Below are 57,671 nucleotides of genomic sequence, written 5' to 3' on the forward strand. Positions count from 1 at the left end.
GGGCCGAGGACAACGTTTTGACCAATGTTGCATTTTTTTCCGATGGAGGTTCCGGAAAGAACATGGCTGAAATGCCAAATCTTTGTGCCTTCACCGATGCTGGTACCTTCATCGACGTAAGAAGACTCATGTACAAAGTAGTTTTGTTCGAGGTCACTCATATTGCACCTAGTATTCGAGGGGCAGCGAAACGGTACGGCCGTCTCTGGCAGAAAGGTACGCTGCAATAAGTACTTCAAGAGACTTCAGGCCTTCCCTGCCGTCTGTTTCCGGTTCAGCATCGCCACGGAAAACATCAACTACATTTTTGTAGTATAGAGGATGTCCGAAACCATACACAGAGGTGGTTTCGTAACTCGCTGACTGCACATTGTCGTCGTAGGGCTGCTTGTCAGCAAAATCCCAAGTGAGTATCTCATTGGCAGCAACCCCGCCTACACGCACGGTGCCCTTCTCGCCGATAATGGTAATGGATCCTTCATAGTTTTTGGGGTACGTACACATGGTGACCGCCATCGAGCCCAGTGCACCGTTCCGCCAGCGTACGTTCATGACACCGGTATCTTCCACTTCTATATTGCGGTTGGTGGAGGTCATAGCTTGGATATCTGCTACGGGACCGATCAGCCATTCAATCAGGTCTACGTAATGGCTCGCCTGGTTCATAAAAGCCCCGCCGTCCAGTTCCCATGTCCCACGCCACTTCGCTTGGTCATAGTAGGCTTGAGGACGAGTCCAGAAAACGTTCAGGTGTACCATGTGCAGCCGTCCGAAACGGTTTTCATCCATAGCGCGTTTTAATAACTGCAGCGTTGCGTTCCTTCGGTTCTGTTTTACCACGAAGAGGCGAACCCGAGCTTCGTCGCAAGCTTTGACCATGCGTACTCCATCTGCCCAGCGGGTTGCCATAGGCTTTTCCGTAATAACACTAATCCCTGCGCTGGCAGCTTCCACGGCTTGCTGGGGGTGCAGCCCGCTAGGGGTACACAGAGCCACAACGTCAGGCTTCAGCTTCGTCAAAAGGTCAGTATAGGAACGATAGCATGGAACATTATAAGTCTTCTCGACTTGTTCAGCTGCGTCTTTGGAAATATCGCAAGCTCCAATGAGTTCCAGATCGTCAGGAAACTTGCGGATGGATTCAAAATGATTTTTGGAAATGCGTCCGCAGCCGATGACCGCAACTTTTATTTTACGATTCTTGATAATTGGTAACATGTTCATTCCTTCAATTTTGCTAATCCGCAGAATGGCGTAAATTACAAGTGTGCAGAGCTTAAATCTCTATAGAGGTCAACGTGTCCGCAATGAACGCAACGCTATCCTCTGAAAGATAGGGATGGAAGGGCACGCTGAATATTTCTTCCGATAACCTTGAAGCAACAGGGAAATCGTCGGGGTGATAGTTGTAAGACTTATAGGCGGTAAGGAATGGGAGCGGAGTCGGGTAGTATATAGCAGTAGGAATACCGCGCTCCTTTAAGGCTTCCAAAACAGACTCTCTGTTGCTAGATAGTAAGGAGTATTGCGCCCAAGCACTTTTTCGGCCAATGGGGACACTCGGAAGAGTCAGATTTGAACAGGCAGCCAGGCGTGATTGATAAAGATCAGCAACCTGCTGCCGTCTTTCAAGTTCATCCTCAAAGACTTCAAGCTTCGCCAGCAAAATAGCCGCTTGAATAGTATCTAAGCGCCCATTCATGCCAATACGGATGTTGTCATACTTGTGCGCTCCTTTGCCGTGAACACGCAAAGACTTCATGACCTCCGCCAGTTCAGGGTCTTCTGTGAATACGGCTCCGCCGTCTCCGTAGCAGCCAAGAGGTTTGGCTGGGAAGAAGCTGGTAGCGGCAGCATCACACCCCATGGCGCACGCCCTGCGTCCATCCCATTCACATCCAAAAGATTGGGCAGCGTCCTGCAGGACATACAATCCTGCACTTTTTGCAACGGGGATAATCTTTTCATAATGGGCTGCTATGCCGAACAAATCTACGGGGATGACCGCTCGAGGCACAAGGCGATGGCTGGTGGATAACTGAGGCAATGGGTGCAATGAGGCGTTTCCCGTCTCAACGGCTGCTATTGCATCTTGTAGCTTGTCGGGATCCATGCAGAAGGTCACGGGATCGACATCCACAAATATTGGCGTAGCGCCAAGCAGGGATACAACCTCTGCAGTAGCAAAGAAGGTAAAGTTGGGTACAAATACTGCGTCACCGGGGCCGATTCCCCATGCCATGAGTGGAAGCAGAAGCGCGTCCGTTCCAGAAGCACAGCTGAGGGCATGGGAAGCTCCGCAAAAAGAGGCCAATTCCTTCTCCAGTTGGTTTACTTCAGGCCCCATTATATATTTACCATGCTTAAGCACGGCATCAATTCGGTTACGAACTTCTTGTTCGATGCGTTCAAATTGAGCATTTAAATCAACAAATTGCATAATGATTCCCTTGAAGAGACAGGTTGTTCAACCAGAAAAGCAGCTGCACAGGAAAGCGTAAAAGGGATACCGCCAATCATCCAAATAAACAAGCTTGACGGGCAACGTTGAGGCACAGTAGGCTTCAGCGCTATCATTAATATCAGTAAGCCTGTCTTGCGGGGTGTCCCCTCGCCGCTCGCCATCAGGATAAGGGCTTGGAGTCTCTTTTAGGTCGAATTGCCTGTCTTGTGGTCGTGAGTTTGAGCAATAGATAATTGGGCATCAAGCGGAGTCTGATCACTTCCTCTATGAAAACTCTGTCTGCTTTTGATGACAGGCTCTGGCTTTGCTCCCGTGAGGTCTATTTGGGCTCGCCGTTACCGACCTGTGTTGGGGCGAAAGGTTTGTTGGTGGCCTGAGTGTGCATCTGTGAAAAAACAGCTTGAAAATATTGAGATGGCTTTGAACTGAAAAGGGCAAGGCATGTCAATCTTTTTGGTGTCCCTGCTCAGTATATAAGCGTTCTGCCTTTCGCGGAAAAGCATGGATTGAAAGTGCTTGAGGGATAATCCTCAGAGCGTTGAAGGCGAGGGTAGATGCATACACGCTGGGCCATCCTGCTTCTGCTGCAAGCCTTTTGACGGTTATGGCGATGGTGGCGTTGTACATATGTGAAGCTGGGGAGTTTGCCCCCCCCTCCTTGATTTGAACGAGACAGAGGTCTGTTTTGGAATTAATGGATGGAAGCATTGCAGGATGCTTTTTTGTTGCCTAACTTATCCATTTTATTTTCATTTTAGTTTGAGATCGTGTTGCTAGAGGCGTGTAGCTACTATTGGAAAATTAGCTCGTATGCATCATAAAAACGTAATTTATTAAGAAGAGTGCTGTTATGATTCGTTTTGGAATAATTGGAGCAGGTAGAGTTGTTTCGCCAAGGTACGTTGATGTCTTTACACAGGAGCTTAAAGACACTTCTGTTGTTGCGGTGTGCGATTTGGTAAGAGAAAAGGCTGTGGATGTTTCGGCCAGGTTGGGAGCTGAGGTCGCTGTAGATAAAGAAGCGCTTTTGAAGCGCAGTGATATTGATGCAGTTATTATTGCCAGCGAGTCCGGCAAGCATTTTGAGCATGCCAAGCAGGCTTTGTTGGCGGGCAAGCATGTTGTTGTAGAAAAGCCGCCGTGCATGTTGCCAGCACAACTCGATGAGCTTGTTGCTTTAGCGCGTACGCAACAGCGTATGTTTGCACCCATTTTCCAGAACAGGTACAACCCCGCTATGCGTGCCGTTAAGCAGGCTGCGCAAGCCGGTCGTTTTGGAAAGATCGTACTTGCCACTTTCAGGCTGCGGTGGTGCCGTTACCAAGACTACTACGAGGATGGTTGGCATGGTACTTGGGCTATGGACGGCGGCGTGATTAACCAGCAGGCGATTCACCATGTGGATGCTCTCCAGTGGGTTTGCGGGCCAGTCAGCGAAGTGACGGCTTTTAAGGCCAACGCGTTGAACAAGCTTGAAGCTGAGGATACCATGATTGCGAGTCTTCGGTTTGCCAATGGTGCGCTTGGTTCCATGGAAGCCACAACCGCTGCGCGGCCTAAAGATTTTGAAGCATCTCTTTCAATTGTTGGTGAAAAGGGACTCGTGGTGATCGGGGGCATCGCCCTGAACAAGATTGAAACATGGGACTTTATTGAGCGTCTTCCTGAGGATGACACAATTTCTCTGACCCATTCCCAAGAAGTTCCTACCGGCTATGGGCTGTCTCACGGGCCATTGTTGCAAGATATAGTAAGCAGATTGAACGATGGTTCACTTGAGCCGCCTATCACTCCAGAAAGCTGCCGCCCGACTATTGAGCTTGTTCATGCGGTGTACCGCAGCATTGAAGACAGAATGCCTGTGCAGCTTAAAGATTCCCCGCTTTCTGTGCGGCTTGGAAGAGGCTAGTTGTCATGACCTCTCCTTTGGATTGTATTTCTAACGTTGTAGACACTACGCGCGTTCAGTTTTACGCAGCTATTTTAGGTGCAAATCCTTCACAAGGGGCCCGTTCTCCCAAGCTTTGGAATGCAGCTTTTGCCAAGCTCGGTATCTCTGGGGAAATGGTGCCAATGGATGTAGCACCTGAGAAGCTAGGGGCGCTGGTGGATGCGTTGCGTGAGGATGCTCGGTTTATCGGCGGAGCAGTTGCAATGCCGTATAAGACCGCCATTATCCCGTATCTCGACAGAGTTGATAAACAAGCGCAAGCTATCGGTGCTATAAATTGTATCTATAGGTCGGCGGAAGGCCTTGTGGGATGTAATACCGATGGAGCTGGCGCCTTGTGGAGCTTGGAACAATCCGTTGGAAGTATAAAAGGTAAAAGCGTGTTGGCTATTGGCTGCGGCGGTGCCGGAGTTGCTGTCGCAACGCATATAGCTTATGCGTTGGGTGCTAGCGGAACGTTATTGCTTGCCAACCGTGATCCACAAAAGGCAGCCTATCTACAGAAAAAGTTGGAAGGTGTATGTGCGGTGCGAGTTGTTCCCACGCCGCCTTCTGAGGCTGATTTGAAAGATGCCCAGATTGTTGTTAATTGCACGAGCTTGGGTTTTGGCCCTATCCTCGAGGCTGATGGCCGTGCTCAAAGTCAGCGTTTTTATACCCCACTGGCATTAGCAGATATCAACCCTTCCGTGCCTGCCGGGCCCAATGCTGAAGCTCGTTATTGTGCGGCCGCCAGTGCGGAGATAGGGGCGAATATGGCTGCATCCTTGCGGCTCCTTTCGGTGGCCTGTCCCGAAGTTGTTATGGATATTGTGTACCAACCCCAGATAACCGCGTTGTTGGCGCTGGCTTCAATGTTCGGAGCTAAAACCGTGAATGGCTTGGGAATGAATTTAGAGCAAGCTGTTATTGCCTTTGATAAGGCAACTGCGGGAGTTGGGCTGCGTTCAAGTGACGTTAATGTTGTTCGTCAGGCTATGCAGGAACTTTAAAGATAGTAAGGATAGAATTATGAAGGATATTACCAAAAACGATATTCTTAACAATATTCCGCTTGTTTGCCGCCCCGATGTTCCCAGAGAAGTAAAGGCCGGGAACGTGAAGATCGGTGGGGAAGGGCTTGTTATTATGGCAGGCCCATGCACCGTTGAAGGGCGTGAGCAAATTCATGAGATTGCACACGCTGTAAAAGAATCCGGCGCTAATATGCTTAGAGGCGGCGTGTTTAAGCCCCTTACATTTCCCTACGGTGATCCTCTTGCCCAGCCGGATGCTGATTTGGGGCTTCCTGCTGTTGACAGAACCATAGTTCTTTCCCCTGAAGAGGCGTGGGTTGCTGCTGAGCGTCGGTATGGCTTTCTTCGCGATGCAGGCGATAAGTATGGTCTTGCTGTTGTTTCCGAAATTTTGCGTGCTGATCATGTGAAAAAAATGGAACCCTACGTAGACATGTTCCAGGTGGGGTATCGCCATATGTTTAATATGGATTTGATTCTTGCGCTGTGCGAAACGGAGAAACCCGTATTGTTGAAGCGTCACTATGGCGAGAGTCTGCGTTCCTTGTTGGGTGTTTGTGAGCATTTTGAAGTGCGCGGAAAAAGAAATTTTGCGGTATGTGAGCGCGGCGTAAGCGTTCCTCACACTCATAATGTTGATTCCCGAGCAGTGTTGGATATTCAGGCCATTCCTGCAATGCGAGAATATGCGCCCACTGTTCCGGTTATTATTGATCCTAGCCACGCGACATTTAAGCGTTCCTATGTTGCTGCCATGTCTCGCGCTGCTATTGCCGCTGGTGGAGATGGCCTTCTGATCGAGGTGCATGCCGATCCTGAAAATGCATGGGTGGACCCGCTTCAGGCGCTTGGGTTTGCCGCATTTGGCGAGCTTATGGGCGAAATGCGTGCTATTGGTAAGGTGCTTGGCAGGACTTTGTAGCTTTGGGGTAAGCGTGGAATAATAATGACGTATGATGGTGTGGAGATGCCTATACGTTTTACAGAGTATCCATGGCTATCTGAAGACACTGGCTTTATTTATCGTGTTTGTAAGTTTAGAGAAGCAACCTTGATGCTTCCGTTCTTTAAAAAAGCCAAAAGGCTGCAAGTGGACTATGGAGGTCAAGCTTTGCTGTCGTCGGTGGGGAATGTATGATGCGTAAAGTTCTGGCAGTAATCCCAGCTCGAGGGGGTTCAAAAGGAATTCCTCGAAAGAACATTATTGATATTGATGGGAAGCCTCTTGTGGCCTATAGCATAGAGGCCGCATTAAATGCAAAGAACATTGATAAGGTAATAGTTTCGACAGACGATGAAGAAATTGCGGCAATTGCGAAAAGCTATGGAGCAGAAGTTCCCTTTTTGCGCCCGCCGGAACTCTCTGGAGACAACATTACTTTGGCGTACGTTGTGCTGCATGCGCTGCAATGGTATGACGAACGTGGCGAGGTGTTTGATGCAGTAATGTCTTTGCAGCCGACTGCACCGCTTATTTCATCCCAAACACTTACCGATGTTGTAAGTCTTTTTCACGCTAAAAATGCGAAAGCTGTTACAACAGTCTGCAAAGCTCCAACGCATCCTTATTTGGCAAAACGGCTATTAGAAGATCAAGAAATAGAAGCATTTGTTGCGCCTCCGCCCGGAGCAGTCTTATTTCCCCGCCAGAAAAGAGAGCCAGCTTACGTAATCAACGGAGCAGTTTATCTTCGCGATAGAGAGCTGTTGGAAAATCTTGAAGCCAATAGCTATAATTTAGGTTCCAAACCGTATGCTGTCGTCATGAGCAGTGAAGAGTCTGTTGATGTGAATGAACCGTTTGACCTGAATATTGCAGCCTTTTTTCTTCAAAAACGACGTTCCGGAGATGCAGGTGAATCCTAAGCGCTCATTTAGCGTAGCACTTGGCAAAGATGTGCAAATTCCATTTGACTCCGTTCTTAAGTGTCCGGAGATTTCAATTGGTGACAATACGCGAATTAATGGTGCAATTAACATTCGCGGGAATGCTAATTGCTCTATAGGAAATTACTGTGCATTTGGTTATGGAATTACAATTGTTACAACAAATCACCTAACCAGTTTTGCTAACCTTCAGGTTGCAATGAACCGAAAATTTGGCTTTTTGCCTCTTGAGCAGGCCGACTCGCCAGTTCGCATTGGTCATAATGTGTGGCTTGGTGACAATGTGACGGTATTGTCTGGAGTGACTATTGGAAATGGCGCAATCGTCGGTGCCGGTAGTGTTGTAACTAAAGATGTGCCCGCTTACAGCATAAATTATGGTGTGCCCGCAAAGTTTGGGCGGTTTAGATTTGCACCTGAAATTCAGCAAGTTCTTGAAGAAGTTGAATGGTGGTCTTGGTCTGACGACAAGATTGCCAGAAATGCAGTTTTTTTTAATTCCAACCTTGAACTTGTCAATGAGAAAACATTGCGCGAGCTCATTATTTCTTAGTATATGCCAAATATATCAGTAATTGTACGTAGCCGTAATGAGGAACGGTGGATAAGCGCATGTCTCGAAGGCATACGTTCACAAACTATCGAGTCCGAAATTATCGTTGTTGATAATGCAAGTACAGATAGGACTATTGAAAAGGCAAAATGTTTTTCACCAAAGATTATTCAGCTGGGAGGAGGTGCCTTCCGGCCTGGATTTGCTATTAATGAAGGGATTAGGGCTAGCAGTGGTGAATTCATTGCCATAATATCTTCTCACTGCATTCCTGTTAACGAGTATTGGCTTGAGAATTTGTTGAGGAATTTTGAGACGCCGGAAGTTCTCGGAGTATATGGAAGGCAGGAACCTCTTCCATTTACGAACGATCTAGATAAGCGCGATCTGATAAACGTTTTTGGGCTGGATAAAAAGATCCAATATAAAGATCCATTCTTCCATAATGCCAATAGTATGATCAAGCGATCTACTTGGGAAGAGCACCCTTTTTGCGAAAATACCCTTCATATTGAAGATAGAATTTGGACACAGCAGCTCTTGAACGGTAAAAATTGTATCGTGTACGAGCCTGAAGCCAGTGTGTACCACTATCATGGTATTAATCAGGGAAGAAATATAGCACGTGCTAGTAGGATTGTTCGTATTCTTGAGAGCATTCAACAGCCGCAGCGCCCAGATTTTATTCCTGGAGTTGATGTTGTTGCATTGATTCCTTCTCGCGGCGAGTTGCGGATGATGAATGGAAAGCCGCTTATCGACAGAACCATCGCTGCGGCTAAACAGTCGTCAACAGTCAAGCGTATTGTTGTAACAACGGATAATGAAGTCACCGCAGAGCATGTGGTTTCTTTAGGGGCTTTGCCAATACTTAGACCTAAGGCCCTATCAAGGTCACATGTTGGCCTTGGGCTGGTGTACAAGCATGCTTTGGAAGAGCTCGCAAGGTCTGGTATTTATTCTGATTTGTTTGTGCTAATGGAAGAAAAGTATGCTTTTCGTCCGGTTGATCTTGTGGACAATCTGGTTGAGGGGTTATTGCATGGCGGCTATTCGACAACAACAGCCGTCTGCTCTGAGTATGGTTCTATTTGGAAACAAGCCGATGATGAGTTGCAACGAGTTGATGATGGCTTTAAGCCTTCTGTCGTTAAAGATCCTTTGTTCCTTGGGGTGAGCGGGCTTGGCGCCGTTACCAGTAGCGAATGGCTGCTTCAAGGAGAAAAATTTGGTCCTAAAGTCGGCTTGGTTCGTGTTGATGCTCAGTATTCTCGGTATGCGATTGATGATGATCGTGATTTAGCTATTGCTGCCTTCATTGAGCAAAACAATATGATTTAGCAGGGGGGGTAGTCTCCTTCTCTCCTCTTTTTTCTGTCTTACCCAATTGGTGCTACTCAGCCCTCCCGATCAAAAGTGCATCTAAAGTTAGATATTGTTGCCTAAGGTGTTTGGTTTGTGGATGTATGCTGTGCAGGCGTTTATCATTTTTATATCAATGAGGAACACATGGGCAACGAAAGACCAAGTAGTTTTTATGACGAAGTGTATAAAAGAGGAGGTACTGGTAAGGCGTTTTTTAAGCATTACTCAGAATCTCTCTATTATGAATCATGGAATCTTGTCATATCTCTGTTAAAGGAAGATCAGCCTAAGCATGTTCTTGATATCGGGTGCGGTGTCGGGCAGTTTGCGCAAATGGCTCACGACTTGCTGCCTTCGCTTGAGGGATATGTAGGAGTGGATTTTAGTGAAACGGCGCTAGAAATGGCCGCTAAAAACTGTCCTCAAGCAACTTTTTTACGCAAGAACATTGTAGAAGAGTCTTTGGATGATTTGCTTTGCGACTTTATTGTTTGCCTTGAAGTTCTAGAGCATATAGAAGATGATCTGCCTCTTTTATATAATCTTCCAAAAAATGTAGATATTATTTTCAGTGTTCCTAACTATGATTCTCTAGGTCATGTCAGGCATTTTTCCAATGAAAAAGAGGTGCTTGATCGTTACGCAAGAGCAATAGACATTGTTAAAATATTTACCATAAGAATCAATGATGAAAAGGTGTTATATGTTGGAAGGGGGACGGTGAAATCTGGTGCGTCGACTTGTACCCCATAGTTTTATTGAATTTCGATCTTGTGAGCTGTTATCCTATTAAAAGGATGAGAGCTGTGAAGGTTCACCGCTGTTAACGGTATGGAGTATTTGATTGATGTGTTTTAACTCCAGGCTCTAGTCGTGATAAAGCTGTCGCCCCCAACATTAAACGAAACAATATGGTATGAATTGGTGATACTATGAATTTTTTAGATATTACAGCAAAGATACATGGCAATGTTGTTCCTGTTCCGGCCCAGTTTAATGATGATTTGAGTCTAAACGTTGGTGGTATGCAGGAGCATGTTTCATTCTTGTTGGATCAGGGGGTTAAGGTTTTTTATCTTGCTCTTTCAGCATCTCAATTTGAATATATGACTAGCAAAGAGCGTCTCCAGGTAGTGAGAGGCGTTTGCAATGTTGTCGGTAGTAAAGGAACAGTTTTGGCTCAGCCTGTTACCAATGGCTGGATCGACGGTCAAATTGAAGAAGCCAAGGCTATGATGGATGCTGGGGCAGATGTTTTGGTCGTCAAGCCTGTCGGCATCAAGGAAGGCGGGAAGTTTTTTAGCTGCACCTACAAGCGCGGTAAATATTCCCCGGAAAGGCATGATGATTTCTTCATAAGCTATATGGAGCGAATGGCGATTGAAACTCAAGCTCCTCTTGCTTATCACGATGCTCCTTTCAAAGGCGGGCAGGGGCTCTCTTTGGACGCCCTTTTGAAGATTGCTGAGATTGATAACACCGTATGCGTAAAGGTGCACGTGCCCGAGCCCAGTTCTATGCAGAAAGTATATGGCGCCTTAAAGGGGAAAGTGGCTGCATATGATGGTTTTGGGAAAACTCTACAGCTTTGGTCTCTGACATGGGGGGCAACGGGACGTCACACATGCTGGTCCTGGTTTGATCCTCAAGGAGACATGGAGTTCACCAAGCTGGTTATGACTGGAGATATCGCCGGTGCAGTCGAGCAGGTTAATCGCGAATGGCCCATCGCTCATGCAATTATCGAGACGGGCTTTCAAGGGTATATGGAGCTTATGAGCCTTGCTGGCCTTCCCTCTGGCCCGATTCGTATCCCCGGCGAAAGCTTGAGCAGCGCTCAAAAGGGAATGCTAAAAAAAGCTGCACAACAGGTTGGAATCATCTAGCCGTAGTCTATCCTTGGTTTGCTGTTGAAGGCATTGTGGCCAGCTGCAAGTATGAGTTGCGTTATTCTGCACGTGTCTGGACTCTTTTCTGGACTTTTTATCCCGCTTCTCCGTGTACAGTGCGCTGGTCAGTATTTATGGGGCTTTTCATTTCTTTAGTTGGCAAAATGTTTGGCTTTTTCTCATTATGAAAATAGTATTTCTTTCCCATCATTACTACTTTTCGAATGCACGGGCTGGTTTTCACCATCTTGCAGAAGCCCTTCATGCTTCGGGGCACACTGTTGTGTTTGCCACTACCGGAATAAGCTGGCTGTCGTATTTACGCAGAGATCCAAGGGTCTGTAATCGCAGCTTCTTTCAAGATAGGAATACGATTCGTGAAGTTAAAGATGGCTTCTTGAGCTACGTGCACTTTACTGCACTTCATCCACACTCCCTTGTATTTCCTTTTCTTAATCGGATTACTCACAGGTTTTTCGATGCATATGCATATGCTGATTTGGGATTGTTGTTGCCTCACATAGAAGAGGCTGACTGTATTATTTATGAAAGCAGTCCTTCGCTGTTTTTATTTGAAAAATGCAAGCAAATTGCTCCTAGTGCCAAGCATGTGTATCGAGTTTCAGATGATATCCGTGTCTTACGTTCAACACATCCGCGCTTGATAGAAATTGAATCCACAATTTCTCCGATGTTTGATTTGGTCAGTGTTCCTTGTCAGTGCTTGGCTGACAAGTTCCCACACAAATCGAATGTTAAGTTGCAAAAGCATGGAATTGTGGAGGAGCTGTTTTCAGGTGCAACATCTTCTCCTTACACGACTGATAAAAACTGTGTTTTTGTGGGAAACGCTTACCTTGACGAAGTGTTTGTAGAAGCTGCCTCTGCTGAGTGTTCTGATGTCAATTTTCACATTATAGGTAACTTCCGTCCCAGAGTTTCTTCCGCCAATGTACACTACCATGGGGAAATGCCTTTTGCGAAAACCATCCCGTGGATAAAGTTTGCAGATGTTGGTTTGCAAACTCTTGCAATTTCACATGGTCGAGATATCTCATCCTTTACTGATACTAACAAAGTTCGACAGTATTCGTATTGCGGGCTCCCGATCGTGGCTCCTCAGGAGCTTCAGATTCAGCGGGAGGGCGTGTTTTATTATGATCGGCATGCTCCGGCGTCGTGTTCTGCCGCTGTTCGTAGTGCGCTTTCTGTGTCCAGAACGCCAGCTTTTGGGGGGGATGTCCAGACATGGAGGGAGGTTGCTCTGGAGATGATTGCGGCAGAGTAGGTCGAATAGTGATTTTATTTCGTATGTAACATGCTTTGGTTGCCTGGTCTGTTGTGGGGGTGGGTTGGTGAGCCTAAAGCTTGTGGGGCATAGGAGCAATTTGTTCAGACCGCGTCTTCCAAATAACAGTCTTATGGATTAAATATCTGGCTGCCATATTTTTAATTAATTTAGGGAAGTTATGATAAACGTTTTAGCTATTATTCCGGCTCGGGGTGGCTCTAAGGGGGTGCCGAGAAAGAACTTGCGTCCTTTGGCAGGGAAGCCATTAATTTACTACGCAATAACAAGCTGCTTAGCCGCTCGGAATATTGCAAAGGTGGTTGTTTCTACCGATGACGAAGAGATAGCCCTTTTTGCTCAACGGTTTGGTGCAGAAGTGTTGATGCGTCCCGCTGAACTGGCTGGAGATGACATTCCTTTAGATCCCGTAATTGTCCATGCGGCACAGCAGTTCTCTGTTGATGAGGCGTATAGTGCCGTTGTCACAGTACAGCCGACATCTCCCCTGATTTCAGCAGCCGACATTGATTCCGCTCTGACGGTAATGCATGAGCTGCAGGCTGACACATTGTTGTCAGTTGTTGAGGATGCTCATCTGGAATGGACCATTGTGGCAGATGGAATGCCGAAGCCTCTTTATAAGGAGCGGGTGAACCGCCAGTTTTTACCGCCAAAATACAAAGAGACCGGTGCCGTTATTGCCTGTAATTGGCAACAGCTTATGACGGGAACGCGTATAGGAAAGAATGTTGCCCTATATAAAATGCCCCCTGAGCGTGCCATTGATATCGATTCTGTTCTGGATTTTTATATTTGCGAGAGCCTGTTGCGTCAGAAACGCATAGTTTTTGTGGTGGCCGGGGATAAAAAAATTGGGTTGGGCCATGCATACCGAGCAACTTTGCTGGCGCATGAGCTTGTTCATCATCAAATCTGTTTTGTGTGTGAAGAGGATCAGCGAGAAGCTATTCAGGTTATCGAAAAATCAAATTATACCGTTTTCTCTGTGGCCAAGGGGCATATCCTCGACAAGATTGCAGAGTTGTCTCCGGAATTGGTGGTGAATGATATTCTTGATACCGATGTTTCGTATATCAAGGCGCTGAAGGCTTTAGGTGCAAAGGTTATTTGTTTTGAAGACCTCGGAAGTGGGGCTGGGGAAGCAGATTTGGTTGTGAATGCCCTGTATCCTACTGTGCTGCCAGCAAATAACGTGCTTTCCGGTTCAAAGTGGTTTTGTTTGCGTGATGAGTTTATCTATTCTCCTCACAAGTCAGGAGCTTGTGAAGGTGGCAAGCGATTCTTGTTGACCTTTGGGGGAGTGGATGAAGGGAATATTGCCTGTCGAGTGCTTACCTTGCTCGCAGATGAAATTCTATCTAGAGAATACGATATCGACGTAGTGCTTGGTCCTGGGTTTGGCCATCGTGATGAAGTCGACCGTATTGTCCGACATAATTCTGCAAGAATAAATGTGGTGCAAGGGACTACGCAAATCTCTGAATTTATGTTTAACGCCACTGCCGCGATTACGTCTGGCGGCAGGACTGTTTATGAACTTATCAGCACAAAAACCCCGACCATAGTTATCTGTCAAAATGCGCGAGAAGTGACGCATACGGCAGCATCCAGCGAAAATGGAATTATTAATTTAGGGCACAATGTGTTGGTCTCTGATCAAATGATTCGTGATGCCGTGCTGACTGTTTTGGATAGTGATGAGATTCGACAGACGATGAGGCAGAAAATGGCCAAGTTGGATCTTAAAAATGGGAAGCAGGCGGTATTAAATGAATTTGAAAGACTTTTAAGGGGATAATCATGAATACGGCATCACATTTCAATAAGAAACAATTTTTAATGCCCTATGTGATAGCAGAAATTGGTGTAAATCATGAGTGTTGCATGGACACTGCGAAGCGGCTTATTGAGGAGGCTGCTGAGGGTGGCGCGCATGCTGCAAAGTTCCAGGTTTATACAGCTGAGCGCATAGCATCAAAGCATAGTCCAGCCTATTGGGATCAAACTAAGGAAAGTGCAAGTTCGCAGTTTGAACTCTTTAAACGTTATGATTTGTTTGGTGAGAAGGAATATGAAGAGCTTGCGCGCCATTGCCAAAAAAACAATATTGATTTTTTGGCTACTCCTTTTGATATCTATGCAGTCGAATTTTTAGACCATTTAATGGATGTATATAAAATAGCCTCTGCTGATATTGCCAATATTCAGTTGTTGAGAGCTGTTGCCTCTAAGAATAAGCCTGTATTGCTTTCGACTGGAGCCGCTTTGTTGTCAGAAATTGCTTTTGCTGTTGAAACACTCCAGGCGGCTGGAGCTGGCGAGATTACATTGCTTCATTGTGTGTTGCAATATCCAACACCTGAAGATCATGCACAGTTACAGCAAATTGCAGTATTAAAAAAACGCTTCCCAGAATTTTCTATTGGCTACTCTGATCATGTGCCTCCTGGAACGAATGGTATGCCCGCCTTAGACATGGCTACGTTACTAGGGGCTGTGGTTATTGAAAAACATTTCACGCATGACAAGACTCTTCCTGGCAATGATCATTATCATGCCATGAATAAGGAAGATCTTGCTGTTTTCATGCAGGCTAACAAGCAGCGATTGGCAATGTACGGTAGCGAGATTAAGCAGCTTGATCTTGAAAGTGCTGCACGGAAACATGCTCGTAGAAGCATTGTAGCAGCTACGAATATTGCCAAGGGAGAGCGGTTTACGGAGAAAAATTTAACGGTCAAGAGACCCGGCCATGGGATTAGTCCTATTCATTGGGATGAGCTCTTGCAATGCAAGGCTCAGAATGACATCAGCGGGGACGCCTTGATCTCGTGGAAGGATTGTGCCGAGGTCGTTGGTAATGAGTAACAGTCTTGATTCGTACGTTTTGTTGACGGGAAGTGTCAATAATTCAGGTGATTACCTGATTAAATATCGCGGTAAAGATTTGCTTAGGAGTCTGCGGCCCGACCGTGAATTTATAGATATGGATCGTACCCGTCGCCTCACGGATGAACAGCTGGAAGTTATTAATCAATGTAAGGCGCTAATATTGCTTGGTGGGCCGGCCCTCCAGAAAGATGTCTATCCAAACGTCTATCCGCTACGCGAGAGCCTTCAGGATATTAAGGTTCCAATCGTGACAATGGGGGTAGGCTGGAAGCATAAAGATGGTGACTGGCGGTCTGTGCAAGACGATTATTTCATTCCTTCTTCAAGACAGCTTCTCGAGCGGCTTGCAGATAACGGTGGCATTGCTTCGAGCGTTAGAGATTACCGATCTCTTCATATTCTAATGCGTGCTGGTGTCGAGAATGTCATCATGACTGGTTGTCCAGCGTTATATGTTAAAGAGTGTTTTGATAAGCCTATCTGCTTTTCAAAACAGCCCGAAACGATCATTTTGTCTGTTGGCGTTTCATTTGTTCATTCCTACAAAATGGAAGAACAAATGAAGCGTGTTTTTTCAACAGTGCGCGGCTTATATCCTAAAGCTAAGGTTTACGCTGCTTTCCATCATGCTTTCCAGCAGAAGGAACGTCAGGTTCCAAAGAGTTGGGAGAAAAAGCATCAGGATTTTTGGACGTGGTGTGAAGATGGGGGCATTGTTCCTGTGGATGTTTCTGGCTGTGCAGAAACAATGATCGATTTGTATGGTAGCGGTGATTTGCATGTCGGGTATCGCGTGCATGGTCACATTATGTCTTGCAGTGCGTCAATTCCATCTGTTTTGATTGCAGAGGATGGCAGGGGGAAAGGGCTTTATGAAGTTGTAGGGGGCGTTGTATTTGACGGATATCGTAATGTGGAGTCTAGCCTTGAGGCAAAGATTAAACAGCGATTGATATCTGTGGATCCGTATAATGTGCTTGAAGGGTTGCATAAGGATGTTTCCATCGCGTTGCAGTACGAGTCAGCTCATCAAAGTCCACGCATGAGCTTGGTGCGGAATAATATTAATAGTCATTACAATGCAATGAGACGTTTTATTCTGCAACTTCCATAATGATTGGATCTTTCAGATGAGTTGGGGGCGATTGTAGATGGTTGCAGAAAAACTGAGGTTGCTGGAAGGTAGTCGGGATATTCTGGATTTTGCCACCGCTACGGGCATGTCCTTTTGGCCGCTTGTCAGAACTAAATTCTTCAAGATGGTTCGACAGCAGCTTGTCAGCGGGACTGCAGATGTCAGTTCGCCTCAATACAACGGCACAAGCCGGATGGTGAAATTGCGGCAAGTGCTTTGGGAACTTCCCGGAGCGATGATGTCTGCCTATCCTTCCAGGGAGATAGCATTTGTTCCTTATCCGTTATGGGTGAAGACTGCCTCTGGAAGTCCTGTTGAAGCCGCACTGACCGAGCAGATACATTACTTCGCGGAGCGGGCGCTGGTTGTTGAAGAGCACGAGGCTAATATCGCTCTGTCTGACCCTGCGATCAAAACGGTTAATGTTTATTCCCTCCTTAAGATGTTGCGCTTGTCTTCGCTGTTTACCCCCAACTCTTTCTTAGAAAAAATTGAGACGTTTTGTGATTTTATGGTTGACCGTGCGCAGCGGGAGCTGTCTGTGGTCATACCTCCTGAACACGTAAGCCATTTTAAAAAGTTTGCGCGTTGTGAAATAACTAATGCCGACAATAAGCGTCGTTTGTTTCGTAGGCTTTGGAAGAAAGTTTCTCCTAAGGTCATTTTTTACAGCAATGGGATGTACGGAGCGGAAAGCCCCAGTATCATCGCTGCGCGAGAGCTGGGTATTGTCACTGTTGAGTGTCAGCATGGCATGGTCTACAATAATCACTATGCCTACCAGTGCTCAGACGTGATGTTGCAAGATCGTCGTTTTACAGATCTTTATCCTGAGTATTGTTTGACGTTTGGTCCATGGTGGAGTGAAAAAATTCAAATTCCGGCCAAAAAGCGCACGGTGGGGTATCCTTACCTTGACCGGAAGGTTGCCGAGCATCGCGCCACTGAAAAGAAGGTTATCTTTTTTGTTCCTACCGGAAAAACCTATCAGGCGTTTTTTGATCTGGCATGCACGGTGGCAAAGGCGTTTCCAAATGAACATTGTGTTATTCGGCCGCACCCCGTGGAGCGTGAACTTGCGGCCCGCTTAGCGCCTGGTGTGCAGGATATTCTGGAAACGGACTTGTCGCCCTCTGAGTATACAATGCTTGCTCGCGCGCATACGGTTGTGGGTGATATGTCTACTGTTCTTTTTACTGCTATTCCATTTGTTGATAATATTTTCTCTTGGCTGTCGCCAGCTACCGAGGCGTTTCTTGGTGGCGATAATCCCTTTACTACATTCAAAAGTGTTGATGAGTTGTTTCAATTGCTTGAGAAGCGTTCTTCATCCTCTTCATGTGCAGAGCTTCAGAGTAAGTTGTTCGTTGATGGTTGGAAAAATAATTACAACAAGTTTCTTTTGGAAGATGTTGGCCTTAGTGAATAAGGCCGGCATCAGTTGTTTTCATTTTGTAGCAGAAAACGGTGTGCAAGGTTAGATGCAGTATAGAAATAATTATTATATATGTAGAGAGGTTTTATCTCGATTTTCCAGTAAAAGAAAAATCCAAGCTCTGGGTGTGTTAGTTCTTGTTTTCGCAACTGCTGGAGTAGAGATGGTTGTAGCTGGTGCTGTGTCTGCATTTGGACTTGCACTCTCTAGTCCTGAAAAGCTGTATAGTAACAAGATTGTAGCGACTTTGTTCGATTTTTTTAAATTTGACAATGTTGAGCTTTCTAACGCCTCTGTGCTTGGTGGGGTGTTGTTCGTTGTTTTTCTGGCTGTGATAATTAAAAATATTTTTTTAGCGGTGCTTACATACTGTCAGGCGAGGTTTTCATATTCTTTTTCATATTCCATGGGGGCGGAGCTTCTAAAGTCATACCTCAGAATGCCTTATGTCTGGCATTTAAATCAGAATACAGGTGAATTGGTTGCTGTTGTTCAGTATCGAAATACGATGAGTCGTTTTATTAACAATATGCTGCTTGCCATAACACAAGTCGTCAGTGCTGTTGTGCTTGTTGTAGGCGGGCTTCTTATTACACCAGAGCCGATGCTGATAATGCTTGGAATGATGGGGGTACTTGGACTGCTGGGCTATTCTTGTGCTCGGAAACAGGTTCACAACCATTCAAAAATTTTGGAAAAGACAAACAGGCGCATTAGCATGACAGTGCTAACTACGTTGCAAGGCGTTAGAGAGATTTTTATTTACAACCAGCGCTCTAAGTCTATCGATAATTTTTGTAAGTTGGCGGCAGTGCAAAATCAAAGTCAGGCACCTGTGTTGGTGTTTTCTTCATTTACCTTTTGGGTGCTTGAAGCTGGTGGAATGTTAACGCTTTTTGTCGTTTTTTGTTATATGTACCTGTCGGGCATGCCCTATGCCCAGATATTGAGTTCGCTTGCCCTGATGGCAGGGATTGCATGGCGTCTTTTGCCGTGTACTAACAAGCTCTCAACCGCCATGGTAAAAATGAATAATTTGGCACCCTATTCCTCGGCCTTTCTCGAAAAGCTGTCGCTTCATGCCGATCATGCGAGAGATCGCGAAGAAGCAATGAGAGAGGGGGAGGCCCTTGTTTCTGACTCCCCGTTTGAGGAATTGTCGTTGTCCCACGTCGGTTTTACCTATCCGAACCAAAGTGTTGAATCGCTTTCAGATGTTTCGCTTTCTATCTCTCGGGGGCAGAAGGTTGGGATAATTGGGGCTTCCGGGGCAGGAAAGAGTACCTTGATCGGCCTTTTGACAGGGCTTTTGGTTCCGTCATCGGGGGATGTGTTTTTCAATGGAGCGGTTTGCACAAAGTCTTTGGCCAAGGGCCATGCAGTTTTTGGGTATGTTCCACAAACTCCATATCTTTTAGATGCCAGTCTGGCCGAAAATATCGCCTTTTCTAATTGGCAAGGGGTGATAAGCACCGAACGGGTCCGCGAGTGCTGCAAGCTTGCGGCGATAGACTTTGTTGACGCTCTTCCAGAGAAGCTTGAGACAAAGCTTGGTGAGCGTGGGGCGCGACTTTCCGGGGGCCAAATTCAGCGAGTTGCCATAGCTCGGGCGTTGTATAGTCGGCCAGATATAGTGTTTTTTGACGAGGCAACAAGTGCTCTGGATGTAAAATCAGAGTCGTCAATCCTTAAAACCATTGATGACCTAGGCCGCTCCATGACGGTGGTTATCGTTGCGCATAGGCTTTCAACAGTCCAGGAATGTGATGTCCTGTACTGGTTGGACAACGGAAAAATTGTTGCTTCAGGCTCTCCGGATGAAGTTATAAATACATATAAACAGCACTGCGAGCGAGAAATCATTTAGTTGAAATGCTGGCTTCTTACTATGCTCGTCGTTTAGCTGGGTGTGGATTATGAATATCGCATATGTCTCAATTGTACCACCAAACCGGCTTGGTGCATTTTATAAGGTTAATAATCAGATGGATACCTGGCGTAAGCTTGGTCATCTGTGCACTCCTTTTTTTATTACTGAGACGAAGGGGCCAAATTGCTACAGATTGTGGAAGCGTGGGAAGGCGTTAAATCCACAATTACGTTTGCTGTTTGCATTATATAGGCAGAATCCCGATGTTATCTATATGCGAGAAAATCATGTGAGCATTTTCTTTCAATTGCTACTGCTGTTCTTTGCGAAGCGCATTGTGCTAGAAATTAATGGTAATAGTGTTATTGAAACAGCCTTGGATGCTAGTGTATCTATCAAAAAGCGCTTTTACCATTTGCTCATGAGGGTATTGCAGCCACGTTCCATAAGTAGGGTTTTGGGTTGCGTATGCGTGACTCGTGAGTTGCACCAAGGAGTTGTAGTAGCTAGTCAGCAGAATAGTATTATCTCTCCGAACAGTGTTCCTTTGAAAAAGGATCGTGTACAAAAGAGTGGAAGGAGTGGTCATCCGTGCCGGCTGCTTTTTCTGGGAAGCCCTAAGCACAGCTGGCATGGGGTTGATAAGTTAGTTGCATTGGCAAAAGGATTAGGGGGCTTGTTTCATATCCATGTAGTAGGACCATCCCTTCATGAGGCCCGCCTCGATGCTGATATTTGTCCAACCAACATGACGTTTCATGGATATCTTGAAAAAGAACAGATTGAGCAGCTTGTGCCGCAGATGGATATCGGTATTGGTTCCTGTGCCTTGCATCGTAAAGATATGTACGAGGCTTGCCCTCTTAAAGTGCGCGATTATTTAGCGTACGGCCTGCCGCTTCTTCTTCCCTATCTTGATACTGCATTTGTCGAATCTGCTCCTGACTGGGTGCTTACGCTTCCAAATGTGGAGGACGTGTTTAACAGCAGCGCTAATGTTGAATCGGTGCGCCGTTTTTGTGAAAATTTCCAGGGAATTGTTTTGAGCGATGATGATATTGCAGAGTATGTTGATTCCCATCTGTTGGAGGAGAGCAAACTTAAAGTAATCTCTTCTTGGGTGAATGATGCAAAACAAGCGTAAATCCCTTCCCGTGTGGTTTATTACGTATAAATTTCCGTACGATCATCGTCTTGCGCCTTCTCTTATCCCGGAGATTCGCGCTATGCGCGAGGCAGGGCTTGAGCTTGTCCTTTTGCCGTACGAAGCTGGTGACCAGTCTCTGTATCCACTTCCGCAAGGGGTGGCCTGTAATATGACTCTTAACGAGCATCCTGAGTCACATATCGTGTTTCGAGCGCTAAAAGGGCTGGTAAGCAAGTGGACGTGGAAAGAGTTTGTCGCCAAAGACAGGTTTAAGGCTTTAAAAACCTTAAATCATTTGATTAACCGTAGTTCCAGAGTAAGGCATTATGTGCCAATTCTTAAAAGAATGCTGGAAAAGGAAGTTAGAGAAAACGGGCAAGTTCCGGTTATTTATACCGACAGATTTGATGCCCTTACGTACGCTGCTTGTTATTTGAAGCGATTTTTCCCGGAACTGCGTGTTGTTACTCGTGCTATAGGGTATGATATCTATCGGGAGAGATATCAGAATTGTTATCCTCCTTTACGTTTGCAGTTTGCAAATATGCCGGACATGATTTGCCCCGTCACTGAAGTCGGAACACAATATCTTATTAAAGAGTATGGCATACCTTCCTGCTGTGTTCGCACTTATTTTCGGGGGGTTGCCGTCTCTGCGCAGCGATCGGGACCCGGGAGGCAGGGCGAGTTGCGACTTGTTTCTTGTTCGTTTTGCACCCCCATAAAGCGCCTTCCTCTTCTCGTCCGCAGTGTGGCAGCGTACGCCGAAGCTCGTCCCAACCTTGTTGTTTACTGGACGCATATTGGGGATGGCGAGTTGTATGAGGAACTGCTGCTTTTGGCTCATGAATTGCTCGACGGTATCCCTAACGTTCGATGGGAAATGCCAGGACGTTTTAATCTTGATGAAATTAAGCAGTACTATAAAACCCATGCTGTAGATTCTCATATATTGATCAGTGAGCTTGAGGGGTTACCTAAATCCATAATGGAAGCGCAGGCTTTGGGGGTGCCTTCTGTTGCAACCAAGGTGGGTGGGGTTGCTGATATTGTTAATGAGAATACTGGGATAATGATCCCGCGAGATTTTTCGCAGCATGAGTTTGCTGCAGCTCTTGATGGTATCGTGTCTTTTCGTGATGATGCTGTGCGCGAGAAAATTCAGAAATACTGCGAAGAGTACTTCAGTGAAAATAATTCGCGAAAGTTTATCGATGAAATTTTTTGGCGATTCTGCAATCACTTTCCTGTATAGTTTTTACATTTTTCTAGTGTGTGTAAATCAATGAAAAGTAGGGTTGTAATTGTTGTCGGAGAGTATACTCATCTGCACAAAGCGATGTATTTAGCAGGTTTTTTGGTAAATAAGGCTAAATGCGATGTCACAGTTGTTGCTGAAGAGTTGCCAAAGGATTCTAATTACTCATTTACCATCGTTGACGGTGTCGACTTTGTAGATGCAACAGGGTGGTGCGGTCCTGAGAAGGGAAAAATAGGAAAGTTGCTTGCAGATTTTTCTTCCATTGTCAAAAATTTCAATTATTTTAGGCTGTTTTACAGGTTGTGGAAAGCTTCTTCTGCTGATCAGAATATAGTAAAGACGGTCATGCGGTGGGCTCAGAAAATTGAGAATGTTAAAAAGCAAGCTGATACACTGTATCGAAAGAAGCAATTTGATGTCATTGTGATTGCTAAATGGCATTCCGCCTACAGTCCTGTATGGGCGGTGTTGGGGGAGCGATACAAGGCTCCTGTGGTTGCTTTTTTGCAAGCGGCAACTACATACGAGCGTTTGCGGCTGGTAACAGAAAAAGATAATACCCCCTCCTCTCTAGTGCCTCTAGCTAGTCATTATTTGCCTAATTTTGTTGGGAAAAAATATTTTTCTGAAAGAAGAAGGCTTCCCCTCTATTTTGCTCATCTGATTACAGGGCTTTCACAGGCGACTCAATGGAGGCATTGCTCGTCTTCTTTGGTTTCAGCGTTTTTTTTGGAAAGCCAGTATGCGTTTGAGCATTTCAAAGCTTATTTTGAGAAAACACCGGTGGTGGTCACGGGTGATCCGCAATACGATATGATTGCCGAATCGGACATACCGCTAGCCGTAAGAAGAGAGCGATATTTTGCACGATTTGGATTCTTGGAAGAGCTTAAGCTACTTGTTGCCTCTCCTCCCAAGGATTATATCAGCGTTGCCAACTCTGATGAGTTCAAAACATATGAGGAGCTACTTGATTGCTGGCTGTCCTCCCTAAAAAAGTTACGAAATTATAATGTCTTAATATCTCTTCATCCTCGGCTTTCAGAACAAGTCAAATCGCGATTTGTTCGCGCTGGTTTTGCTGTTGTATATATGGAAAGTGATCAATGGCTGCCAGTTTGTGATGCTTTACTTGTTGATAGTGGTACAGTGGTTAAGCTTGCACGCGCGTTAGGCAAAATAGTTGTTTGCTACTCAATATGCGGTACGCCGCATATTGATGATGGCGTGTTGTTGGCCCAGACAGGTGCTGAGCTTGCTGAGTGTCTTGATAAAATTGATCGTCCGGAATTGTTAAATGAATTGAGCAAGAAAGCGTATTCTGGGAAAAATTATTGGGGTGAGAGCGGGCAAAGCAATGCGAATATTTGGCACGAGCTATCTTTGCTTCTTCGAAGATAGTTGGCGTGCAAGGTGGAATCCGCATCTCCCGTATGCAACAGGGTGTTTTCTAACCAGTTGATATGGTAAATGTTCACACCCAGTTCACCGCAAAAGAAGGGGCCCGATTGTCTTGATGGATAACTGGGCCCTTTCGTTAGGAAAATTTTTGTGGAGTCGGGGGTAGTTACTCCCCCCTTCCGCCAAACGCACAATAAAAGCCCCCGTCCATACCATATGGACGGGGGCTATCATTACTCATCAGGACCGGTAAGCCCTGTCGTGAGGGTTTGCGTGTTATTTGGTAGCAGTCTGGGGCTGTGCCACACCCTGCGGATCCTGATCCTTGAAGAATACCGGAATGTCGCGGCTGCCAAGAATGCTTTCGCGCAGCGTGGTTTCAGGCAGCTTCGCCCACTCGGAACGGTTGGAGTAGTAGAAGAAAACGCCCATGACAACCCAGGTGAACATGCACCAGCGGGATGCTTCGCTGATGTATGCGGGGGAGCCGGGAACGAGCAGCAGCACGATGGACAGCACGGAAGCCAGCGTGCCCATGGCGCAGCAGAAGAGACGGGTGTTCAGTCCGCTCACGGCGTTACTGCCCAGCAGAACGCGGCGTGCGGCAAGACAGGTGAAGAGGTAGCCGATACCGGTACCCACGGAGCTCATGTCCACGATCCACACGACAACGGAGCGGCCAGCAAAGGGAGTCAGCAGCACGATGGCGATGGTGAACAGGATGGCCTTGTAGGGCGAGCGGTAGGTGGGATGGATGGCGCCGAACCAGGAGGGCAGAATGCGGCCACGGGCCATGCTGAGCAGCAGTCGGGAGGTGGCGATATAGAAGCCGTTGATACCGGTACACACCGCGCCCAGAACTGCGCAGGCCAGCACGACAGCGCCCATCTTGCCGAAGGCCATGGAGGCGACTTCGCCGGTGGCCCATGCGGTGCCGCCGGAAGCGCGCAGAGCGTCCATCTTGGCCAGCATTTCAGGATAGGGAATCGCGATGGCCACTGCCAGCGTCACGAGGGAGTAGAGCGCCACACCGCACAGGATGGCGACGATCATGATGTTGCGTGCGCGGGCAGGGTCGAAGGTGAACTCTTCGGCTGCCTGTGGCACGGTATCGAACCCGACGAAAAGGAAGGGGGAGATGGCGAAGATGATCAGTACGCAGGAAAGGGCGGAGCGGTGCTCAGCGAACAGGGGCAGCAGGTTGCCCATATGCGCGGTTTCAAGCGATACGGCTCCCGTAAACAGGGCCAGAATGCCGATGGTGAGCATGAAGGTGAGGACAACCTGGAATTGTCCGGCAAAGCTGGTGCCTCTGTAGTTGAGCCAGCCGAAGATGAGGGTGCCTGCGGTCATCAGCAGGACTTCGCCCATGTATACGTCCCAACCGGCAATGGTGTACAGCGCCCCGAATTCGAATACGCCGGGGAAAAGGAAGCGGAAGATCAGAGCGAGGGCGGCTACGTCAATGCCGATGATGGCGACGTATCCGAGCACGAGCGCCCAGCCGCATACGAAGGCCGCAGTAGGGCCGAAGCCGACGTAGGCATAGGCGAATGCACCGCCGGCAACGGGGGCGTATTTGATCATGTAGCTGTAGCAGACAGCTACAAAGCAAATAAGGAATGCCCCGACTGCAAAGCCGATCAGGGTGCCGAGAATGCCGGCCTGGGGCAGAAACATGTCGCCGGGTAAAACAAAACAGCCCCAACCTACGATGGCGCCAAGGGCCAGCGCCCATATCTGGGCGGGCGAAAACGATTTGTTCAGTTCCAATTGTTCTTGTGACATATCAGATTGTCTCTTCACGGTAATGAGTTCGCAGCTGGCATTCCCCGTATATTCAGCGGCAGCTTTTCGATGCAGATACTCCTCAGAAAATGCATCCATGAAACCTGCTGAACAGTGTCAGCACGATATACGTGTGACTACGTGAACGCCTTGCTGATTCCGGTTCCCCTATGACGGCAGAGGGCGAACAAAACCTCTGCACCCTTAATCCTGTTGTTTCAGCAACGAACGAGTAATTGGGAGCTCGGAGAGCAATTAGGGTGCCAATACGTGAAATTCTTCACCAGCTATAGAACTCATTAATAATGATGGATATAATCTATCTGCAGACTTGGTCTCCTGTCTGAATCGCAAAGAATTTTTTCTTTTTAAGAAAAATTTTTTCATTTCCAAAAGTTTCTTTCTCCGCCTCTTCCCGGCCACAACCGCACGTGAATATCAGCTCAAGGTCTGATTGCATTCCTGCGTCCTTGGGTGCCGAGACAATCCCCCTCGCCTTATGGACAATGCGCTGAAAGCGGCACCGGCCTTGCACAGGCGCAGGCTTATTGTTTTCGTGCGCATCAAGGCCCGCACGGGCGGGGAGAGGATGCAGCACCGCATGACCTGCGATCAGTACCGGAGGGCTATATGACGCAATCAAGCCGCGAGGCACTCATTTCGACCATCATCGACCGTGAACTGGGCATGTTTCTGGCCGTCAGAAACCGCGACGGCGTATCCCTGTGTCAGGAGCGCCCGGAATCGTTCCGCATCATGCGGGAAATCACCCATGGGGTGCTGTCCGAGGCCTTTCTCGCCTCTTACTTGTGCGACTTGGAACAAGCCGGGAACAATGGCCGCAACCTCATGACGGAAAAGTACGCCCTGATGGAAGGGCTCATTCCGCCTCTCTCCGACGCTCCGTCCATCAGGGAAATCGTGCGTGCGGAAAGCGAATGGCGCAAGGAGGTTGCGACGCAGTTTCCGAGAAGCGTGCAGCCGGATGGCCATGAAAGCTTCTGTCGCTACCTCGGCAGCGAGTTGCAGACCTATTCTGCGAGGACTCTTGCCGCCTACGCCGAGTGCGTGGAGGAAGCGCACCGCGAGCACCGGAACCTCGTGCGCGAGCGTTATGAACTGCTGATGCGGAAATTGGGGTATGAATCGCTGGCCAAATGTGAAGCCGTGTTGCAGGCCGGTCGGCAGCACGGGGCAACAGGGGCAGCCGATGCCTGATTTCGTAAACCTCCTTGTCTTCTGCATGTGGCTTGTGGGCGGCTTTGTTTCCGGCGTCAGCGGCATAGGCGGAGCCATGGTTGCGGTTCCTGTCGCCGCCATGTTCATTCCCATGCATGAACTGGTTCCCCTCAGCTGCATTCTGAACGTTGTCATGGACTGCTGCATTGCCCTTATGCATTTCCGCCACTGCAGGGTGTCTGCAATGTGGCCCATGCTGGCAGGTTCCCTGCCCGGCGCGTTTGCCGGTCTGTATGTCCTGCAACTCGTCTCCGGGGCCGTGCTGCAGGGGGCCGTGGGGGCGCTGCTCCTGTACTATGTCTATTGGCAGCACTCCGTCCGCGTCAGGCAGGTGCAGGGCGAATCGTGGATGCGCGGCGGTGCGGCGGGATTCGGCGCGGGCCTGCTGGGAACGGCAATATCCTTCGACGGTCCGCCTGTCGGTGCATACGGCCTCTACGCGGGCTGGAACCCCAGAGTCTTTCTGGGCACGCTGGGTGTTTTCTTCGTCATCCGGGGGACGATGACCTGCGTCCTGCAGGCCGGTGCCGACATGTACACACCGGCGGTGCTTGAATATGCGCAGTACGGCATACCGGCTACCATGCTCGGGACGCTGTGTGCGTTTCCCGTCACCAAGCATATCAACCAGAACGCATTCCGGCGTGTACTGCTCGGCGTCATCGTGGCCGCCGGAGTCGTCTGTCTGGTGCGTTCCATGCTGTAGTCAGTCGCCAGCGCCCTAAGGTGCCGACAGCGGCATCCGGACAGTAAAAACCGACCGGCTTGCACCCTTCGTGCTCCGGTCGGTTTTTTGTGTATCCTGTAGTGGCTATTCGTCCTCGATGCCGAGCTGCTTCATCTTGTACCGCAGTCCGGCTCCGGTAATCTGCATGATGCGCGCGGCCTTGGCCACATTGCCGCCCGTGACCCGCAGTACGTTGCGGATGCATTCGGTCTCGTATTCCTGCAAGCAGCTCTTCAGCGGCACCACGCTGTTTCTCCTGACCTCGCGGTAGTCAAAAAAGCCTCGTGCGGAGCGTGGCGTATCGCCTGCTTCCTGCGGTGCCGCCGCCGAAACCGGCTCCCGCTTCGGAGCGCCAACAGCGCAGGCCTCGCGGAAGTGGCGCGGCAGGCAATCCCTGTCGATAACCGTACGGCCGCCGAGCAGGGCAAGGCTGCCCTCTATGACGTGGAGCAACTCGCGAACGTTCCCCGGCCAGTCGTAGTCCAGGAACATCTGACGCACTTCCGGCGTCACGCCGATGGCGGCGGCCTGCGGATTTTGATCGGAGCGTTCGATGAACAGGCGCGCCAGCACGGGAATATCTTTTGTGCGTTCACGCAGGGGCGGCACGGCAAGACCGACCACGGCAAGGCGGTAGAAGAGGTCGCTTCTGAGAATGCCATGTCCCACGGCATTGAGCGGCGCTTCGTTCAGGATGCTGATGACCCGGACATCCACAGGAATCTCCGTGCGGGAGCCGAGGCGGCGCACCCGTTTTTCCTGCAGCACGCGCAGCAGCTTGGCTTGAAGTCCCAGAGGCATGGAGTTCAGCTCGTCCAGAATCAGCGTGCCGCCGTTTGCTTCTTCGAACAGGCCGGGTTTGTCGGTTGCGTCCGTGTATGCGCCCTTTTCCGTGCCGAAGAGGATGGCTTCCAGCAGGTTTTCGGGAATGGCGGCGCAGTTCTCGGCAATCAGAGGGTTGTTGCGCCGTTCGCTGGCAGAGTGAATGGCCTGCGCGAAGACTTCCTTACCTGTGCCGCTTTCTCCCCAGATCATCACGTGCGAAGGCGACTGTGCCGCAGCGCGTGCTTCGGCAAGTACGTCAAGCAGCGCAACGTCGTCTCCGGCAATGCTGTCGAAGGTATAGTGCGCGGCGGGTTGTCTGAGCGGAGCGGGGGCTCCCGTACGACGTTTGCGTTCCACCAGCGGGGCAGAGCCGGTCCAGATGGTGAAGGCGATCACGCCGTCTTTCCGGCCATTGTCGTAGAGCGGGAAGAAGTCCGTCACCGTGCCGGCGAGGTAGTTGTTCGTCGTCTTGTAGAAGTAGGACTTCTTGAGGATCGGCTCGCCCTTCCGGAGGCATTCGATGGTCGGAATGCATTCCAGTTCATGCGGCACGTACAGCTCGGTGATGTGCCGTCCCTGCACATTGATGCGGCTGAAGCCGTCCACCCGCCGCTGGATGGGGTTCATGTATTCGCACATGCCGTCGGCATCCACCACGGCGACGCCAAGCCCCATGTCGTCCCATATGGCGGTCATGGCCGGAGTCAGCACGCTTTTGCGGTTGATGTCGAAGAATCTGTTCTTGGTAAAATACAAATTTCACAACCTCGGTCGTATGGCGTCATTCACGGGGTAAGCACCTACTCTGCCGTTGCAGGGGGATGTAGAGCGAAAAGAAATTTTTCGCAAATGAAAAATTTCTTTCCAAAACGACTATTTTTTTCGCCTGCGTCTGTTCAGCTGTCGTGTCTGAAAGTCCTGTTAATTAGCGCTGTTGCTGCTGTTTTGGCGGAGTATGTGCAAACTGGCACACCCCCTGCTAGTGCCCAAAAGAACAAGCGAACGAAAACTCCTCTTAATCCTTAATTCAGCAACATATTCTCGCAAGATCAGGAGATATTCATGTCCACTCTTTCCACAGTACAGGAAACCGAACCCCGGGCCGATGCCCCCAAGGGCTACGGCATCAACTGGGATACCGCGGAATCGCGGGTTAAGGAGCTCAAGGACTATCTGATGTCCGCCCCGCAGGTGATGGATCCCGAACGCCTGCAGTTCCTGAATGAAGTATACGATGAATTCCGTGGCGAATCCGTTTTCTATATCCGCGCCAAGCTGTTTGAGCGCGTACTGACCAAGAAGAAGATCTTCCTTGACGGCAACCCCATCGTCGGCACCCTGACCGGTGTGCGCGCAGGCGTTTACGCCTACCCCGAATGGAACGTGTCCTGGATCAAGGAAGAAATGCAGATGGCCAAGATGGCCTCCCTCGGTGAGATGAAGATTCCCACCGAGACGCAGGAACTTCTGGAAAAGACCTACAAGCTTTGGAAGGGTCGTACCTGCATCGACCTGAACAACGCGCTGTACAAGGAAAAGTACGGCGAGAATCCCAAGCAGTACGCAAAGGCGGGCATGTACTATGAGAACGTGTCCGTTGCCAGCGGCTCCGGTATTGCCGACTACGGTCTGGTACTGACCAAGGGCCTGCGTCACCTTATCAATGACGTGAGAAAGCGCTTCGAAGAGTGCCCCACCACCTTGGAAAACAAGGAAAAGCACGATCTGTATCGTGCCATGCTGGTTACCTTTGATGCGGTTATCGCCCACTCCCACCGCTATGCCGAACTGGCTGAAAAGGCCGCCCTTGAGGAAGCCGATCCCAAGACCAAGGCCGAGCTGCTGGAAATCGCCGAAATCTGCCGCCGCGTTCCCGAACATCCGGCCCGCAACTTCCGCGAAGCCGTTCAGTCCTTCTGGTTCATCCACCTCGCCATTGAAGTGGAACAGATGGCCTGCGCCTGCTCTCCCGGACGCTACGGCCAGTACATGTACCCCTTCTTCAAGAAGGACATCGAGGAAGGCAACCTCACCCACGAACAGGTGCTCACGCTGCTCAAGTTCCAGTGGATCAAGCACCTCGAACTGGGCGAATACCAGGGCAACTCCTACGCGCTGACCCTCTCCGGCCACACCGGCCAGAGCATCACCCTCGGCGGCGTTGACGCCGACGGCAACGATGCCAGCACCGAGCTGGAAGAGCTGCTGCTCGAGACCCAGATCCAGATGAAGAACATTCAGCCCACGCTGACCCTGCTCTATCATCCGAAGCTGAAGGACTCCTACATGCAGAAGGTGGTTGAGTGCATCCGCGGCGGTTCCGGCCAGCCCCAGATCCTCAACAACAATGCTGTCATCCAGCGTACTCTGGCCCGCTTTGCCCAGTACAAGGACGGCATCACGCTGGAAGACGCGCGTAACTGCGGCAACTATGGCTGCGTGTCCACCGGTGTTTGCGGCAAGGGCAGCTTCATCACGCAGGAAGATCAGCCCTGTCTCGCCAAGGTCGTGGAACTGATGCTCCACAACGGCAAGTGCCCCGTGACCAAGAAGAAGGTCGGTGCCGAAAGCGGCGATCCGCTGCAGTTCGCAACCTTCGAGGACGCGTACGAAGCCGTGAAGAAGCAGCTCGACCACCTCTTCAACATCTCCCGCAAGCACTCCGACCTGAGCCAGATGGCCCGCGTGCATGTGGTGCCCAGCGTCTTCCGCTCCGCCATGTATGACGGCTGCATCGAGAAGGGGATGTGCGAAGAGGCCGGCGGCACCCGCTACCCGCAGGTGAACCCCATCATGACTGCTGGCATCGACGCGGCAAACTCCCTGCTTGCCATCAGGCATCTGGTCTTCGACACCAAGAAGATCACCATGGAGCAGCTGCTTGAAGCCATCAAGGCCAACTTCGAAGGCTACGAAGACATTCGCAAGATGTGCTTCGAGGCGCCCAAGCACGGTAACGACAACCCCGAAGATCAGGCTCTGGTGCAGCGGTTCTACCGCGACGTGGACGCTATCCACCACGCTCAGGGCCCCGACTGTTTCGGCTATCGTACTCCGCTGGACGCCTACTCCCTGTCCTACCACAACTACTTCGGCGCACTGATGGGTGCCCTGCCCAACGGTCGCAAGGCCGGTGTGGCCCTGACCGACGGCAGCGTATCCGCAATGCCCGGTACCGACCATGAAGGCGTTACCGCCCTCATCAAATCCGGTGCGGAAGCCATCGACACCGTCCGTTACGGAGCGAACCACTTCAACGTGAAGTTCTCCCCCTCCGTGCTGGAAGGTCCGCAGGGCGCACGTACCTTGATCTCTCTGATCAAGACCTATTGCGACTTCGGTGGTTCCCACATCCAGTTCAACTGCGTCAGTTCCGAGACGCTGAAGGAAGCGCAGGCGAAACCGTGTCAGTACTCTGATCTGATCGTCCGCGTGGCCGGCTTCAGTGCCTACTTCACCCGTCTGGACAAAGGTGTGCAGAACGAAATCATCAAGCGCACCGAATACGATTCCGGAAGGATGTAGCGTTCCACTGCGAAGGAGGGGGCCCGCCCCGCCCCCTTCTTCGCCCCTTTTCTCCGTGAGCGGAAAACCCCGTCGCCCACGGAAATGACTCCACAAGACCAAATGCGGAAGTGTTTATGAATCAGGGAATGATTTACAATATCCAGCGTATGTCCGTTCACGACGGCCCGGGACTGCGTACCACGGTGTTTTTGAAGGGCTGTCCGTTGAGCTGTCTCTGGTGCAGTAACCCTGAATCGCAGAAGACCACGCCGCAGATGTTGTTCTTTGAGAACCTGTGCACAGGCTGTGGCGCTTGTGCACAGGCTTGCTCCAACGGGGCTGTGACCATGTTTGGCGGCAAGTCCGGCCGGGATGTCGGCAAGTGCATCGACTGCGGTCAATGCGCACAGGCCTGCCCGAACAAGGCCCGCGAGATGTCCGGTAAGCTGATGACCGTTGAAGAGGTCATGGCCGTCGTACGGAAGGACGCTCTGTTTTATGACAACTCCGGCGGCGGTGTGACCTTCGGCGGCGGAGAACCCACCTCCGGCGGGCAATTCTTCCTGAATCTGGCGCAGGCGGCGCGGGATGAAGGCTATCATGTCACGGTGGACACCTGCGGCTATTGTCCGGAGGAACGCTTCGATAAAACCATCGGGCTGACGAACCTTTTCCTGTTCGACTGCAAACACATGCATTCGGGGCAGCACAAGGCGCTGACGGGCGTGGATAACGCAGTCATTCTGCGGAATCTTCGTGCGGCCTTGAGCTCCGGCACAGAAGTCCGCATCCGCATGCCGCTGATGCCGGACATGAACGACTCCGACGACAATCTTGCCGCCATGGCGGATTTTCTTGGTGAATTCAACCGGAGCGAGATCGAGATCATGCCGTGCCACGCCTTTGGTAAAAGCAAGTATGTCGCACTGGGCAAGTCTCTTCCCGAGGTTTCCCAGTATGCGCCGGAACAGCTGCATGCCGTTCTGGAGCGATTTGCCAAGCACGGGCTCAAGCCCGTCATGATATAATAAATAGTAGAATAAAGAGGACTTACATATGTTTGAGCTGACCGTCCCGGAGGAGATGCTTGATAAGCTCCGGAACATGCTGGAAGACGAGGATGAGGAAAGCTGTGTTCGACTGCGCGAGTATCAGGTTGGCGGTGGCTGACACGCCAAGATCGTGCTCGGTCTGGGCATAGACGAAGCGGATGAGGATGAAGATTTGCGGATTGACGTGAACGACGTTCCCTTCATCGCGGAAAAGGATTTTGTTTCCAAGTACGGCAAGAAATATTCGCTGACGTACAGCGAAAGCAAGGAGGTCGTGCTGACCCCCTTGGAGGCTGAGCCGTTACAGCTGTAATACATATACGTATGCATGAGCCCCTTGCCGGACACGGCAAGGGGCTTTTTTTTCGTCATCCGTTTCCGGAACGCTGTGTTGGCATTGCCCGTATGCACCCTGGTTATCATGTTCCGAACAGTGCATGTATGGAACAGTTTACAGGCAGGCACGAGGCTGCCGGTCTGGGCGGAGGTCTGTCGTGACGGAGGGGCAATGCACTGTGCTGCGCTGTGTCTTCAGAATAATTTCGGATCAGGTGAATGCCATGAAGATTGTGCGATGTATGCTTGTTTTCTTGCTGGTTCTCTCTTTGTCCGGGAGCTGTTTTGCGAAGGAATACTTTGTTGCACCGGATGGAGACGATGGCAACGATGGCTCGATAACGAGTCCGCTCAGGGACATTGAAAAGGCATTTTCGAAGCTCTCTGCCGGAGACACGTTAACCCTGTTGCCGGGAACGCATACTGTCGCCAGAACAATACGCTTGAATTTTCAGGGGACGCAGGAAGCCCCTGTTGTGCTGCAGGGCAGGCCAGGTGCAAAAATCCAAGGCGTCTTCGATAAACGCACGAACAAAAAACAGTTTGAGCCGGATGTCTATTGTACCGTGAACATGAAAGGAAAGTGGGGAATCGTACGGGATATCGAATTTGAAAAAATGGGCGGTTCCGGAATCAGCGGGCAAGTCATCAATTTTGTGTTCGAGAATCTGTATATCCATGATTACAGCAATTACGGGATGTTGTTCGGTGACGGAGCTGGCAATGTGCGCATAGTGAACTGCGCAATTACGGGCTCTGCGATTGAGCATGGTGTGTACCTGACAAAGAACTGTAAAAATTTTGTTTTTTCAGGATGCAGTTTTTCGGATACGGCGATCAACGGCATACATATGAACGGGAAATATGTCCGCGATGTTGTTATCGAAAAATGCTTCTTCTATGGCAACAGCAGAGACTGGGGTGCCTGTGTAACAATGATAAACGGCGCTACCAATGTGGTTGTGCGTAATAATGTTTTTTACAACAATCTTGGTCACCATTTCACGTTCGGGGCCGGCAGGGCTGTTGTTGAGCATAATACCCTGTACAACGATGGGGACAGAAAGGGGCAGATGTTTGTTGTTGTCGGCAGTATGCAGGACTGGGTGGTGCGCAACAATGTTGTTGCCCTCAATACCTACCCCGTCGACCTCAAGAACAAGGGGTTTGTCGCCCGAAAGCCGGTGTTCGACTACAATGCCTATTCCCGTGCGGCCTCTGATGTCGCGTTTTTCTCCGGGAACGGTCTGGAGCAGCATGGGGTGTTCAAAGCCGGGTTCGACTTTGCGGATGTCGGCCTCCTGCCCAGGTCTCCGCAGGGGCTTCAGCTTGAGAGCGGCAGCGACGGCGCTTCAGGGGCCCCCTTGCTTCCGTCGGTTGTTCATGACTTTGCGGGTAACAGGCGGGTCGAAGGCGGCTCGTACGGGGCATTTGCCTCGGCTGTCGAGTAAGTCGCAGCAGGTGTAGGATCTTCTGCCGCAGCGGATGCCCGAAAGGTGTCATCCCTCTGTTGAACATATGAAAAAGCCAGCCGAATGGGGATTCAATTCCCCATCCGGCTGGTTTCATAATTGCCGCAGCCCCGCATAGGGGCTCTTTGTTTATCGTCCGAGATCTGCCAGCAGCCGTTCGGCCTCGGCATAATAGTCGGTGAAGACGCCGTCCACGCCCATGTCGGCCATGACGCGCAGTTCGGCAGGATCATTCACGGTGTAGACGAGCACGACCAGTCCTCGTGCATGGGCTTTGTCCACGAATGCCTTCGAGATGGTGCGGTACCAGAGATTCAGAGAGACGGCGTTCATGGTCCGGGCCGCATCAAGCAGTTCATCCGCATAGTAGGCTCCGCCAAGGCAGGCCTCTACCTCTTCGATGAGAAGGGAACGGATGCGTGCATCGCTGCATGTTGTCTCGATGAGCGCAATGTTGTCGGCAAGCGAGGGAAAACGCGGGAGCATGTAGTCTTCATTGCCGTACGCGAACACCTTGGCGAAATACGGTTCCGCCTCTGTCCCCGTCTTCTCCACAAGGCGGTTGCGGCGTATGGCACCGTCCAGCAGGGCTATCTTCGCCTCCGGGCATACCTCGCGCAGCGCGGCAAGCTCCTGCCAGTTGAAGGAGCTGACCAGCAGGTCGGCGGTTACAAGTTTGCCGTCAGCGACATAGGCGTTGAAAAGCTCACCGGCCGGTCTGCCGGTGTTGTTTCCCTTCAGTTCCATATGAATGACGGGCCGCGTTTCCTGCGGCTGCGCAGCGAAGAAGTCGAAGACGTCGGCGAGGAAGGGGATACGGTCCTCACCCTGTGCGGGATCGCCGGCAAAGAGGCTTCTCAGCGTTGCGGCATCGGTCATGGAGACTTCGCCCTTGCCTGTGGAAACCTCTTCCAGCGCGAGGTTGTGCACCACCACAAGCTCTCCGTCCGCACAGAGCTGTACGTCGAACTCGATGGCCGGAACGCCTTCAGCCGTGACCCTTTCAAAGGAGCGTATGGTGTTCTGATTATATCCTGCGTACTTGCAGCCACGATGGCCTATCAGCAGCATTGGAGTCTCCGTTAGATGAGGTTGGGAAGGAACATGACCAGGCCGGGCACATAGGTCACCACCAGAAGGATCAGCACCAGCGCCACGATGAAGGGCCACACCTCGCGCACAAACTGCCCAACGGTCACCCCGGTGATGGCGCAGGTGGTGAACATCATGGAGCCGAACGGCGGTGTTATGCCGCCGATCATGATGTTGACGATCATGACCAGGCCGAAGTGGATCAGGTCGATGTTCATGCTCTTGACCAGCGGCACCAGAAGCGGCGCCACGATGATCAGCAGGGCTCCGCCTTCCAGAAACATGCCGAGGACAAGCAGCAGCGCATTGATCACGAGCAGGATAAGCCACGGAGAATCGGAGAGGGCCAGAATGCCCTTGGTCAGCTCGTGCGGGATGCGTTCCCAGCTCATGTACTGCCCGAACACGGAAGCCGCGATGATGATGAGCATGACCGAGCTGGTGGAAAGCAGCGTACTCTTCATGATGATGGGAAAATGTTCCCATTTCAGCTTCTTGTAGATGAACGCTCCGATGATGATGCAGAACAGAACCGCCATGGCCCCTGCTTCCGTGGGGGTGAATACACCGAAGCGAATCCCCACGATAATGCCGAGAGGCAGCAGCAGGCCCCAGATGGACTCTCTCAGCTGCTTGATGATCTCATCGGCCGAGGCTCTCTTTTCGCGCGAGGGTTTGTAGTCCCGCTTTTTGGCGATCATGTGCACGGTCAGCATGAGGCCGAAACACATGAGCAGGCCCGGCGTATAGCCGCCGATGAACATCTTGGCCACGGAGACCTGTGCGATGAGGGCGTAGATGATGAGGTTGATGCCGGGGGGAATGACCGGCGCAATGGCGGAAGAAGCGGCGGTAATGGCCGTTGCAAAGGGGGCACTGTAGCCGCGCTTGGTCATCTGCGGCACAAGGATCTTGGACTGCATGGCGGCATCGGCATTGGCCGAACCGGAGATGCCCCCCATGAGCGTGGAGAGCATGACGTTGACCTGAGCCAGCCCGCCGCGCATATGGCCGGTAAGCACCTCGGCCATTTTCATGAGGCTTGAGGTGATCCCGGAATAGTTCATGATTTCACCGGCCATGATGAAGAAGGGAATGGCCAGCAGCGGGAAGGACTGGGTGGCGGTGATGAACTTCTGCAGAATCAGGTCCGGCGGCGTACCCACATCACCGAAGGTGAAATAGGCCAGCCCCGCGGCCAGCAGGGCGAAAGAAATTGGGATGCTGGTGAAATAGAGCACCATTACGATGAGCAGAGGGAACGTGATCATGGCTTTTCTCCCGTTATCCTTCCTGTGCGCCGAACAGCTTGCGGATGTCGCGGAGCAGGAAGGACAGGGCGTATATGGTCATCAGGGCAAATCCGACCGTCAGCGCAGTGTTCACATAGATCGCTGGAACATCGAGAACGGGCGTGCGCTTCAGCTGGTTTGCCTGAATGAAAAGGGTGCTGAGGTAGACGATGTAGCCGTTGATGACGACCATCAGGCCATCGATGATCACGGCAAGAAGGGCTCGCCACGGTCGGGGTCCGAGTTTCGTCACGAAGTCGATGCCGATATGCATCTTGTAGCGGTAGGCCGCGGCCGCACCGACGAAGACGCTCCAGATGAAGGCGGTTGTGGCCACTTCCTCGGCCCAGAAAAGGCCGCCTTGAAAGAGGTAGCGGAGCAAGACGTTCACGATGACGACCAGAACGGTAATGCAGAGGAAGAAACCGCTGATGATCAGGTCGAAATTTTTGAAAAGCGTTTTGGGTGTGATAGACATTGTTCACCAGAAAAGGCGCATGGGAGGCAGGCCTCCCATGCGCCGGATAGTCGGGTTTAGCGCATTGCGTCCAGTTCAGAGAAGATGGCCTTGAACACGCCGGGGGTCATGCCGGGCTGTTCGGCATACAGGGGAGCCAGAGCCTTGCGGAAGGCGTCGCCGTCAACTTCGTTGAACTTCACGCCGTAGGATTCCAGTTCCTTCACAACGCCGCCGTGCTGGGACTTCAGGGTTTCAACCATGTGGTTTGCGCCCTTGGTGAACTCTTCCTGAATGATTGCCTGATACTTGGCAGGAATTTCGTTCCAGACCTTGGTGGAGATGTATACGCCGCAGGTGCCGAGAATGTGGCGGGTGTTGGCCACGTTCTTGGTGGGACCTTCGTATACCTTGGTGCCGATGTTGGTGAACTCGGAACCTTCAAGGCCGTCAACCACGCCCTGCTGAACGGCGGAAAGGGTTTCGCCCCAGGGCAGGGGGGTGGCAACGGCGCCCATGGCGGTCAGGGTGTCGATGTAGGACTTGGAGCCGGGGGTTCTGATCTTCATGCCCTTGAGGTCTTCAGGCTTGGTGATGACCTTCTGGGTGATCAGGTTTCTGAAACCGTAAATGTAGTCGAGGGCGAGAATCTTGATGCCCTGCGCTTCAGCCTTGGCCTGCATGTCTGCCACCAGCTTGCTCCGGGTCAGCTTCACGTACTCGTCAAAGCTGCGATAGAGCATGGGGGCGTACAGTGCCTTGAAGTCGGGCACGTAGTCGCCGATGAAGGAAGGATCTTCCACGGAGATGAAATTCGCACCGCGAACCACCTGCTCCACGCCTTCCTTGTAAGCGGGCAGCTGTGCCTGCGGGAAGGTCTGGATTCTGATGGCGCCGTCGGTCTTTTCGAGAATGGACTCGGCCACTGCATCCATGGATTTGGTCAGCTGCTCTGCGGGGCTGAATACGTGGCTCAGCTTCAGGGTCAGCTTGTAGTCGTCAGCCATGGCCTGCGAGCCGATGGACAGGATGATGCCTGCACAAAGGACAGAAAGAATCTTCTTGAAGCTCATACTCTTCTCCTATTGGTGATGAATTGCCTGGAGGTAGTTGGTTGCCGCACCAATTTCAGCAGCCTGTTGCACACACCCCTTCACACTAGTCCCCCTTGCCTCGCAGGTGAGGTGCGGAGGTTGTTGATTCACGGATGACCAGATCGATGTCCATCATGTCCTGTACCGGCTTTGTGGGCTTTTCCATGAGCTGCAGCAGCAGTTCGCAGGCGCGCTGCCCCATCTGATAGGCAGGCTGGCGGACGGTTGTCAGGGCCGGTACCATGTAGGAAGCCGTCGGCATGTCGTCAAAACCGACGATTGAAAGATCTTCAGGCAGGGCAAGGCCTGCCTCCCTCGCGCCCTTGATGGCGCCGAGGGCGATATAGTCGTTGGAACAGAACACGGCAGTGGGTGGAGAGGGCAGGGCAAGCAGCCTCTTTATGGAATCCCGCCCGCCGGAAAGGGAGTATTCCGTCTGGACAAGCAGCTCTTTGTCGTACGGAATGCCGTGGTCTTTGAGGCACCGCTTGTAGCCGTGCCAGCGATGAAAGCTTCTGTCCGTGGTGGAGAAATTGCCCGCCACAATGCCGATGCGTCTGTGACCGAGGGAGACAAGGTGTTCCGTGGCAATATAGCCGCCGCGGAAGTTGTCTACGCCCACGGCGGAAATGGGGCCGCCCTTTATGGTGCTGAAGAGAAGGACAAAGGGAAACCCTTCGTCCACAAGGGATTTCAGGACTTCACCCTTGGGATTGGTGGTGGTGATGATGAGGCCGTCCACCTGACTTTCCCTGAGGACCTTGATCAGGTTTTCTTCCTGCGAGTAGTTGTAGGAGGTGTTGCCGAGAATGATCTTGATCTTGTTCCGGTCGGCATATTCCTGCACTCCGAGAGTGGAGTCGGAGAATACGGGGTTGTTGATGTTCGGAATAATAAGGCCGATGGTGTTGGAACGCTTGGTGGCAAAGCCGCGTGCAAGGGCGTTGTATTTGTAATTGCACTTCTCCATGGCAAGAAGAACCTTTACGCGGGTCGCTTCGCGCACTGTGTCCGGAAAGTTGATAACCCGTGACACCGTGGCGGTTGATACCCCGGCAAGTCGTGCGACATCGAGAATGGTACTCACAGCAAACCCCTTCATGTAAACGCTTACATTTTACTATCAGCCGCCTGTAAAGCGTGTCAACAGGCTTGTTTTTTCAGTTGCTGCTTTCTGCGCTTTATTGCCTGTTTTTATTGGCTTTGCGTGTCTGTTTGGGGCGAGAAGAGGCTTTTCTTCAGTTGAAAGCTCATGTAATGTAAGCGTGTACATTTCGATAAAGGATGTGTGAATGAGCGGCAGTCGTTTGAGCCAGCTGACAGGACAGGTGCAGCGCATCGACCATGGCGGGTTGCATGTGGACCTTGTGCGTACGTCTAAGGGAACGGTGCGTATCGGCAGCATGCCGGACATCGCGAAGTTCCTGAAGGAGCATGGATTTCGTGAGGAAACGGTCGTCGTTCCGGACTGGGAGGTATCCCTTGCCGGAGACAACCGCACCGGCGAGGAGTTCATTCTCTGGCACGCGCAGGTAAGGGGCGGGCTGCGGAAGGAGTATGTCGGCCTGCCGGAGAACATGGAGCAGGTTCAGCACCATCTCGGGCGCATCTTTCCGTATTTCTTCGATGAGAAGCGGCTTTCCATCGTCCGCAAGAAATGGCTCGGCAACTGGTTTCATCCCAATGCGGCCGATCCGCTCTATCGCAATGGTGATCTGGAAATCCGTTGCGGCGCGGGCAACATCGTCCTCGCGGATGGCGGGCGGGTTGTGTATGATCGGACCGATCTTGCGCCGGCAGGCAATGCCGACGACGCAATAGAAGCTCTGCTGGCGACCGTTCCGCGCGACGGGGCGGAGCGTGATTGTCTGGAGGTCATTCCCGTCGGCTGCGGCAACGGGTTTCACGGTACGGTGGCGAACACCGTTGTCCGGTACGGCCGTCATGTCATCTGGATTGATCCCTGCGGTTATCCGGCACATGCCCTTGCGCGTCACAACATCCATTGGGACGACATCACCCACTTCCTGTTCACGCATAGTCACGAAGATCATGTGCAGGGCTTTACCGTCTGTGTACAGCGGGCCCGCAAGTACGGGCGAAAGCTGAATTTGCTGGTGACCGACAGCATGTTCCGCCTGCTGCTGGATTTTTATACGCCGCTCTTTCCCGACCTGAAGGAGCATGTGAACGTGCTGCCGCTGCATCCCGCGACACCGTTGCAGCTCGGGCCTGTGAAGATCGAGAGCCGCTGGAATCATCACATCCTGCCCTACGGCACCCTTGGCCTGAAGATATCAGCCGGTGGCAGAACCTTCGGCTATTCGGGCGACACCAAGTACGATGAGGCGATCAACCGCATTCTGAACCGGAAGGAGCTGACTGCCGAATGGTTTGCCGCCTGCGATCTGGTGTTCCACGAGATTGATTTTGATAATCCCCACAGTGTGCATACCCACTGGAAGCAGGTGGAATCGCTACAGCGCGCCATTTCCGGCAGGGTTCTGGGCTACCACACGCCTTATCTGGCCAACAGCCCCTTCCCTCTTGCCGAAGAGGGGCGGCGGTATGTGCTGGATGGGGGAGCGTAGGGGGGGCGTTACTCCCTTACGCGGCAACACGATTCGTAGAAAGCGGTCAGGCTTGTTTAGCCTGACCGCTTTTTTGTTTGTGACGCGGAAGACGACCTGACCGCTTTTTCTTTTGCAAATAATGGTCTGACCTGTGCGGGGCTGGTAATTTTGGAAAGAGTCAGAAGAGGATGAGTTGTTTGTAATGGCTACAGCCCTTGACCTGATCAGGGGTAAAACCGTTTATCCGCGCCGCAAGCGGCGGGCATATCTGGCCGAAGGCGCATATTTCACGGAGGCAAGGCATGGCTGAGCATGGCGGGTGTCCTGTTACAGGGCGCAACAGACAGGTGGCTGGCGGCGGCACTACCAACCGCGATTGGTGGCCGAACCAACTGAATCTCAACATCCTGCACCAGCATTCGTGCAAGTCCAACCCCATGGGGAAGGAATACGACTACGCCAAGGAGTTCAAAACGCTTGATCTTGAGGCCCTGAAAAAGGACCTGATGGCGCTCATGACCTCCTCGCAGGACTGGTGGCCGGCAGACTACGGGCATTACGGCCCGTTGTTCATCCGCATGGCGTGGCACAGTGCGGGCACATACCGCGTAGGTGACGGACGCGGGGGAGCGGGTACCGGCAGCCAGCGTCTGGCACCGCTCAACAGCTGGCCGGATAACGTCAATCTCGACAAGGCCCGCAGACTGCTCTGGCCCATCAAACAGAAATACGGGAAGAAAATATCCTGGGCAGACCTGCTGGTGTTTGCTGGCACCTGCGCCATTGAATCCATGGGCCTCAAGCCCTTCGGCTTTGCAGGCGGGCGAGTGGATGTGTGGGAGCCGGAGCAGGATATCTACTGGGGCGCGGAAGATACGTGGCTGGGCGACAGCCGCTACAAGGGCGAACGGCAGTTGGATAACCCCCTTGCCGCCGTGCAGATGGGGCTGATCTATGTGAACCCCGAGGGCCCCAACGGTAATCCCGACCCCGTGGCCTCCGGCCGTGATGTGCGCGAAACCTTCGCACGTATGGCCATGAACGATGAAGAGACCGTGGCGCTGGTTGCGGGAGGGCATACCTTCGGCAAATGTCACGGTGCCGGCAGTCCCTCGCATGTCGGGCCGGAGCCCGAAGGCGCTCCCCTTGAACAGCAGGGGCTCGGCTGGAAGAGCTCGTTCGGCAGCGGCAAGGGCATTCATACCATATCCAGCGGCATCGAGGGGGCGTGGAAGCCCCGTCCGACCCGGTGGGACATGGGGTACCTCAAGGTGCTGTTCAAATACGAATGGGAGCTGGTGAAGAGTCCGGCGGGCGCACACCAGTGGCTGGCAAAGGACGTGGAAGACGAGGATATGGTGGTGGATGCCCACGATCCCTCGAAGAAACACCGCCCCATGATGACCACGGCGGACCTCTCCCTGCGTTTCGATCCCGTCTACGAACCCATTGCGCGCCGCTATCTGCAAAATCCGGAGGAATTTGCCAACGCCTTTGCCCGTGCGTGGTTCAAGCTGACCCATCGCGATATGGGCCCGCGTTCGCGCTATCTCGGTGGTATGGTCCCCAAGGAAGCCCTTCTCTGGCAGGACCCCATTCCCGCTATTGATCACCCCCTGATAGACGGCAAGGATGCGACCGACCTCAAGGCCCGCATTCTGGCTTCGGGGTTGTCCGTATCCCGTCTGGTCGCCACGGCGTGGGCCTCTGCCTCCACATTCCGCGGCTCGGATATGCGCGGCGGCGCCAACGGTGCACGCATTCGTCTTGCACCGCAAAAGGACTGGCAGGTGAATGAACCTGCGCAACTGAAGACGGCGCTTACGGTCCTTGAGGGGATACGGAAGGAGTTCAACAGCTCCCGTACTGACGGAAAGAAAGTCTCCATGGCCGACCTGATTGTTCTGGGCGGTTGTGCAGCGGTGGAAAAAGCGGCGAAGGACGCTGGCTATCCTGTGACGGTTCCGTTCAGGCCGGGGCGAATGGATGCCCTGCAGGAACAGACGGATACGGCGTCGTTTGCCGTGCTTGAACCGGCCGCAGACGGCTTCCGCAACTATCAGAAGGCGAAATATTCGGTAACGGCGGAAGAGCTGCTGGTGGACAAGGCGCAGCTGCTGACCCTGACCGCACCGGAGATGACCGTGCTCATCGGCGGTATGCGTGTTCTTGGTGCCAACGTCGGGCAATCCCGTAACGGGGTGTTTACCCGTCGACCGGAAGTGCTGAGCAACGACTTCTTCGTGAACCTGCTGGACATGCGCATGAAGTGGGCACCTTCCGCCGCAGATGCGGAGGTCTTTGAAGGGCGAGACCGTGCCACTGGAGAACTAAGGTGGACCGCCAGCCGCGTAGACCTTGTGTTCGGTGCCAACTCGCAGCTGCGTGCCATAGCGGAAGTCTATGGCTGCGGGGATTCCGGCGAGAAATTCGTGACTGATTTCGTGGCGGCATGGACCAAGGTCATGGAGCTCGATCGCTTCGACCTTGCCGGATAACCGGCCCCCTCGTTTGTGCATTACTGCAATACACTTCGCCGGATGGTGCCTGCGCTCCATCCGGCGTTTGTGTGTATCGGCCTTCCTCGAACGCCTGCCCGTTTCAGGGGGGACAGGGGGGGGACGTGGGCAATCCCGTACATCCGGTTTCATCGGGCTTCCGCACGTGGGGGGGCAGGCCGGAATGTCCCTCTTCCGGCTCTTCTCCGGTTGGGCTTAGCGCAGTTCCCGAATAACCTCGGCGGGGCTTTGTCCGAAGTAGCGCTTGAACTCGCGGCTGAACTGTGAAGGGCTTTCGTAGCCCACTTCATCGGCAGCGAGGTAGGCCTTCAGCTTTCGCTGCACGATCAGGTCCTTGGCGCGGGCCAGTCTGATCTTCTTGAGATATTGCAGGGGAGAGTCGGCCGTAATCTCCTTGAATGCCTTGTGGAAGGCGGAAACACTCATATGGGCGGAGTCTGCCAGTTGCTGCACGTCAAGCTTTGCAGAGTAGTTGCCCTCCATCATGCTGATCACACGGGCCACCTGCGAGAAGTTGCCGCTGCCCTTGGCAAGGGAATACAGCAGCGGGGCCTGCGTGCCGCAGAGCACTCTGTAGTAGATTTCCCGTATCAGCCCCGGGGCCAGAATCCGGGTTTCCTGTTCCGAGCGTAGTGCCTTGAGCAGCTTGACCGTGGCGTCCCGCATGTCTTCGTCCATCACGGAGGGGCCGAGGGCAAGCGGATAGCTGCCGCTCTCCGGCAGGACAAGATTGTCCGGCAGGTCCATCTGGCTGATCAGGTCGTTCAGCTGCAGCATGTCTATGTCTATGAACACGCCCAGCAGCGGTTCTTCTTCGCTGGGATGCGATTCGCACTCAAAGGGCATGGTCACGGACGTGACCAGATAGTTGTTCGCATCATAGCGGAAGGACTGCTCGCCCAGATGTGCGATCTTGTGGCCTGAAACCACAATGCAGATTCCAGGATTGTACAAGATCGGTCTGCGGCGGACATGCTTGGTGTCCTTGAAAAAATACACTCCGGCCAGCGGTGACTCCACGGCACCGCCGTCCACCGTCGCCATATCCCTAACCAGTTCCACAAGAGCGGACATATGCATAGCCTCCGTTCGTTACGGAATAGTATGGACACCATTCTCCGTTATTATTCAACAGAAGATCGAACTGCGTGGAGGATTGGGCAAGGTTTAGAGAGAAATGGGTGTTCAAGGGGGCGCACGAACTCCTTACAAACGAGGGTACGTCAGAAGACACGAAAGGAGAACATCATGAACTTTGAATTTCAGAATCCTACCCGGATACTATTTGGTGCAGGCGTGCTTGCACGTCTTGGCGAGGCAGCAGGCGAATATGGCAAGAAGGCCCTGCTTGTCACCGGCGGCGGCAGCGTCAAGCGAGGCGGCGTGTTCGACAGGGCCGTGGAAAGCCTGAAGGCTGCGGGCGTTTCCTATGTGGAATGCACGGGCATAGAGCCCAATCCGCGCATTTCTTCCGTTGTCCGTGGAGCGGACATTGCCCGCAAGGAAGGCTGCGATATGGTTATCGCCCTTGGCGGCGGCAGCGTTATGGACGCCTCCAAGGTTATTGCCGCAGCGGCACTGTATGATGGCGACCCGTGGGATATGATTATGCATGGGCAGGAACATGTGCATGTGCCCACACAGGCTCTGCCTGTCATTACGGTTCCCACGCTGGCGGCCACCGGTTCGGAAGCCAACTGCGGCGCGGTTATCACCAATGAGAAGACCACGGTGAAATCCTTTGTCATGGCTCCGGCACTCTATCCGAAAGTTGCGGTGGTGGACCCTGAACTGACCGTGAGCGTGCCCGTAGACCAGACCGCATACGGCGTATGTGATCTTATCACCCATGTGACCGAGGCATATTTCAATGGCAGCGGTACCACGCCCCTTCAGGACCGTTTCGCAGAGGGCGTTATCCTCACGGCGCTTGAGTGGGGTCCCAAGGCCGTGGCTGACGGGAACGATCTTGAGGCACGCACCCAGATTCAGTGGGCCGCGCTTGTGGCGCTTGTGGGCTGGGTCAACGTGGGCACCAACGGCGCGTATCCCGTGCATATGATGGAACACACGGTTTCCGCGTATCACGACATCACGCATGCGGCGGGGCTTTCGATCATCAATCCGGCATGGATGCGCTTTGCCGCCAAGGCGGAACCGGCCAAGTTTGTGCAGTTTGCCGAACGCGTGTTCGGGCTGAAGGCCCGCTCCGCCGATGATCTTGATTGCGCGCTGCAGGGCATTGATCTCTTTGAGACCTTTCTGCGTTCCATCGGATGCCCGACCCGCTTCTCCGAACTGGGTATCGGCGACGAACTGTTCGAGACTTATGCCAAGGATACCGTTGCAATCATGAATGACGGCAACGGCAGGCTGCCTGCCCGTCCGCCCATGAGCATTGATGATATGGTCAGCGTGTTCAAGGCCGCCCTGTAGCTGGCGGCGAAGTACGGAGGAAATGTCTATGTCCCGGATACCTGAAGCGCCTCTCTTCCCGATGGGCGAAGAGTTCATTAACGATAACTTCAGCGGGGCCGTCTGGCTCAATATGCTGATTCCCCTCGGGTCCGATCTGCCCGTAGCCAATGTGACCTTTGAGCCCGGCTGCCGGAACAGTTGGCACGAGCATATGGGCGGGCAGGTGTTGCTTGTGACGAACGGTCGCGGGTATTATCAGGAGTGGGGCCAGCCTGCCCGTGAACTGCGGCCCGGCGATGTGGTGCAGATTCCGGCCCACGCCAAGCACTGGCACGGCGCAGCCAAGGATAGCTGGTTTTCCCATATCGCCATCGAAATCCACCCTGAAAAAGGTCCGGCAACGTGGCTTGAGCCGGTGTCCGACGACATATATGACGCACTTGCCTGAACGCCAAACCTGATGTGACAGGCCCTGCGTCCGGAGCCGCCGGTCTTGCCGGGGCTTCCCAGAGCATATGAAAAGGCCGGATGGATCATGCGATCCATCCGGCCTTTGGCATGCATGTGAGAGTGGCTTAGGCCTTTACGGCAGCCAGCAGGGCTTCCTTGCCCAGTCGGGCCACGGTTGCGGCGGTGCGCTCACGTTTCTTGCCGTTCTCGCGGTAGAAGATCAGGGCTTTTTCCAGCAGCTTGAGCGCCTCGTCGGCACTGACGCTTTCGCCGATAAGCACGCCGGGGGCGGCGTTGCGGGTTGCGCAGCCGCCAAAGAGTACGTCCCAGCCCTTTGCCGTGGCAACAAGGCCGATGTCGCGGACGTAGCTCAGGCCGCAGCTCATCTTGCAGCCGGAAACGCCGCTCTTGATCTTGAACGGATAGGGGCCGTTCTTCTTGACCAGAGCAACGATCGCGTTGCCCAGATCGGCGGTTTCCTGAATGCCGTATTTACAGATGCCTTTGCCCGGGCAGACCGTGGCGCCGGGGGCGCACTTTTCAACACGGGTGCCGAGGGCGTCGCAGATTTCATCCAGCTTGTCGGTGGGAATGCCTTCCAGATTCATGCGCTGACCGGTGGTGGCGCGCAGGGAGGGCAGGTTGTACTTCTCAATGACCTCTAAAACGCGGCGAAGCATGCCCGGGGTCATGAGCCCCTGATTGAGGCAGAGGCGCAGGGCATAGGTGTCGTCCTTGCGCTCAACAGGCATGACAATGACAGATTCGGTTGTGGTATTGTGCATGATGTCTCCTGGAAATGAAGTCGATGCAGGCGCACCGGCTGAGGGGGCAAAATAGGACTATGCCGAGGTGAAGACCAGCACTTTTTACTTCAGGGTGTCATGACCGGATGCGTACCGGGAATCTCGGCAGGTAGGCGCGGGGGAAGGCAGCCAAGGGGCGGAGGCGTCAGGTCTTGTTCCCTTCGATTATGTTGGTTGACGATAATCGGAATGGTTAATAGCATGTAGTATGAGCACCTCACACAACGTATTTTCTTTGCTATTCCCGGCAGCTATCTGTGTGGGCATAGTGATACTGCTTGTGAGTATCTTTCGATATTCCGGTCTGTTGAAGTCTGTACGCGGAATACAGCACGCAATCTATCAGGCTGCGACGAAGAGAATACGTTCCCTCATAGCGCTTATCGCGTTCTTTCTTTTGGGGTACTCGACGTTTGTCGTGACGGTGTTTCTTGAAATCGATGTTTCATACGACCTGATCATTGTTCCCATTCTGTTCTTCGGGGCGTGTTTTGTTCTGGCAACTGCCGATATTACCGTACGAATTTTCAGGGAACTGCTGTCCGCCAATGTGCAGCTGGAAAAGATGGCCCTGAAGGATGTGCTTACGCAGTTGCCAAACAGAAGACAGCTGGAATCGCGTTTGAACATTGCGATTGATGATGCAAAACAATCCGGAAGCATCGTCGGCCTGATGATGCTGGATATAGACAGGTTCAAGCGGGTCAACGACAGCTATGGCCACAGGTTCGGCGACGAGCTTCTGGTGGCCGCATCAGGCAAGATAATCCGATCAATACGGGAAAGCGCCTTTGTCGCACGCTTCGGCGGTGATGAATTTGCCGTTATCATCGACGATGCCAAGTCGTTTGATGAGGTGGTTGAAGAGGCCAGAAACGCAATACGCGCATTCACAAAGCCTGTTGTTGTGCGAGATCAGGAGATACGTCTGGGGCTTACTGTAGGTGTCTCCTTTTGTCCCAGAGACGGCGCGAGCGTTGATGAGCTTATCAAGAATGCCGATTTGGCAATGTATAATGCCAAGGATCGCGGCAAGAACACCTGTGCGGTTTTTTCCGGGGAAATGGTCGGGGCGGCCCAGCAGAAGCTGCAGCTGGAGTCCGAGCTGCGGGAAGCGCTGGTTCATAATGAGTTTGTTCTGCATTTTCAGCCGCAGATGGACATTTCCAGAGAAAAGGCCTTTGGCGTTGAGGCGCTTGTGCGGTGGCAGAAGAAGGATGGCAGACTGTGCCCGCCCATGGAGTTCATTCCCCTTGCTGAAGAGACCGGGCTGATCGTTCAGATGGACCTGTGGGCACTGAAGCAGGCATGCCGGACAGGTGCGGACTGGCATGCTCGCGGCATGCAGGTCAGAATGTCCGTGAACGCTTCTGCCATGCTTCTGGGGCGTGAGAATATCGTGAAGCAGGTGCTGCAGACTCTCGAAGAAACCTCTTTTCCGGCATCGTATCTGACCATGGAGATTACCGAAACGGCCCTGCTCCAGAACATCGACAGCGCGGTGGAAGTGATACGGCAGTTGAAAAACAAGGGTGTGGAGTTCTCTCTGGATGACTTCGGCACAGGATACTCTTCACTCAGCTACCTGCGCATGTTGCCGATTCGCGCGCTGAAGATCGATCGCAGTTTTATCAAGGATCTCTCCGTGTCCGGTCAGGGCGCGGAAACGCTTGTGCAATCCATTATCGGTCTTGCCGGCAGTCTGGGGATCGGGGTCGTTGCGGAGGGGGTTGAAACCGAGGAGCAGAGGGATTTTCTGAAGCGCCACGGGTGCTACCGGATTCAGGGCTACCTTTATTCGCCTCCATTGTGTCAGCAGGACGCCGAAGAATGGCTTGGCAATCACATGGATAAGACGTTGCATTCCTAGCTTTTCTGTCCATCCCGTTTGCCTGTAACAGGATGTTCGGGTCTCTCCCCACCTTTCCTCGACATGGGCAGTTTCTTCTGTCCCTTCTCTATGCACCGGTTGCAATCAGTCCGGCTGCCAGCTCTTTTCCGCATGTGCGGTCTTCATTCGTTCAGGACTGCATCATCGGGATTCGGGCTTCTGTTTTCCCCATACCGTTCCACCGCATTGTGCGTTGCTCCTTTGGCGTTCAGTACGCTGCTGAAGAGTATGAACCCCGTCACCGTGAATGCGGGGGCGGTCCACGTTGCGTGCCTGGCGGCAAAGGCCTTCAGTTCGGCTTTTTCCGCATGCTTCATGCGGCCCAGGGTGATGTGGGGGACAAAGTATTCGGTCGTTACTGTCAACGCGGCCTGTCGCAAGGCGTCGTCTATGTCATTCTTCAAGTTCTGCAAGGGGTCGGATGCTTCCATGCCAGCCCAGAGTACGGCCTGCGGCTTTCTGAAGAAGTACCCGACCTTGTGCATCCGGAGCGGAAATGGCTTGAAGCGAACGCTTCGCAGCTGCCGGCGAATCCCTTCAGCCTGGTCCAATGTCACTTCTCCGATGAAGCGCAGGGTCAGGTGGAGGTTGTCAGGCGTTGCCCAGCGCGCGCGGGGCGGCTCCTCCTGCAGGGTCTTCAGGCTGGTCTTGACGACCTCGGGCAGTTCAATCGCCACGAACAGGCGGAGCGTGGTCCTCGGCATTGATTGCGACATCGTTTCTTCCTTTTCTTCCGATATCGATACTAACACACGGCAAGAGTGGTGCCGTGCCAGCATAATACCCTCTATGGCTTTGCTAAGGAACTCTGCGGCATCAATCGTAACCGAATGCTACGGCAGGCAGTGATGCATCGCTTTGAAACCGTCTGTTATAATTGCCTTGCTCTTTCGCGATGGTACGCTACTATCTCAGCAAAATTTCCTTCATGCTACACAAAGAGCGGAATATGGTACGACGACAGCTACTCAAGCCTCTGGCAATGTCTCTTGTGCTGATTGCGACATTGTTCGCGACCACAGCTGCAGAGTGTTCTGCACCTGCGGTTGCAGGCTTGCAGGAAGCGCCTCCCCGCCATGTATTGCTCATCAACTCCTATGACCAGCTTATGTCATGGGTTGCCAATCTTACCAATGCGGCGAACGAAACGCTTGCTCCGGAAGAGAATAACCTCGTTCTGCACATCGAAAACATGGACACCAAGCGGTATCATTCCGAGGAGTATTACACCGCCTTCAGGGAAACGCTCCGAGCCAAATACCGCAGCACGCAGATCAGCCTCATTCTCTGTTCGGACAATAACGCCTTCGACTTTCTGCGCGCATACAGAAACGAATTGTTCCCCGGGGTGCCTGTGGTGTTCTGCGGCGTGAACGACTTCTCTCCTGAAATGCTCAAAGGGCTTTCAGGTTTCACGGGAGTAGCCGAGGTGATTTCTCCGGGCGAAACCGTAAAGCTCATTCTGCGCCTGCATCCGGACACCAAGGAAATCTTCATCATCAACGACTATCTCAAGACCGGGCGCGCCTGGGAACAGAGCATCCGCAAGGAGCTTGAGCCGTTGCACCTTCCGGTCAAGTTCACCTACAACCGGAACCTGAGTCTGGCTGAACTGAAAGCGCAGCTCATGTCGCTGCCGCAGGAGACCGTGGTGCTGCTCGGCGTCTATTTTTCCGACCGGGACGGGCTTTCCCTGACGTATGAAACCGTTGGAGAGGCGCTTGCCGGAGCGGCCAGGGTGCCGGTCTATTGTCTGCTGGATTTCAACATCCGCGGCGGGATCATCGGCGGCAAGGTCATCAGCGGCTATCATCAGGGACAACTGATGGCCCAATACGCCATGCGAGTTCTCAAGGGCGAAAGGCCGGACAGCATTCCCCCCATGCAGAGTCCCGAAGCGAACCGATTCATCTTCGATTACAAAGGGCTCGTGCGTCACGGTATTCCCGAAGCCCATCTGCCGGAGGGGGCTGTAGTTCTCAATAAGCCCTTCTCCCTGTACGAGACGTACAGGTATCAGACCTGGCTTGTGCTGTGCCTTATCATCACTCTTTGCATCACCATTATCGCCTTGCTGTCGAGCATGCGTCTGCGGGAGCAGGCAGAGCGTATGCAGCAGCGCTTCCGCCATGCCCTCGACCATGCCGGTGACAGCATTGTACTCTTTGATGCCGAAACCAGAAGCATTGTGGATGTCAATGTCACGGCCTGTGCCTCTCTCGGCTATACGCGGGAGGAACTGCTCACCAAGAAGCCTGAGGATCTCAATACCGTCTACAATACTCAGGAACTGCTGGATGATATGCAGAGACACATTGCCGCGTCCATGGAAGCCGTTGTGATACAGACCCGCAACATAAGAAAGGACGGCAGCACATTTCCTGTGGAAGTGTCTTTGCGCACACTGCCGTCTTATCAGGGGCAAGCCCCGCTCCTCATTGCTTCGGTTCGTGACATTTCGGAGCGCATGGAGGCGCAGGATCGTCTTGAAGGCCTGCAACGCATGCTGCAATTGATCATAGATTCCATGCCTTCCATACTTGTGGCGGTGACGCGGGAGGGGTTCGTGCTGCAGTGGAACAAGTGGACGGAACAACAGACGGGACGTTCCTCGGACAAGGCTCAGGGTAAGCACTTGAGTGACGTGTTTCCACGACTGGCTAAAGAAATGGGCAATATCCGCAAGGTCATTGATAGCGGCCAACCGGCAGAACGGCTGAAGGTGAAACGCTTTGATGCGGGGCGGACCCTGTGGGAGAACATTACCATATTTCCGCTGGCGGGACAGTCTGCGCAGGCTGCGGTCTTACGGGTGGACGACGTGACGGAGCGCGTCCGCATAGAAGACATGATGATCCAGACGGAAAAAATGATGTCCGTTGGCGGCCTTGCCGCAGGCATGGCCCATGAGATCAACAATCCTCTTGGCGGCATTATTCAGGGGTTGCAGAATGTGCAGCGGCGGTTTTCTCCTGATCTGCCGGCCAACCGTGAGGTCGCCGAACGGCTGGATTGCAGTCTGGAAACCATGCATCGTTACATGGAAGAGCGCATGATCACGCGTATGCTGGAAGGCGCCTGGGAATCGGCCACCCGCGCTGCCCGCATTGTCGCTAACATGCTGGATTTCTCGCGTAGGACGGGAACCCATTTTGAACCCCATGAGATAAACGGGTTGCTGGAAGACTGTGTTGAACTGGTTTCATCTGATTATGACCTGCGCAAGGGTATCGATTTCCGCAAGATCAGCATCGTCAGGGAGTTTGACAGCTCGTTGCCGCTGGTGAACTGCTGCCGTACCGAAATCGAGCAGGTGTTCCTCAATCTGATGAAGAATGCTGCCGAGGCCATGGCCATGGAGTCGGCGGATAGAAAACCTGAAATCATCCTGCGAACCAGAAGTCTTGGCGATAGTGTGCTCATTGAAATCTGTGACAACGGTCCCGGCATGGATGAAGAAACAAGCAAGCGCGTGTTTGAGCCGTTCTTCACCACCAAGCCTACCAATATGGGAACCGGCCTCGGGCTTTCCGTTTCCTACTTCATTGTCACGGAGAACCATCACGGCAGCATTCAGGTTCTTTCCACAAAAGGGGAAGGAGCTACCTTCCGCATCACGCTGCCTGTGTCGCATGCGGCGCAGAGTTTACAGGGGGCAGGCGAATAGGCTTCATCTCTGTCGCAGTGGGGTTCACTTCCTCAATGTCTTCTTTGTGCTGCGCACAAGCTTGCCGAACGCCCTGTCCTTTTTTCGTTTCTCCAGTCCTGACATGGCATGAAATTCCGACTCACTCCTCAGCTTGAGGTAGTTTTCATATCTCTCTGTAGACAATTCTCCCCGCTCCAACGCAGCCCTGACGGCACAGTCCGGCTCCTGTCCGTGCCTGCAGTCAGCATAACGACATTTCTGCGCGAGGGCCTGAATGGATGTAAAGCCGGAACCGCCTTCGCCGGTTACATCCATCGAGTTCTGCGCGCCAAGCATGCCCAACTCCCGCATGCCCGGGGAATCTATGATCATGGCACCGGCATCCAGCACCACCAGATGCCTGCGGGTTGTGGTGTGCGTTCCCTCTCCGGTACCGCTTACCGTCCGGACGGCAAAGGCCTCCTTGCCCAGCAGGCGGTTCACAAGGCTCGTCTTGCCCACACCGGAGGACCCCAGAAGACAATAGGTTCTGCCTGCCGACAGCAGGCTCGTAAGGTCATGCATCCCCTCGCCTGTCAGGACGCTTATGCCGACAGCGTCCACGCCGGTGATCGAGCGCACAAGGGAAAACTGCCGTTCAAGCTCCGCGCGCGTGACCAGATCCGTTTTCGTCAGAACGATGACCGCTTCAACGCCTCCTTCCGCCACCATGGAGAGATAGCGCTCAAGCCGGTTGGGATTGAAATCCGCATGACATGATTGCACGATGAACGCGGTATCCACATTGGCCGCAATCATCTGCTCACTGTGCCCGGCTCCGGCTGCTTTACGCCGCAGCCATGTCTTTCTCGGCAGCACGTCATGGATAATGGCTGAGGTGCCGTTGTCATAGTACCCCGCCATCACCCAGTCCCCCACGCAGGGCAGGTCGGAAGCGCATTCTGCACGGTAGGCAAATCGTCCTGCCAATTCCGCCAGCACCTCTCCGGCCCTGTTGCGGATGCGGCATGCGCCGCGGTCCACAGCGGTTACGCGGGCCGCTTCCCAGTCCGCAATGGCCTCTTGCGGCTCTCTGGCTGCAAACCATGCATCATATCCCAAGTAATCAAGCATAGTATTCTCTTCCTATCGTCACGACATATTGTTCGTCGGCTTTCCGCAACGGTCAGCAACGTATGTCACACCATATGCCATACGCTGCTGACTGTTGTTTTCAGCGACTGCACCTGCTGCATCGTGAACAACGTCATCAGCAGTCCAGTAATGACATCAGGCCTTCTGGCCGGTAATCTGAACCAGCGCGAAGAACTTTCCGCCTTCTGCTTCCATCATGGGAATATCCCGCTGTGCATAAGGATTGGGGCTCTGCAGCCATTCGCTCCAGCTTTGCTGTAGGCAATCCATTTCACGGCAATGCTGCAGGCACAGATTGGGCTCCTGCGACCACAACTGGCGCCACCATGACAAGGGATGGAAGTTCATGTCCGGTTGTACATAAGGCTGCATGTCCTTCGGAATCCTGTCGCAGGAATAGCCTTCCTTCACGCCGCATACGGCAACGGCCATGTGCCCGCCCTTCTTCAGGAACTGCATCAGGTACGGCAGCATGGTGTCATTGCAGCCGAAGTAGTTGTAGGAATCCACCGAGATGATCATGTCAAAGTAGCCGTGCGCAAACGGCAGACCCTTGGTGGCATCGACAGAAACCGGAATGATGTTCTGCGAAAGTCCCAGCGCCTCAAACCGGCCATGGTTGTCGGACGGCGAGACCCACAGGTCAGCGGCAAAGACCGTTGCGCCGAATTTCTCTGCCAGCAGGATGGATGATATCCCCATGCCGCATCCCAGATCCAGAATGCGCATCCCCTCCCTGATGGGGAGGTATGCGGTCAGTTCTTCCGCCACGCGCATGGCGTTGGGGCCCATCATGGTTTCAAGCAGGAACGCCTTGTTGTAGTTGTCTGTAAAAGGTGTGTGCATTGTGTTGCCTCCTTGGTGTTTCAGCACACATACAGGGGATAGCCGCCGGAGGCATTCCACTCTTCGTGTATGAAACGAAAAAGCGCCCCGGCAGTTCCGGGGCGCTTCAGCGTTAGTCATTGTTCATGACAGAGAGTATTTTGTACACGGCCTTGGCGGATAAGAAGTATTCCTCCGCCAGTGCGGACACAGGGCATCCCGCCTTGCGTCTGGCCGCAATCTCGCGGTTTCTTTCCAGAAGCCGCTGCCTGCTTCGGGTGCATTCTCCCCACTGCTTTCTGTGTTCTTCCTTGCGGGGGATGTAGAGGCATTCGCCGTCGATATATTGCTGTATGGCGGCCAGCAAATGCTGCGGTAGCACCGAATGTGCATTTCTGTAGCCCATTATGCTCCTCCTAATGTGAAATCAGGATCGAGCAAGGGCTATTGCCGTAATGTTCTACGTGGTTATGCAATAGCCCTTGCTATGCATAACGAACAGAATCCAGAGAACTACGCATCCAATATCCTTGTTGAAGTTGATCAATATGCTTTTGCGGTTACACGGGATGCGGGGGGAGTGTCAATGAGTGCTTACGGCGAGGCGGATCCGGGTGGCATTGGCTGCGGGATGGCGGTCTCCAAATGATAGATGGTGCGATGTAAAATATAGCTGATATATATTAATAAGCTGTTGGGGTCTGTTTCGGTTGCGCATGAAGCACGTATTCTCTTTGTCAAAGCCGTCAGGCGACTTGTGCCGGACATATCGATGAGTGTGCTTGTCTGTTTTATAATCAATAATGAAAGGTTGTTGTATGGTTGTGGTACGTGTGTCTGGTGTGGTTGTAATCAAGTACTTGTCTGATTACGTTTTGAGAGCCGTTGTCATATCTGGACAGGTTATTATTATGGGTGTAGACCCGAGCCCGAAATAATGCCTGCAGGACGTATCAAGCTGGGTTGGGTTCGACATCAATACGTAGCGACCAAGACTCCGCCTCCCGCCGTTCAAGCTGCTGACAAGCTTTTTTCATTTTTTCGACGAGGTCTCCCATATCATTCGCACGCCTTTCCTGAGCGAAATGGCATCGCAGAAAAATGCGTAATTCCGGCATGTTGCCGACTTGGGTTATGAGATCACTATGCCGTATTTGTATCGGCCATTGTCCTCGTGCGGGGGCTGTGTGGCTACTGGCTGTATCCGTTCCGAATATTCAGGGTGGGGCAGTGTTAGGTCATGCGTAAATTCCTGACCATCTTTCTGCTTGGCGGAGTTGTGGGAAAGCTGCTGGGGCTTGTCCGCGAACTCCTCATGGCGTCCATGTTCGGTACCGGCGTTGTTGCGACCGCATGCCGTCTCAGTCTTTCCTGCATCATCATGCCGAGCAAGTTGCTTTCCGCCGAGATGCAGACCGGCGGATTCATGCCCCTCTTTTCCAAGGCTAAGGCCCGGGGGGATGAAGAAGAGGCCGCCTGCCTTTTCTGGATATTTCTGGGAGCAAGCCTTGTTCTTTCCATTGGTATTGCGGGCCTTCTGGCCTATAGTGCGCCATTCTGGATATCCAAACTGGCCCCCGGATTGAACGAGGAAGAACACCTTGCAGCAGTAAGCTTTCTGCATATTCTTTCTTTGGGGCTTCCCGCTGTTGTGACCTCCGTGGTGCTTTCCAGTCTGGCTATGGCCAACGGGCGTTCTGGCATTGCAGCATCGCAAGCCTCCATGCAAAGTCTCGGGCTTATAGGCGGGATAGGTGGAGCTTATTTCTCGGGTAATATTCTGCTGCTGCCAATAGGAATACTCATCGGTTGGTATGCGTATCTCATTTTTGCCCTGACAGGTGTCAGATCCTATTTGCCTTCCATATCTACCAACGCGCTTCGTGCCCGTGCGCGTAACACTGCGTCGGTAATAATCAGGACCGTTCTTCCCATGCTGCCGGTTCCTCTGTTGGAACAAGGGAATCTGGTTGTTGAGCGGATCGTCGCTTCGTACATGGGCGGACGAGTCATACCGGCTCTGGATTATTCGCGTTTCATTTGCGATACAGCGATGGCTCTTGTCGCCATGCCGTTGGGCTATGCCATTCTCGGCCATCTCGGCCACTATGACCTGCAGCGCCTGCGGGTAAGGTTGGTCGAACTGGTGGCTCCCATTATCCTGTTCGGCAGTCTCGGATCCTTCTGGTTGTTCAGTTCAGGCGAGTTCATCGTCAAATTGTTGTACGAACGCGGCCAGTTCGGGGCACAGGACGTTATCCTTACCTCTTCCATCCTGTCCTGGTCCATGATCGGCATGTGGGCATATACAGCGGGCTATGTTCTCCTTAGGGGGTTGAACATATCCCTGCAGGGCAAGCGGTATTTTCTCAGCCTGCTGATTGCTGTCAGTGTCAGCATGATTTCCAAATGGTTCCTCTGGCCTTATCTGGGGCCGGCGGCGCTGGGCGTTTCCTATGCCCTTTACTCGGGCACGCTGCTTCTTGCGACGCTGACACACATGAAGATCAAACGGCTGTTTTTGAAGGAGTGCGGGCCGTTGCTCATTCCGTTCGCAGCTCTCTGTCTCATGTATGTTTTTGATGTCGCCGGTATGAGGAACAGTCTGATTCTATGCACGTCCTCTGTGGCGGCATGCACTGTCCTCTCTCTCTGCATTCCCAAGGTTAGACGACAGACTCTCTCCCTGTTTATCAGGAAGAAAGGAGCGTAGCCGCGTAGTTCGCCATTGGTTCAGGTGTGCTCCACGATGGCGAAAGAGCTTTCCGGGCACGGCATTGTGCTGCAATACAAGCAGGCGGTCGGATAGTTCATCCGGCCGCCTGTTCTATTATCAATCACTTGCTTCGGAGCGCGGCTTTGCTTTTTAGAACTTGCCGTTGGCGTTTTTCCATTCCGCCTTGGGAGGAATGGTTTCGATCGTATCCCAGTGTTCCACGATCTTGCC

47 protein-coding genes (2 of these 47 only partly in view) are annotated in these 57,671 nt (G+C 52.3%); 30 read left to right on the plus strand and 17 right to left on the minus strand.

What is annotated here, in order from left to right; translation table 11 throughout:
* The 3 genes in view from N1030_RS13685 to N1030_RS13695 are tightly spaced (at most 58 nt apart) and all read right to left on the minus strand, a layout consistent with a single transcriptional unit that may run on beyond the window.
* On the minus strand, positions 1 to 161 hold the 5' end (the start) of the coding sequence (locus tag N1030_RS13685) for an acyltransferase (protein WP_265826034.1). Its footprint begins 427 nt before the window's first position; only the first 161 of its 588 coding nucleotides appear in the window; the start codon lies at positions 159 to 161; its stop codon lies off the left edge, out of view.
* 7 nt (positions 162 to 168) lie between these two features.
* The gene (locus N1030_RS13690) at positions 169 to 1,218 is read right to left on the minus strand and encodes a Gfo/Idh/MocA family protein (RefSeq protein WP_276038019.1); all 1,050 of its coding nucleotides are present in this window, start codon (positions 1,216 to 1,218) and stop codon (positions 169 to 171) included.
* 58 nt (positions 1,219 to 1,276) lie between these two features.
* A complete protein-coding gene (locus tag N1030_RS13695; protein ID WP_265826036.1) occupies positions 1,277 to 2,440 on the minus strand; it encodes a DegT/DnrJ/EryC1/StrS family aminotransferase in 1,164 nt (387 codons plus the stop codon).
* 874 nt (positions 2,441 to 3,314) lie between these two features.
* Between N1030_RS13695 and N1030_RS13700 the strand changes: the two genes are divergently transcribed.
* From N1030_RS13700 to N1030_RS13780, 17 genes are all read left to right on the plus strand, one after another.
* Positions 3,315 to 4,373, plus strand: coding sequence for a Gfo/Idh/MocA family protein (locus N1030_RS13700; RefSeq protein WP_265826037.1), 1,059 nt, complete (start codon positions 3,315 to 3,317; stop codon positions 4,371 to 4,373).
* A gap of 5 nt (positions 4,374 to 4,378) precedes the next feature.
* Complete coding sequence (locus N1030_RS13705) at positions 4,379 to 5,407, plus strand: shikimate dehydrogenase family protein (protein WP_265826038.1); 1,029 nt, start codon at positions 4,379 to 4,381, stop codon at positions 5,405 to 5,407.
* Positions 5,408 to 5,426: 19 nt separating this feature from the next.
* Complete coding sequence (locus N1030_RS13710) at positions 5,427 to 6,353, plus strand: hypothetical protein (protein ID WP_265826039.1); 927 nt, start codon at positions 5,427 to 5,429, stop codon at positions 6,351 to 6,353.
* Between the two features lie 212 nt (positions 6,354 to 6,565).
* Positions 6,566 to 7,297, plus strand: coding sequence for an acylneuraminate cytidylyltransferase family protein (locus tag N1030_RS13715; protein ID WP_265826040.1), 732 nt, complete (start codon positions 6,566 to 6,568; stop codon positions 7,295 to 7,297).
* Positions 7,287 to 7,871, plus strand: a complete 585-nt coding sequence (locus N1030_RS17655; protein WP_276038023.1) for a CatB-related O-acetyltransferase — start codon at positions 7,287 to 7,289, stop codon at positions 7,869 to 7,871. Before N1030_RS13715 ends, N1030_RS17655 begins: the two co-directional genes overlap by 11 nt.
* 3 nt (positions 7,872 to 7,874) lie before the next feature.
* Positions 7,875 to 9,212: a glycosyltransferase family 2 protein gene (locus N1030_RS13725; protein ID WP_265826041.1), complete on the plus strand. Its 1,338-nt coding sequence runs from the start codon at positions 7,875 to 7,877 to the stop codon at positions 9,210 to 9,212.
* Positions 9,213 to 9,380: 168 nt separating this feature from the next.
* Positions 9,381 to 9,989 carry a class I SAM-dependent methyltransferase gene (locus tag N1030_RS13730; protein WP_265826042.1) on the plus strand — a complete coding sequence of 203 codons (609 nt, stop codon included), beginning with the start codon at positions 9,381 to 9,383 and terminating at the stop codon, positions 9,987 to 9,989.
* A gap of 179 nt (positions 9,990 to 10,168) precedes the next feature.
* Positions 10,169 to 11,122, plus strand: coding sequence for a dihydrodipicolinate synthase family protein (locus N1030_RS13735; RefSeq protein ID WP_265826043.1), 954 nt, complete (start codon positions 10,169 to 10,171; stop codon positions 11,120 to 11,122).
* A gap of 112 nt (positions 11,123 to 11,234) precedes the next feature.
* Complete coding sequence (locus N1030_RS13740) at positions 11,235 to 12,413, plus strand: GumK N-terminal domain-containing glycosyltransferase (RefSeq protein WP_265826044.1); 1,179 nt, start codon at positions 11,235 to 11,237, stop codon at positions 12,411 to 12,413.
* 181 nt (positions 12,414 to 12,594) lie between these two features.
* Positions 12,595 to 14,235, plus strand: a complete 1,641-nt coding sequence (locus N1030_RS13745; protein WP_265826045.1) for a cytidylyltransferase domain-containing protein — start codon at positions 12,595 to 12,597, stop codon at positions 14,233 to 14,235.
* Between the two features lie 2 nt (positions 14,236 to 14,237).
* The gene (locus N1030_RS13750; protein WP_265826046.1) at positions 14,238 to 15,305 is read left to right on the plus strand and encodes an N-acetylneuraminate synthase family protein; all 1,068 of its coding nucleotides are present in this window, start codon (positions 14,238 to 14,240) and stop codon (positions 15,303 to 15,305) included.
* Positions 15,298 to 16,443 (plus strand): polysaccharide pyruvyl transferase family protein, encoded by a 1,146-nt coding sequence (locus N1030_RS13755; RefSeq protein ID WP_265826047.1) that lies wholly within the window; start codon positions 15,298 to 15,300, stop codon positions 16,441 to 16,443. The genes N1030_RS13750 and N1030_RS13755 overlap by 8 nt, the downstream gene beginning before the upstream one ends.
* Before the next feature lie 37 nt (positions 16,444 to 16,480).
* Positions 16,481 to 17,893, plus strand: a complete 1,413-nt coding sequence (locus N1030_RS13760; protein WP_265826048.1) for a hypothetical protein — start codon at positions 16,481 to 16,483, stop codon at positions 17,891 to 17,893.
* Between the two features lie 52 nt (positions 17,894 to 17,945).
* Positions 17,946 to 19,766 carry an ABC transporter ATP-binding protein gene (locus N1030_RS13765; RefSeq protein WP_265826049.1) on the plus strand — a complete coding sequence of 607 codons (1,821 nt, stop codon included), beginning with the start codon at positions 17,946 to 17,948 and terminating at the stop codon, positions 19,764 to 19,766.
* A 49-nt stretch (positions 19,767 to 19,815) separates the two neighbouring features.
* The gene (locus N1030_RS13770) at positions 19,816 to 20,913 is read left to right on the plus strand and encodes a glycosyltransferase family protein (RefSeq protein ID WP_265826050.1); all 1,098 of its coding nucleotides are present in this window, start codon (positions 19,816 to 19,818) and stop codon (positions 20,911 to 20,913) included.
* Between the two features lie 82 nt (positions 20,914 to 20,995).
* On the plus strand, positions 20,996 to 22,171 hold the full coding sequence (locus tag N1030_RS13775) for a glycosyltransferase (RefSeq protein WP_265826051.1): 1,176 nt from the start codon (positions 20,996 to 20,998) through the stop codon (positions 22,169 to 22,171).
* A gap of 30 nt (positions 22,172 to 22,201) precedes the next feature.
* Positions 22,202 to 23,578, plus strand: a complete 1,377-nt coding sequence (locus N1030_RS13780; RefSeq protein WP_265826052.1) for a glycosyltransferase family protein — start codon at positions 22,202 to 22,204, stop codon at positions 23,576 to 23,578.
* Between the two features lie 276 nt (positions 23,579 to 23,854).
* Here N1030_RS13780 and N1030_RS13785 read toward each other — a convergent pair whose 3' ends face one another.
* Positions 23,855 to 25,366: an APC family permease gene (locus N1030_RS13785; protein WP_265826053.1), complete on the minus strand. Its 1,512-nt coding sequence runs from the start codon at positions 25,364 to 25,366 to the stop codon at positions 23,855 to 23,857.
* 630 nt (positions 25,367 to 25,996) lie between these two features.
* Between N1030_RS13785 and N1030_RS13790 the strand changes: the two genes are divergently transcribed.
* Both N1030_RS13790 and N1030_RS13795 read left to right on the plus strand, forming a co-directional pair.
* Positions 25,997 to 26,584, plus strand: a complete 588-nt coding sequence (locus N1030_RS13790; RefSeq protein ID WP_265826054.1) for a DUF4125 family protein — start codon at positions 25,997 to 25,999, stop codon at positions 26,582 to 26,584.
* Positions 26,577 to 27,311, plus strand: a complete 735-nt coding sequence (locus N1030_RS13795) for a sulfite exporter TauE/SafE family protein (protein WP_265826055.1) — start codon at positions 26,577 to 26,579, stop codon at positions 27,309 to 27,311. The genes N1030_RS13790 and N1030_RS13795 overlap by 8 nt, the downstream gene beginning before the upstream one ends.
* 105 nt (positions 27,312 to 27,416) lie before the next feature.
* Here N1030_RS13795 and N1030_RS13800 read toward each other — a convergent pair whose 3' ends face one another.
* Positions 27,417 to 28,913, minus strand: a complete 1,497-nt coding sequence (locus N1030_RS13800) for a sigma-54 interaction domain-containing protein (protein ID WP_265826056.1) — start codon at positions 28,911 to 28,913, stop codon at positions 27,417 to 27,419.
* 306 nt (positions 28,914 to 29,219) lie between these two features.
* Here N1030_RS13800 and N1030_RS13805 point away from each other — a divergent pair, with 306 nt between their 5' ends.
* From N1030_RS13805 to N1030_RS13820, 4 genes are all read left to right on the plus strand, one after another.
* Positions 29,220 to 31,682 (plus strand): glycyl radical protein, encoded by a 2,463-nt coding sequence (locus N1030_RS13805; protein ID WP_265826057.1) that lies wholly within the window; start codon positions 29,220 to 29,222, stop codon positions 31,680 to 31,682.
* Between the two features lie 116 nt (positions 31,683 to 31,798).
* The gene (locus N1030_RS13810; RefSeq protein WP_265826058.1) at positions 31,799 to 32,692 is read left to right on the plus strand and encodes a glycyl-radical enzyme activating protein; all 894 of its coding nucleotides are present in this window, start codon (positions 31,799 to 31,801) and stop codon (positions 32,690 to 32,692) included.
* 28 nt (positions 32,693 to 32,720) lie between these two features.
* A complete protein-coding gene (locus N1030_RS17675; RefSeq protein ID WP_338033306.1) occupies positions 32,721 to 33,029 on the plus strand; it encodes an ErpA-related iron-sulfur cluster insertion protein in 309 nt (102 codons plus the stop codon).
* Between the two features lie 247 nt (positions 33,030 to 33,276).
* On the plus strand, positions 33,277 to 34,503 hold the full coding sequence (locus N1030_RS13820; RefSeq protein ID WP_265826060.1) for a right-handed parallel beta-helix repeat-containing protein: 1,227 nt from the start codon (positions 33,277 to 33,279) through the stop codon (positions 34,501 to 34,503).
* A gap of 150 nt (positions 34,504 to 34,653) precedes the next feature.
* Here N1030_RS13820 and N1030_RS13825 read toward each other — a convergent pair whose 3' ends face one another.
* The 5 genes from N1030_RS13825 to N1030_RS13845 all read right to left on the minus strand — a co-directional run bounded on the left by N1030_RS13825 (position 34,654) and on the right by N1030_RS13845 (position 39,546).
* Positions 34,654 to 35,595, minus strand: a complete 942-nt coding sequence (locus N1030_RS13825) for a glycerophosphodiester phosphodiesterase (protein ID WP_265826061.1) — start codon at positions 35,593 to 35,595, stop codon at positions 34,654 to 34,656.
* An 11-nt stretch (positions 35,596 to 35,606) separates the two neighbouring features.
* Positions 35,607 to 36,887 carry a TRAP transporter large permease gene (locus tag N1030_RS13830; RefSeq protein WP_265826062.1) on the minus strand — a complete coding sequence of 427 codons (1,281 nt, stop codon included), beginning with the start codon at positions 36,885 to 36,887 and terminating at the stop codon, positions 35,607 to 35,609.
* A gap of 13 nt (positions 36,888 to 36,900) precedes the next feature.
* Positions 36,901 to 37,386: a TRAP transporter small permease gene (locus N1030_RS13835; RefSeq protein ID WP_265826063.1), complete on the minus strand. Its 486-nt coding sequence runs from the start codon at positions 37,384 to 37,386 to the stop codon at positions 36,901 to 36,903.
* A 56-nt stretch (positions 37,387 to 37,442) separates the two neighbouring features.
* The gene (locus N1030_RS13840) at positions 37,443 to 38,438 is read right to left on the minus strand and encodes a C4-dicarboxylate TRAP transporter substrate-binding protein (RefSeq protein WP_265826064.1); all 996 of its coding nucleotides are present in this window, start codon (positions 38,436 to 38,438) and stop codon (positions 37,443 to 37,445) included.
* Positions 38,439 to 38,523: 85 nt separating this feature from the next.
* Positions 38,524 to 39,546, minus strand: coding sequence for a LacI family DNA-binding transcriptional regulator (locus N1030_RS13845; RefSeq protein ID WP_265826065.1), 1,023 nt, complete (start codon positions 39,544 to 39,546; stop codon positions 38,524 to 38,526).
* 205 nt (positions 39,547 to 39,751) lie between these two features.
* Here N1030_RS13845 and N1030_RS13850 point away from each other — a divergent pair, with 205 nt between their 5' ends.
* Together N1030_RS13850 and katG are read left to right on the plus strand one after the other, a co-directional pair.
* Positions 39,752 to 41,050: an MBL fold metallo-hydrolase gene (locus N1030_RS13850; RefSeq protein ID WP_265826066.1), complete on the plus strand. Its 1,299-nt coding sequence runs from the start codon at positions 39,752 to 39,754 to the stop codon at positions 41,048 to 41,050.
* Positions 41,051 to 41,334: 284 nt separating this feature from the next.
* Positions 41,335 to 43,530: a catalase/peroxidase HPI gene (gene katG / locus N1030_RS13855; protein ID WP_265826067.1), complete on the plus strand. Its 2,196-nt coding sequence runs from the start codon at positions 41,335 to 41,337 to the stop codon at positions 43,528 to 43,530.
* 216 nt (positions 43,531 to 43,746) lie between these two features.
* Here katG and N1030_RS13860 read toward each other — a convergent pair whose 3' ends face one another.
* Positions 43,747 to 44,625, minus strand: coding sequence for an AraC family transcriptional regulator (locus N1030_RS13860; protein ID WP_265826068.1), 879 nt, complete (start codon positions 44,623 to 44,625; stop codon positions 43,747 to 43,749).
* A 174-nt stretch (positions 44,626 to 44,799) separates the two neighbouring features.
* On the opposite strand from N1030_RS13860, the gene N1030_RS13865 reads away from it, so the two are divergent.
* Both N1030_RS13865 and N1030_RS13870 read left to right on the plus strand, forming a co-directional pair.
* Positions 44,800 to 45,987, plus strand: coding sequence for an iron-containing alcohol dehydrogenase (locus tag N1030_RS13865; RefSeq protein WP_265826069.1), 1,188 nt, complete (start codon positions 44,800 to 44,802; stop codon positions 45,985 to 45,987).
* Positions 45,988 to 46,015: 28 nt separating this feature from the next.
* A complete protein-coding gene (locus N1030_RS13870) occupies positions 46,016 to 46,417 on the plus strand; it encodes a cupin domain-containing protein (protein ID WP_265826070.1) in 402 nt (133 codons plus the stop codon).
* Between the two features lie 127 nt (positions 46,418 to 46,544).
* Here N1030_RS13870 and N1030_RS13875 read toward each other — a convergent pair whose 3' ends face one another.
* Positions 46,545 to 47,204 carry a nitrite/sulfite reductase domain-containing protein gene (locus N1030_RS13875; RefSeq protein WP_265826071.1) on the minus strand — a complete coding sequence of 220 codons (660 nt, stop codon included), beginning with the start codon at positions 47,202 to 47,204 and terminating at the stop codon, positions 46,545 to 46,547.
* A 301-nt stretch (positions 47,205 to 47,505) separates the two neighbouring features.
* On the opposite strand from N1030_RS13875, the gene N1030_RS13880 reads away from it, so the two are divergent.
* A complete protein-coding gene (locus N1030_RS13880; RefSeq protein ID WP_265826072.1) occupies positions 47,506 to 49,095 on the plus strand; it encodes a putative bifunctional diguanylate cyclase/phosphodiesterase in 1,590 nt (529 codons plus the stop codon).
* Between the two features lie 143 nt (positions 49,096 to 49,238).
* On the opposite strand, the gene thpR is transcribed toward N1030_RS13880, so the two are convergent.
* A complete protein-coding gene (thpR, locus tag N1030_RS13885; RefSeq protein ID WP_265826073.1) occupies positions 49,239 to 49,832 on the minus strand; it encodes an RNA 2',3'-cyclic phosphodiesterase in 594 nt (197 codons plus the stop codon).
* A 233-nt stretch (positions 49,833 to 50,065) separates the two neighbouring features.
* Here thpR and N1030_RS13890 point away from each other — a divergent pair, with 233 nt between their 5' ends.
* Positions 50,066 to 52,783: an ABC transporter substrate binding protein gene (locus N1030_RS13890; RefSeq protein WP_265826074.1), complete on the plus strand. Its 2,718-nt coding sequence runs from the start codon at positions 50,066 to 50,068 to the stop codon at positions 52,781 to 52,783.
* A gap of 24 nt (positions 52,784 to 52,807) precedes the next feature.
* On the opposite strand, the gene rsgA is transcribed toward N1030_RS13890, so the two are convergent.
* The 3 genes from rsgA to N1030_RS13905 form a co-directional block, all read right to left on the minus strand.
* Positions 52,808 to 53,878, minus strand: coding sequence for a ribosome small subunit-dependent GTPase A (rsgA, locus tag N1030_RS13895; protein WP_265826075.1), 1,071 nt, complete (start codon positions 53,876 to 53,878; stop codon positions 52,808 to 52,810).
* Positions 53,879 to 54,034: 156 nt separating this feature from the next.
* Complete coding sequence (locus N1030_RS13900) at positions 54,035 to 54,745, minus strand: SAM-dependent methyltransferase (RefSeq protein ID WP_265826076.1); 711 nt, start codon at positions 54,743 to 54,745, stop codon at positions 54,035 to 54,037.
* Positions 54,746 to 54,857: 112 nt separating this feature from the next.
* On the minus strand, positions 54,858 to 55,130 hold the full coding sequence (locus N1030_RS13905; protein ID WP_265826077.1) for a CD3324 family protein: 273 nt from the start codon (positions 55,128 to 55,130) through the stop codon (positions 54,858 to 54,860).
* Between the two features lie 834 nt (positions 55,131 to 55,964).
* On the opposite strand from N1030_RS13905, the gene N1030_RS13910 reads away from it, so the two are divergent.
* Positions 55,965 to 57,437 carry a lipid II flippase MurJ gene (locus N1030_RS13910; protein ID WP_265826078.1) on the plus strand — a complete coding sequence of 491 codons (1,473 nt, stop codon included), beginning with the start codon at positions 55,965 to 55,967 and terminating at the stop codon, positions 57,435 to 57,437.
* 153 nt (positions 57,438 to 57,590) lie between these two features.
* Here the strand turns inward: N1030_RS13910 and N1030_RS13915 are convergent, their stop codons facing one another.
* A protein-coding gene (locus tag N1030_RS13915; RefSeq protein WP_265826079.1) for a nuclear transport factor 2 family protein crosses the window boundary here: on the minus strand, positions 57,591 to 57,671 show its 3' end. It continues 780 nt past the right edge of the window; the window shows 81 of its 861 coding nt (coding positions 781–861); its start codon lies off the right edge, out of view; it ends in the stop codon at positions 57,591 to 57,593.

The sequence above is a fragment of the Desulfovibrio mangrovi genome (assembly GCF_026230175.1).
In the GTDB taxonomy this organism is placed as follows: domain Bacteria; phylum Desulfobacterota; class Desulfovibrionia; order Desulfovibrionales; family Desulfovibrionaceae; genus Halodesulfovibrio; species Halodesulfovibrio mangrovi.

Coding starts and splice junctions, on each gene's coding strand:
- N1030_RS13690 (WP_276038019.1), bottom strand. CDS start 1,218: ATGTTACCAATTATCAAGAATCGTAAAATAAAAGTTGCGGTCATCGGC.
- N1030_RS13695 (WP_265826036.1), bottom strand. CDS start 2,440: ATGCAATTTGTTGATTTAAATGCTCAATTTGAACGCATCGAACAAGAA.
- N1030_RS13700 (WP_265826037.1), top strand. CDS start 3,315: ATGATTCGTTTTGGAATAATTGGAGCAGGTAGAGTTGTTTCGCCAAGG.
- N1030_RS13705 (WP_265826038.1), top strand. CDS start 4,379: ATGACCTCTCCTTTGGATTGTATTTCTAACGTTGTAGACACTACGCGC.
- N1030_RS13710 (WP_265826039.1), top strand. CDS start 5,427: ATGAAGGATATTACCAAAAACGATATTCTTAACAATATTCCGCTTGTT.
- N1030_RS13715 (WP_265826040.1), top strand. CDS start 6,566: ATGATGCGTAAAGTTCTGGCAGTAATCCCAGCTCGAGGGGGTTCAAAA.
- N1030_RS13725 (WP_265826041.1), top strand. CDS start 7,875: ATGCCAAATATATCAGTAATTGTACGTAGCCGTAATGAGGAACGGTGG.
- N1030_RS13730 (WP_265826042.1), top strand. CDS start 9,381: ATGGGCAACGAAAGACCAAGTAGTTTTTATGACGAAGTGTATAAAAGA.
- N1030_RS13735 (WP_265826043.1), top strand. CDS start 10,169: ATGAATTTTTTAGATATTACAGCAAAGATACATGGCAATGTTGTTCCT.
- N1030_RS13745 (WP_265826045.1), top strand. CDS start 12,595: ATGATAAACGTTTTAGCTATTATTCCGGCTCGGGGTGGCTCTAAGGGG.
- N1030_RS13750 (WP_265826046.1), top strand. CDS start 14,238: ATGAATACGGCATCACATTTCAATAAGAAACAATTTTTAATGCCCTAT.
- N1030_RS13755 (WP_265826047.1), top strand. CDS start 15,298: ATGAGTAACAGTCTTGATTCGTACGTTTTGTTGACGGGAAGTGTCAAT.
- N1030_RS13760 (WP_265826048.1), top strand. CDS start 16,481: ATGGTTGCAGAAAAACTGAGGTTGCTGGAAGGTAGTCGGGATATTCTG.
- N1030_RS13765 (WP_265826049.1), top strand. CDS start 17,946: ATGCAGTATAGAAATAATTATTATATATGTAGAGAGGTTTTATCTCGA.
- N1030_RS13770 (WP_265826050.1), top strand. CDS start 19,816: ATGAATATCGCATATGTCTCAATTGTACCACCAAACCGGCTTGGTGCA.
- N1030_RS13775 (WP_265826051.1), top strand. CDS start 20,996: ATGCGCGAGGCAGGGCTTGAGCTTGTCCTTTTGCCGTACGAAGCTGGT.
- N1030_RS13780 (WP_265826052.1), top strand. CDS start 22,202: ATGAAAAGTAGGGTTGTAATTGTTGTCGGAGAGTATACTCATCTGCAC.
- N1030_RS13785 (WP_265826053.1), bottom strand. CDS start 25,366: ATGTCACAAGAACAATTGGAACTGAACAAATCGTTTTCGCCCGCCCAG.
- N1030_RS13790 (WP_265826054.1), top strand. CDS start 25,997: ATGACGCAATCAAGCCGCGAGGCACTCATTTCGACCATCATCGACCGT.
- N1030_RS13795 (WP_265826055.1), top strand. CDS start 26,577: ATGCCTGATTTCGTAAACCTCCTTGTCTTCTGCATGTGGCTTGTGGGC.
- N1030_RS13805 (WP_265826057.1), top strand. CDS start 29,220: ATGTCCACTCTTTCCACAGTACAGGAAACCGAACCCCGGGCCGATGCC.
- N1030_RS13810 (WP_265826058.1), top strand. CDS start 31,799: ATGAATCAGGGAATGATTTACAATATCCAGCGTATGTCCGTTCACGAC.
- N1030_RS13820 (WP_265826060.1), top strand. CDS start 33,277: ATGAAGATTGTGCGATGTATGCTTGTTTTCTTGCTGGTTCTCTCTTTG.
- N1030_RS13825 (WP_265826061.1), bottom strand. CDS start 35,595: ATGCTGCTGATAGGCCATCGTGGCTGCAAGTACGCAGGATATAATCAG.
- N1030_RS13830 (WP_265826062.1), bottom strand. CDS start 36,887: ATGATCACGTTCCCTCTGCTCATCGTAATGGTGCTCTATTTCACCAGC.
- N1030_RS13835 (WP_265826063.1), bottom strand. CDS start 37,386: ATGTCTATCACACCCAAAACGCTTTTCAAAAATTTCGACCTGATCATC.
- N1030_RS13840 (WP_265826064.1), bottom strand. CDS start 38,438: ATGAGCTTCAAGAAGATTCTTTCTGTCCTTTGTGCAGGCATCATCCTG.
- N1030_RS13850 (WP_265826066.1), top strand. CDS start 39,752: ATGAGCGGCAGTCGTTTGAGCCAGCTGACAGGACAGGTGCAGCGCATC.
- katG (WP_265826067.1), top strand. CDS start 41,335: ATGGCTGAGCATGGCGGGTGTCCTGTTACAGGGCGCAACAGACAGGTG.
- N1030_RS13860 (WP_265826068.1), bottom strand. CDS start 44,625: ATGTCCGCTCTTGTGGAACTGGTTAGGGATATGGCGACGGTGGACGGC.
- N1030_RS13865 (WP_265826069.1), top strand. CDS start 44,800: ATGAACTTTGAATTTCAGAATCCTACCCGGATACTATTTGGTGCAGGC.
- N1030_RS13870 (WP_265826070.1), top strand. CDS start 46,016: ATGTCCCGGATACCTGAAGCGCCTCTCTTCCCGATGGGCGAAGAGTTC.
- N1030_RS13875 (WP_265826071.1), bottom strand. CDS start 47,204: ATGCACAATACCACAACCGAATCTGTCATTGTCATGCCTGTTGAGCGC.
- thpR (WP_265826073.1), bottom strand. CDS start 49,832: ATGTCGCAATCAATGCCGAGGACCACGCTCCGCCTGTTCGTGGCGATT.
- N1030_RS13890 (WP_265826074.1), top strand. CDS start 50,066: ATGGTACGACGACAGCTACTCAAGCCTCTGGCAATGTCTCTTGTGCTG.
- rsgA (WP_265826075.1), bottom strand. CDS start 53,878: ATGCTTGATTACTTGGGATATGATGCATGGTTTGCAGCCAGAGAGCCG.
- N1030_RS13900 (WP_265826076.1), bottom strand. CDS start 54,745: ATGCACACACCTTTTACAGACAACTACAACAAGGCGTTCCTGCTTGAA.
- N1030_RS13905 (WP_265826077.1), bottom strand. CDS start 55,130: ATGGGCTACAGAAATGCACATTCGGTGCTACCGCAGCATTTGCTGGCC.
- N1030_RS13910 (WP_265826078.1), top strand. CDS start 55,965: ATGCGTAAATTCCTGACCATCTTTCTGCTTGGCGGAGTTGTGGGAAAG.